This window comes from Tardiphaga sp. 866_E4_N1_4, assembly GCF_052076075.1.
Taxonomy (GTDB): Bacteria; Pseudomonadota; Alphaproteobacteria; order Rhizobiales; family Xanthobacteraceae; genus Tardiphaga; species Tardiphaga robiniae.
In genome coordinates this window covers 786,632-840,035 of the sequence record NZ_CP197242.1, presented here as the reverse complement: position 1 = coordinate 840,035, position 53,404 = coordinate 786,632, and the positions used below count along the sequence as shown (strand labels likewise).

The window sequence follows — 53,404 nt, the reverse complement described above, 5'->3', positions numbered from 1 at the left end:
CGCTGCCGCCGCAAAATTAAGGCGTATTGGGTTTATTGATGGTAGCACAGACGCTAGGTCATCATCGCTATCACATCATATATGGAGCATGTCGATGTGGATTCTGATGTACGTCTTTTCCTACTCAGTGAGCCCTGCGGTGACAAACGACAGATCGGAATGGAGACTTCTTCCAACTGTTGTGTTTCAGGAGTTCTCCAACGAGGAACGATGCAAGAAGGCCAAGCTGATGCTTGAAGGCAGCTTAAAGGAGGCGGGAGCCAAGTTGAAAAGTGGGCTTGAAGACCTTAAGAGTGTCGGTAAGGCCGACCCCGCGCAGATCATCATTGCATTTAATGTGGAATGCCTTCCGAAATAGATTGTGCCGCTGAGATATCGCTATTGTCTTACTCCACAGCCAGCACCGGCGACGAATAGATGACAGCTCCACGAAATCCCAACGTGCCTAAAGTGGTCACTCGATGCTGACTTCTTGTCCGTGCATAGCTGTTAGCAGCGATACTCTCTACCGCGGTCGTGGCATCTTGATGCCGAGCGCCCGTTCAATGCCGGACACCACCGTTGCGCGCGGGTTTGTCGAACAATAATCTTTCACCACCTTAGCGGCCTGCGCGAATTGATAGAGGTCGATAGTGGTATTTCGAACGCTCGCATTGTAGTAGCCACTCAGCCACATGGCGATGCCGGAGAAATCCTGGAAGCCGAGCTTGGTCAATTCACTGCAGCTCATCTTGCTCATGTCGACGACCATCTTGTCTTCTGCAGCGGCTGGCGCAGCCAATGATGATATGACCGTGGTCGCAACGAGTAATTTATGCATGCCACTCTCTGCGTTGTTTCATACGCAACCAAGCGGCTGCGCTATGCCTCGGCGGGCAGATTCCGCTGGTTGCGGCTACCCGGACTTGATCTGAATCAATGGGCGGTCTGGTCAGGAGTCCATTAGTGTCGGTCATTTCCTGGCAGCAGGCTGACACTCCTCTTTTTACGGTCACAGAGCCGCAGCGGAGGAGTTTTTGTGCGAGACACGCAGCATGGACGCGATCAAGCTACCCATCTGGCTGCGGATCACGTTGGTCGCAGGCGCCGTCGTTCTGATGACGAGCGCCGGGCTATTTGCCTGGCACTGGCATGCCCGGCCTACAACCCTCTCCATCGCGGCGGGGTCACTGGATGGCGAGGCGAGCAGGTTGGTCGCTGCATTGGCTAGCAGGCTGGCGCAGCAGAAGGCGCCGGTGCGGCTCAACATCGTTGAGGCAGCAGGCGCTGCCGAAGCGGCCGATGCATTTTCTTCCGGCACGGTGGATCTTGCCGTGGTCAGGGGTGACGTTGGCGACCTCTCGCAGGCGCAAGCGGTCGCCGTTGTGACGCATACGGTGGCTCTGCTGGTCGCTCCACCGGGCTCTCCTATTACTGATATTGCAAGCCTGAAGCGCGCCAACGTCGGCGTAGTCGGCGGCGATATCAATCAGCGGCTCGTAAAAGTCTTGATCGACGAGTATGACCTCACGCGATCTGGGGTCGTCTTCAAGAATATTGGGCTGGCTGACACGCGACGCATGATCGACTCCAAGGAAGTGCGCGCGATACTGATCGTGATGCCACTTGCGGAAAAGTATCTGTCGCTTCTGCGTAGTCTGTTCCCGCAGGCCGGGAAATCCGGCCCAACACTGATCCCGATCGAATCGGCTCCGGCTATTGCCCAGAAGGAGCGGGCGTATGAGTCCTTCGAAATTCCAAAAGGTACGTTGCGAGGCTCTCCGCCCAATCCGGCCGAGGACGTCACTACGCTGCGGACCTCATTCTATCTGGTTGCCCAAAAGACGTTGAGCAGCGATCTCGTGGCGGACCTCACGGAATCCGTGATGAAAGCGCGGCGCGACTTATTGGCCGAATTGCCGATCTTGGCTCAGGTCTCGGCGGCCGATACAGACGCGTCTGCCTATCTGCCGGCGCACCCGGGGGCGGCGGTATTCTACAACGGCACGCAGGTGAGTTTTCTGGACAAATGGGGCAACATAATCTTTTTGGTACCCATGATCGTGGGCGCGCTTGCGTCCGTGTTCGCTGCATCCTGGAAGTTCCTGTGGGCGAAGCCGCCGCTGACCCAAGAGGAGGCGCTGGATGTACTCTATGCACTCGGACGGCGTATCCGTGGCAGCAGCGATGAGGCTGAACTCGACGAAATCGAGCGCGAGATCGACGGAGTGCTTCAGACGCAACAATTAAAGCGCGCGTCGAGCGATGAGGAGGCCCGCGATGTTGTTGCGCTAAACGTGGCAGCCCATCGGCTGGAAAACCTGATCCATGATCGCAAGCTGTTGGTTGGGGCGCAGCGAACTGGCGCGTCTGGAGAACAGGCCTAATGCAATTCCTCGCGCGTTGCCCGAGCGCACGCCGCTCTCGAGGTTGCCTGCCGTGTGCGGCGTACCGCTCGTAGCTTCGGTCGACCGAACGCAATCGGGCAAAATTGCGAGTAGCGCGAAAGGTAGTCGACTTCCATCGTTTCAAGAACAGGACAATGCGGGGTGTTGCTGGCATCACCTCAGCCAGACCCCGTGGGATTTCGTGGCTCCGGTTTCAGAATTCGGGAACGTCTCGGGCAGCGCCGTAACTGCCCTCGGCCCGGTCGAGAATGATCCAGAACGAATGTCGCAACGTATTTGTAACTGCCGCTCTAGCTGGGGATTGCCTCCCATGCTTTGATGTTGGGGCAGGGATCATTCCAGGGCGGAGGCACTCTTGACTGGCAATGGCGTGGGGCGGCTAGGGGCAGTTGATCCGACCCGGCAATGGGTCACCGCGATTGGCGTGACCGTGGCGGTTGGCTTCGCGTTTTTTCTAGCGGCGCGGCTCGGTCTTACTCTGCTGACAAAGCCTGATGGCGTGGCCGTGTTCTGGCCGGCTTCCGGTGTTGCCACCGGAGCCCTGATAGCGCTTGGTCCCCGTGCCAAATTGCCAGTTGCTATCGGGACGGCCGCGGCAACGATTGCAGCCAATATGTCGGGAGACAGAACCTTGGCAGGCTCTGTCATCTTTGCTCTGTGCAATGCCGGTGAGGCATTGCTTGCCGCTGGCCTTATTGAGCACAGATTTGGTCCGGGTTTCGCTCTCGACCGGTTGCGACATGTCCTCGAATTGCTCGCGGCAGCGGTTTTCGCGAGCGCTATCTCGGGGATCGGCGGGATCTTGGGGTTCAAATTATTCCAGGGTTCGACAGCACCGATCTTGACCATTTGGGAGCACTGGTTCGCGTCAGCCGCGCTTGGCATCATAACCTTTGCGCCTTTGCTGATCGGAACTGGCGCGGCCGTGCGCAACCCGCCGTCGGCAAACGAGGCTGTGGAAGGATCATTACTGCTCTTGGCAATAACTGTGCTGGGCGCCCTTGTTGTCTTTCCGCCGCACGGATCATGGACGCATGTGGTTCCCATCGCGCTGCTGTTCCCGCTATTGCTGCTGCTGACGGCCCGTTGCCAACCGATGTTCGCCGCGGCAGCAGCATTCATCTTTGCGCTGACAATCGTGTGGACTATAGCCTTTGACATTGGGTATTTCGGCACCCCTTATCTGCCGATAGACGAACGCGTCGTGGGCGCGCAAGCCGCCATCCTGACAACGTCGCTCTGCGCGCTGGTTCTTGCCTCTCTGTTCGCAGAGCGGCGTGAGCACGAGGCTGCGGTTAGCGAGGTTGCGGCCCGGTTGGAAGAGGCGTTGGAGGCCGGTGCGGTAATGGCCTTCGAATGGGACGCTCGCACCGGCTTGTCGCGACATAGTGAAAATGCTTCGAACGTACTTGGCTGCGACACACTAGTTCCGTTAACAACAATTCGCTTTTTTGCGCTGGTTCACCCTGATGACCGCGCTAGCTTCAAGTCGCAGGTGAAAAATGTCCGGCCGGACAAACCTTCGTATGCAATCACCTTTCGAGTGATGCACCCCGACGGTCGGGAAATGTGGCTTGAAGAAACGGCAACGGCCGAGTTCGACCAAGCCGGGGAATGCATATGCATCAGGGGCCTGACCCGCGATATAACGGAACGCAAGCGAGCTGAGGAGCATCAACGGTTGCTGGTGGCAGAGCTTGATCACCGCGTCAAAAATGTGCTTGCGCGGGTCGGGGCGGTCGCCATGTGCACGAGACAGGGCAGCAGTACGATGGACGAATTTGTCCAATCCCTCGATCAGCGCATTCAAAGCATGGCAATTGCCCATGAGTTGTTAAGCCAGAATAAATGGGAGCGAGTTCGCGTCGCGGATATTGTCCGCCTCCAGTTGGCGCCCTATGCGACGAAAGCAAACACGACGACTTGCGGACCCGATATCGCGCTCAATGCCGTGGCAGTTGAGGCGCTGGGGATGGTGTTGCACGAGCTTGTGACGAATGCATCCAAATATGGCGCACTGTCGATCCCGGAAGGCAGGGTGTCCGTAAGCTGGGGCTCCCGCAGCAATGGAGGCGCCGCGAAAGTTTTGAACATCGTGTGGCGCGAGACAGGGGGTCCACCGGTAGAGGCTCCGCCTCAGGAAGGATACGGAACAAGCCTCATTTGCAGTCTCATCCCGCATGAGCTCGGTGGTACGGTCAACCTTGCATTTTCGTCTGAGGGTATATCCTGTACAATCGAGATACCACTCAAAACAGGCATAGCCGATGCCACGTGAAAGGACCTCTCATCGTTCCTTCTGTCTGTTAAGGATAGGGCGCAACATCGCGAGAAGTGTTTCCGCTCTTACGGGTTTCGTCAGAATGGCCTCGGCCTTGCCGGGAGGTAGAGAGACGGACGAGTAACCTGTGACGACGAGAACGGGAATACAACGTTCGTGCAGGCGATCAATCAAGTCGTTAGACCGCTCGCCGTCTCGGAGATTGATATCGATGATGCCTACATCGGGAGCATCTTCGGCAATCAGGCGCTCGGCGTCGGCTATGGTAGCAGCTGGACCGGATACATCCGCTCCCAATAAGCGAAGCAGTCGTTTCATAGCATTGCCGAGTTGCCAAGAGTCTTCAACCAATAGGATATGTGTGCCTTTCAGTTCCGACGGTCCGCTTGCAATGGGTTGGTGACCGATCAGCGCCATGTTGGATCCCTGCGCAATGGTATCTGTTGTGACCTGTCTTCATTGCCACGCCAGCGATTATCGGAACGCTAACGCTCAAATCCGTGCTTGTTCCGGAAGCGGGAAAGCCTATGCCGACGAATGCCCTTTCTGAGGCCCACAACCTTGTCGCTGCAATCGTAAAGTGGCAAATCCCCGCCAGTTTCAACTGTTCACCAGCAGATTTCCGAGTTCAGAGCCTCGTGGAAGGAACGCTATTCAGTGTCAAGTTCCTTACAATGTATAACGGTGTTCTGAAGGTCAATTGATAAGAAGGCTTCGGCACCCAGGAGACCAGTAACGAGGCGCCGAACAATTGGTTATCACTGTCATCTAACTGGTCTAGGTCTATACGAAGTAGTGGCTGAGTGAACGATGCAATTGGATTAAAATTGAGGAGCCGTGCGCCTCCGAAAGACTGAACCCCGACGCGACCGGTGAGCTTCCAATTGTTGTCCCACTGGTAGAAGCCGCCGACGTAGCCGATCAGATTTGCATTGACGGTGGCCAAGACAGCACCGGCTGCCACCTTTGTGTATTGAAGGGCGGCCAGCATTCCACACGATTCCACACGTCTCGTCATCGTTCAGAGCGTAATCCGCTTCGATGACGTTGTTGAAAGATGTCGTCGCCAGCGAAGCGTCGGGCACGGAGCGCGTTAAAGTCTCCTGTATCGTAATCGTCGGGATCAGGCCGCCGTTCTGGCGGTATATGTCAGCCTGGAGCCCGACGTTCCAGCTATTGTTCGTGAATGCGCTCCAGGCGTCAGCGCCTGCATGGGTGGCGGCCGCGCACCGCACCAGGCGCTTCCGAGTCACGTCACGGTCACGAACAAGAGAAGCGGGCGATCGGCCCGAGCCCGGATCACGGACCGGGGGCAGTTTATCAAGGGGCGCTGCATTTATCTGTCTCGAGCCGCCGCCAGCGCAAATCGGCTGACGGCATCGCCAAGGTGACCGTCCTGCGGGAGGTCACGGGGAGGCTCAGCCAGAGTCATACGTGGAAACACACGTGTGAATGCGTGCACGCGTGTACCGCTTGCGAGGTGATCTACTGACAAAATGCTAGGGGCTGCGACCCCGTGTAACACGAAAAACAGGGCATACGGTCCCTACGCCGGGGGGGGGCGCGTCTGGCAGTATACTGGCTGGTCCTGTCCCGTGGCGCGATGCGGCGTTCGACATCCGAAGGGCCGTCGAGCCGTATAATTCGCTGATGCGCTAGCGCTCATGTTCCGCCCAATTGCATACTTCGGCAGCGCACGTCGGTCACTGCGGATCAGGTGGGGCAGCACGAACCTTCACCCGCATGACGGTTGGCTTCTCTGCTTGCCACGCCTCAAGGAGCGTCAGACCGAACTGAGCATTGACGTAGTCAGCGACGAAGCTGGTCGGTGCAGCCAGCGTAACGACATCCGCCGTTTCGCCAACGAAGCTCAGCTTCGCGATCCAGGCGCCGCATTTGTCATCGCCAAGCCGCCTCCGTAGACGTCCCACAACGGCGGCCAGCAGCGGATCAGTGTCCCACCGCCCTAAAGGATCGGGGCGAGCAGCGGGCGCGGCGACGTCTGACTGCCCCGTCGTGGAAGACTGCACGGCATCGTCAATGACGTGCACAAATCCCTCGATCAACCTGGCCAACAGCCTCGCATCGGCATCATCGGTCTTGCGGAGCGTCTCTGCCAAGCGAGATAGGCGATCCATTGAAAGGCCACCTGTCACGCTGCCCTCCGGCTGATCAGCTCGAGTCGAACCTTTGCCAGGCTTTCTTCAGTCAGGGTGCCAGATCGCTGCTGGGCGGTGAGCTGGTCTAACCGGCCAGGAGCAAGTTCGCCGAGCAATTCCCAGCCAAGCGCCACGTCCCCGCGACCCAGCCGGCCAGCAATTTGGGATTGCAGCGCCTCGGATCGAACAGGTGGAGGGGTCGACGCGGGTCGCGCGCGCGCAGCAGTAGAACTCTCGGTATAAGAAAAAGGTTTAGTAAAGTCAGTATTTGGTTTCTTCATTTCTTTATATGCAGCCGCCCTAGCCGGCGCCGGGTCAGCCGGAGCCGGGTATTCAGGCTGCGGTAGAAATGCCACAGCATCTGCAACAACGCCCGCGACATCATCGACGTCCGCCACGGGAGCGGGCTCGTCACGGATCACATATTCGAGGGCGACGAACGCACCATTTTCATTGCGGATCGTTTCGCGCGTGACGTAACCGGCAGCAATCAGGGTGCGAAAGATGCGCTGCATGCGATCCTTGCCAACACCCATGACCCGCCCGACCTGCGACAGATGCACAGCCCAATTCGGGGGCCGTGACAGCAAGTATCCCAGAACGCCTTTTTCATCGACGCCGATCCGGCCGTCTTCCCAGATTGAGTTTGGAAACGATGCGTAGCGGGAGTTGTGTTTTCTTCTGATAATCGTCATCGACGCTCGTTCCGATTGAGCTTTTTTGGGGCGCTTGCGGCCGCGGTAAAGTCTTCAAACGGGATTTGTTAGATTCGTGTTATGCGGAGATTGACGAGGCGCCAAGGTCAATAATCGACGGCCTTTAGGTCCGCTCACCAATCGCTGACATTGTGCTTGGCAGTCGGCCGGTAGGCCCGCCACCGCCTCGCATCCAACGGCAGCCGCGATCGGCCCAGATAGCGGCGATCGGTGACGGCTTCGATCCTCCGCCCACTTTGCGGCGCGGGATTATTGGTCCGCCACGCTAATTTCAAGGATTTCACGCGCCATAGAGTGACGCCCAAGCTGGCGCGCCCGCTGGGAACATTCATCGAGGGTATGGAGCAACATCGCTGGAAAGTGTTCCGGCGAGGAACAGTTTATCTTCATGTGAAGCCGGACATCGCCCACATGCACTCGTTCCAACTTCGCAGCACAGCTTGTCAGCTTCCGGATCAGCGATTCGCCTTTTGGCCTGCAGATCGTCCGATTGGCGGGTAAGCATCAGCGTCACCCCCGCGCCTTTGTCAGCTCCTTATTGAGAGCCTTGCAATCGCCGCCGGGTAGTGGTGTGGGGTGATATTGCGGAGACATGAGTCACGATACGCCGTGAACAAGCCAAGAACGAACGTCTTTGCAAAACGTCCAACAAAACGTCCAACACGAATGCTGGCCTTTGCGAATGGCTTTGAATTTATTCAGGAATTTTTTGGGGAAAGCGGCTTTGGCGCTCCCTAGCGGAATCGAACCGCTCTCTCCACCGTGAAAGGGTGGCGTCCTAACCGATAGACGAAGGGAGCAAAAAACCCCGGCCGATCCAGCGGCCCGAAATCAGGCCAAGGATACCGCGGTTCTGCACGGCTATTTCTAAAATCGCCGCAACATCAAAGCTTTAGGGCTGATCTATCGCGGGCGGCACCGACCGAAAGCAAATCAGTTTGGTGCCAGCGGCCGAACGTATAGTGACGTTTGTTCGGGTCGGCAAGTGGGCGGTGAGGGATCAGGTGGATGATCCCCATGCGCGGCGCACGGACCTTGTGCACAGGACATTTCGAACTCTTCTGCACCTCTCAACGGTTCTTAAAGCATGCGGGCTTAAGGCTCTCTCCCGGGGGCGTGGAGTGATGCGATGGCAGTGACGAAAAAACGCGACACACGCCGGTCCGTACACCAGGCCGCATGGATCACGCTGGACGGTGGATTCGCGGCCCGGCAATGCAATGTGCTGGATCTCTCGGCCTCCGGCGCGAAAGTCGTCGTCGACGATCCCACGTCGGTCCCCAACAAGATGAAGCTGGCCTTCTCGCGCGACGCACGCACCGGGCGTATGTGTGAAGTGGTCTGGCGCCGCGGCAAGACGCTGGGCGTTCGCTTCATCGCGTAGGGCTCCACGATCGTGCGCCCCGATATCGTCATTCCCGTATTGATGGGCTGCGCGCTGCTGTGGTGGATCGGCCGTGGCATGAACTGGACCATGCGCCTGGTCGTGGCCGGGATCACGCTGGTGTTGATCATGGGCGTCCTGCTGCTCGAACGTTCGTTGAACTAACGTTCAAACGAACGCCTGCGTTCAGGAGAGCGGTGGCGCGACATAGGTCTGGAAGCCAGGCCGTGCCGAGATCACCTGATACCAGCGTTGCAGATGCGGAAGTGCAGGGCGGATGACGCCCTCGACGCCGAACCATCGCCGCGCATAGCAACCGATGGCGATATCGGCGAGACTGAAATCGTCGCCTTCCATCCAGGTCTGACGGGAAAGTTGCCGGTCGACCATCTCCCACAGCGCCGCATTGGCATCCGCGGCCTTCTGCAGCGCGGCCATGTCGCGGTCGGCGACGGGCGTCCGCACCAGTCCCCAAAACAACGGGCGCTCGGCCGGCTGCAATGTCGTCAGTGTCCAGTCGAGCCAGCGCTCCATCCCGGCGCGCACTTTTGGCGTGGATGGGTAGAGGGGCGATGTAGCGCCATAGGCCAGGGCGATATAGCGCATGATGGAATTGGATTCCCACAGCACGAAATCGCCTTGCATCAGGGTGGGCACGCGGCCGTTGGGATTCATCGCCAGATAGTCGGCCTCGCTGTTGCGGCCAAATTGCATGCCGGCATCGATGCGCTCATAGGCGACGTCGAGTTCATGGCAGCACCACAGAACCTTTTGCACATTGACCGAATTGGCGCGGCCCCAGATCTGCAGGGATGGAGTGGGAGTCTGTGGCACGATGAACCTCGCTGGCGAATAAGCGCCGCAGGTTTAGCCAGCAACGCGCCGCCATCGCAAGGCCGGTCTGGTGCTGACCTCTCACAAAGGAGCGAGCCCGCAAACAAAACAGGCCCCGCGTGAGCGAGGCCTGTTCATGGGTTCAGCTTGGGAGGCGTCAGCGACCGAAGAAGAGCCACAGCAGAATGATCACCGGAATCGGTACACCCAGCAGCCAGAGCAGAATTCCACGTCCCATTGTCTCAGCCTCCATGAAATCAGTATCGCGTCAACAACGCGGCACTGCTCATGGCGTTCCACCGCTGCACCTGCAGCGATGCGTTTTGTGAGTTACCAATGTCCGGTGTTGGGCATTGACGACCATGGCTCCTGCGGCGGCAGTGCGTCGCCTTTCTGCAGAAGCTCGATGGAGTGCAGATCGGGCGAGCGCACGAAGGCCATCTGGCCATCGCGCGGCGGACGATTGATGGTGATGCCGAGCTTCATCAACCGGTCGCAGGTCGCATAGATGTCGTCGACTTCGTAAGCGAGATGGCCGAAATAGCGATCCTCGCCGTATTTCTCTTCGTCCCAGTTGTAAGTGAGTTCGACCAGCGGCGCGCCTCGTCCCTTGGTCTTGGCAAGTAACGCCTCGTCTTCGGCGGCGCACAAGAACACCAGAGTGAATTTCGCCTTGTCGTTGTCGACCCGGCGGACTTCCTTGAGCCCGAGCGCATCGGCATAGAATTTCAGGGCCGCATCCAGATTGCGGACGCGCAGCATGGTGTGAAGGTAGCGCATTGGGATTGTCTCCATGGGATCGACACAAGCGTGCAACCACTAGGGCAGCGGCGCTTGCCATAGCAGCTAAACAAGACAAATGGCAGATGTCGTCTTGAGAAAGAGGGCGCACCATCTGAATTGTGAAGAGCGTTGCCCTCAGGCGCTGACATCCACGATGGCGGGCGTATCGATTTCCCGCTTGTGCCAGACGGTCAAATCCTTGCGTGGCTTCTCCCACGCATATTCGTCACCGCTTTTTTGCAAATGCTGAATGGCCGCCACATGGGCATCATCGGCGCTCTTGGCCTCCACGACTATCTCCACGGATTCCTCGACGGAGCGAACGACGACGACGCTAAAAAATTTCCTTGCCATGCGGGCATAACCGGCAGCGCAAGGCTACGTTCCCGGCGACGATGTATTAAGCCGTGACCGCAGCATTTTATCGGCAACGCTGTCGTAAAGGGCAATCTCGAATCGTACGGGACTAGGTCGGGACGATGCTGAAATGATGGTCATCGATCTTCTCCCGCGTAATGTCGACGATGGCGCCGGGAAACCGAACCGCCTTGCCCGACGAATCGAGCGTGCACTTGCCGCGCGCATAGACCCAATGCGTGTCGCCGTGAGAGACGACGCGATATTCACGGGAGAACACCTGACCGGTGGTCAGTGAGCGATTGATAGCGGCGGCGACATCATCGATGTCGTCCGGATGAATGGCATCCAGCCAGTCTTGTAACGGCGTGCCCCGCGAGGCCAAATCCGCATTGACGCCGAACAGACGGGCGAATTTGCTGTCTGCATAGACGCGGTCATTGGCGATGTCCCAGTCCCAGGTGCCGACCAATCGATCCTGGATACTGGAATCGCCTTCATGATGACGCACGCCGCTCTGGGCGGCTTCGAGCGAAGCCATCCGCAGGATCTGCGCGAGAACTGTCTGATGGCTCGCCTGCGCCGAGATGGCGAGCTCCCTGCAGATCTCCGAGATGGGCCGACCGACAATCATCACCGCTCCCGGAACTTATTGGCCAACTGATCGTAATATTGCGTATATTGATGGGCATTCAATTCAACGTACAGGGAAAAGGTTCCGAAACCTTTCTGTACAACTTGGGAGTGTTACTCGTGTGGCGGTTTGGAAGGGCTTCGGACGAGGAGGCCTTAAAAATGGTTGTGACTTACCTCACCATTAACGAGCCGGAGCGCCGTCGCGAAATATTCGAACTCGCTGAGAAGTATGCGAAGGAGACCTGCGCTCCCCCGATCTCGCAGGACAACGTCGATAAGAAGTAACAGGCCGAGGAAGTAACGAACCAGGTAGGATCGCTTCACGATGCGGTTCTGTAGTTTAGTTTGATCGCGGGAGCGCCGGAAATTAACAGTCCACAACGGCTTCGTTAAAATCCGATCGGCCAAGTAACCTTCATCGGTTAGGTTAAAACCAGAGTTTGATTGCGCGGAAATAAGAGTGAGCTATTCATTTCCCATCGAGGGAGTGACCATGTCCGCTTCGTTTCACAATGCCGACAAGCCGACGCATCGACGGGTGATGCTGGTGGGATTTCTGTTCTGCGCAGCCTTTGTCGCGGTGAGCTTCTTCGCCCGGCCGCAGCCGGCAACGGACCATGTCCTGCTGAAAGCCGACAAGCTCACTCGCACCGCCGGCCAGCCCGTGACTGCCAACTAACCAAGCAAAGCGTCAACGCTGGCTCGGCGTGGTGTTCGGGGTGAATGGCACGATCACGCGCACCGGCTCTTGCGACACAGGTCGTTCATAAGCGACATGCTGGGCGTTTTTGCTTGCAACAGCGGGTATCGGCTCGAGGAGCCACGGTACGAAGGCGATCATTCCGCAGACAAGCGCGACCGCGCTGAGCAGGAATACACTATTATCTTCTTCTCTCGGTCCCATGCCATGGAAACACCGCACTGCGGCGTTCGTTCCAATGAGCTATGCGACCGCATGCAAGCGGCGAGGGAAGACCATGAGAATTGTCGCTGTTGGACTGCTGATCGCTGTCATCCCGCTGCAGGCCTTCGCTGCGGCGTCGAAGAAGCCAGTGGCAACGAAGCAGAGCATGACGCCGGCACCACGAAAACCAGATCCGTGTAAGCAATACGGCGCCGGCTTCGTGCAGGTTGAGGGGACGTCGACCTGCATCAGGGTCGGCGGGAGCGTCGGCATTGGTGGGGGCGTTTCGCAATAGCGTGGATCGCCGCGGACTGGTGGCTACCTCAGACCTTCTTGTCGAGCTCGACCGGCGCCTCGGGCAGCTCGTGATGGTCGTCATAGGCTCGTTTCGCCTGCAACTGGTCCCAGGCCCCCGTACGCAATGACAGCCGACCGTAAGGCGGCGGATTCGGCCTCAGTTCGACGGTTTGAACGACAAGGGCTGTGGACATCATCTCCCATAATGCCGCGGGGGCGATCGGGTTCTCCGAGTTCTGGAAGTGCAGTTAAAGCCGGGTTGGCGGAATCTCCGGCATTTGAACGATTGCTTGTGGGGCAGGTGAGCGGCGCCCGGAACAAGTCACAGTCGTGCATGTTTTGCACTCACCAAACGGCATATGGGACACCTTGCGTGGACGAAGATTTCAATGACGCCGGCGAGCAGCTCGCCATTTATATCAACCAGTTAATTGAAGAGGCCGACGACGATGGACGACCGGAAGAACAAGGGTCAGCCGGATCGCAGCAAGATCAACATGCACGAGGCGCATGAGGTGAAATACTGGACCCATCAGCTCGGTGTGTCCCGCGAGAAGCTGCAGGCAACAGTAGAGAAAGTCGGCAATGCGGCTGCGGCAGTGCGCAAGGAACTGGCGCACTAGAGCCGATGCATCGGACTGGGTGAACAAACAAGAACGGCACCCGATCGGGTGCCGTTCTGCTGTATGGTATATCCCGGGCGTCAGATGGGAACGCCGTAGTAATCGTTCACCGCGCGGGCCCGCGATGTGTCAGCCCAATTCCAACTATTGTCGTTGCCGTATTTGGGAGCGTTCTCCAGCTGCTGCTGCGTTACGCCAGTGCGATAACCGCCCAGTGCGGTATCATATTTCAGCGACTGCCAGGGCAGGGGATAGTGATCGTCGCCGATGCCGAGAAAGCCGCCAAAGCTGAGCACAGCGTAGGACACCCGGCCACTCTTCTTGTCGATCATCACGCGCTCGATTGAACCGATCTTCTGGTCGTCAGCGCCGAACACTGCGGTGCCTTCGACCTTGTCGCTGCCAATCAGGTTACCTTGTTCACTTGCTTCGATGGGCATGTAGAGCCTCCCTTTTGGTTGTGTCTGGCCAACAGGTGAAAGGGAGAAACGTTCCTACGTCGTTGCCCTGCAAATGTTTTGGGACGCCCAGCGTCGTCAGCGACTGGCCACGAGATGCAGGCGCGGCTTCAGCGTATTTTGCAAGTCGTCAGCAAGCTTGAGGACCCGCGGATCGCTGGAGCGGGCTGCGCAGGTTGAGAACTGATTGACTGAGCGGACAAGAGCCTCGCGTTCCTCGCGTGTACGCGTGACGTGCGGACTCGACAGGCGCAGTACCATCTGGCCAAGACCGACGAGCAATTCATCGAGCGCCTTGTCGATCTTTGCGATCTGTTCAATCATCGCCATTACTCCACTGCTCGCACGCGTGTCCGTGCGACACCGCGTACATTCATGGAGAGGAAAGCGTCGGCTTTGCGAGCCGTTCCGATAACCGGCCCCTCATGGTGAATGAAACGTGAAGGCGGTATGGGGCGCGTTAAGGCTTCACCCCGAGCTAATCGGCGCCTTGTCGCGGGGGAGCGCAGCCAAGCGACGCGTATAGGGTGACGGTTTCATTTTGCGATGCGTCACGGGAATCATCTTGTCGCGTCCGTTGTGTTCATCGAAAGCGCGAAGCCGCTCTCGGATGAATTCGGGGTGCGCCGCGTGAAAGGCCTGAAGCTGGCGTGCGAGCTGCGCACGACGATAGCGAATGGGCATCATGACGCACCTCCGGTCCGGAACCCGAGCGGTGAAATCTTACAGGCCCTGAAACCAACAAAAAAGCTTGGCGTTATTTGGCCGGTGGTGAACAGAAAGGGTATCACATGAAAAAGGCAGTATTGATCCTGGCCACTGTCGCAGCGATCGGCACGACCGCCATGACGGCGTCTGCTGAAGCGCGCGGATGGGGTAGAGGTTGGGGACCGGGTCCCGCAATCGGCTTTGGTATTGCCGCAGGTGCGCTGGCCGCGGGGGCCTATGGTGCGTACGGACCGTACGGATACGGATATGGCCCACGCTATTATGGCTACGGTCCCGGCTACGGCTATTACCGACCGCGCTATTACCGTCCGGCTTACTATGGCGGTTACTATGGTCCCGGCCCCTATGCCTATGGCCCGCGTTACTATCGCAGCTATGGCTATTGGTAGGGCCGAACACGGCCCGGAGCATTGCTTCGGGCCTATTGCGCTGCACGCGCGTGACGCGCATTCAATAAAAAGCCCGCCAGAAATGGCGGGCTTTTTATTGGTCGCTGCTGCGAGCAGATCGTAGCTAGTGCCGTACACGGCGCTCCTGACGGGGTGTCACGAACTCGTTCCAGTCGGTTGCCCGTACCTTTTCGATCGTGGTCTCGTAATAGTCTTCACGTTCGCGCTGGAACTTCGCCTGTTTCTCGCGAAATTCTGCCACCCGGCGTTCCATGTCGGCGCGTGCCGCTGAAATTCTTTCTTCGTTCATTCTCTTCTCTTCGTTTCGCTCCCCAAGGAGAGCATCAATGCCGAATGCGGCATCAATCCGATCTTTGCAAGGCGACCGGTGGATAAGTTGCAGCGCGCGACGCTCACACAAGCTGAGATCTCCCACACCGAATCACCGGCAAAACAAAACCTCGCATCACCGCTGTGAAGCGAGGTTGGATATTCCAGCGCAAACGTAACGCCGCCGATGCCAAAGGGTTCCGTTATTCAGCACTCTCCAACGCCAGCGCCTGTTCGAAATCCCGCATCCGCGCGTTGACCCAGTCTTCGTCCTGACAACTCAACAGCAGCATTTCTCGTTCTGCCTTGCGGCAGAATTCCGGATCCGGATCGACGCTTTTCCAAAGGTCGATACGTGCCTGTAAATCCATGTCAGTCTCCCTGTTTTCCAGCCGCGTATGCCCCGCCAACCCGGCGATTCCTGTGACGTCCCGATAAAATATTGGCGAATGATGTTCTCCATTTGTTCTAGTTCAGGTCAGCCATTCTGTCCATCGGGATCTCGCTGCGGCAGATTGGAATGCACGGAAATTCTGCAGGGGAATGGTGCGATCCGGGGTCCCGATTTTGATCGCGATGGAGAGTGTCATCGTCATCGGCTATAAGGCCGCTCGCTCGGGGCCTTTTGCTTCGGCGTCTGTCAGGAGAGCTGCATGAGCAAGCAGGCAATGCGCGAAGAGGCCGAGCGTCTGATCCGCGAGACTATGGAGCGCAAGGCGCTGGTGGTGAAGCAGGGCGACACACGGATTATGACGACCTGCGGCAAGTGCGGCGCGGCGAACAAGGTCTCGGCGCCAAAGGGTGTCGCGCGGGTGTCTTTCACCTGCAAGGAGTGCGGTCACGAGCAGGTCACGCTCTGACCCTATGCTGAGACCGGAAATCGGCGCGAAAATTGCTTTGTGTTTCGCGGTGGTCCGGGGCAATAATTGCGGTAACGGCTCGGGGAGAGCTGACTGCAAAAATTGAAGGGCGTGAACGATTACCCTTGGACCGGTGCGTATTTGCTGTGTTGGGGACGACCATGCGTTTTTGGGTTTTGGGGACTTTCGGAATTTCTCTGGTGGCGTTGGCCACACCTTCCGCCGCTCAGTCCATTCGGACAGCTGAACCGCTCATCCTGGCGCCTTACGAGAGCGCGCTGGTCCAGGACGGTTCATGTGCCGCTGGCAAGATCTTGAAGGTGACCGGCGCCATTCGTGGCCTGCGCCGCAAGAAGCTGTGCATCCCGCTCAATGAGATCCAGGCCTCGCTGGGCTCGGTGGTTCAGTAGCCGCTCGCGGCAAGGCTTGCTTTGGCTGGACGACTTTCCGAGATTGCATCAATCGCCTGTTAACGTTGGAGCGAGCGCTCGCTTGGGCTGTGCGGGCGACGTGTTACCCTGCCGGCATGATCAGTCTCGTCCCAGTCGCCGCCGTCCTGGCGTCCGAACGCGGCGTCCGGCCGGCGCCGGTGATCGATTCCAGTGACGCTACCCAGCGCGACTACTGGGCCTATCGGCTGAGCGTCTCGCCGACCGAATTGAACGCCGCGATCGAAAAGGTCGGCTCTTCGGTTGCCGCCGTGCGGCGACACCTCGGCAAATAACCCGGACCGGCAGGTCGTCCCCCTCGAGTTGAAGCTCCAGCAAGTCGAAGCCCGCAAGGCGAAAGCCCCGCCGGGGGAGGACGGGGCTTTCTGAAAACAGAGCATCGGGGAAGCTGCTCCGGCTTTACAACCGGTCGCGCCCGGAATCGTTCCGCAGCGTTGTTCGGATACGCGTCTGCATGGCTTCGTAGTAGACGTCGCGCTCATGGATCATCTGGGCCTGGCGAGCCTTGAACGACGCAACGCGCTTGAGGATCTCGGCCCGCTCGGATGGGCCCGAATAAAGCGGATCTCTCCGGGCAGGAGATGGCACGTTGGTTGGAACTGCAACAGGAATGACCTGCGAACTACGCTCCGAGGTTTCAATTGCCGCGTTCGCCGCATGTACAATCAATGTAGGGGCCGTCAAGCGATCGGCGCCCGCGATGGCGGGCGAGGTGACGGTTTCCGTTGGATCGGATGCGTGCGACGGCGCGTGGCTCGGCGGTTGCCAGATGTTCAGTCGCTGGGCCGCGACCGGATGCGCGGCGGCGACCTCCTGTACGAATGCGAGCGTCTGCGCGACCAGCCGGTCACGCTCTTCTTTCCAGGATGCCATGACGCGTTTCCCCAATCCCGCATGCATTCTCTGCGAAGCGTGAGCTCGACGTCAATTGAATTGCATCCATCATGATGTCTTCGGTGGATGATCCCGCTGCCGCGCTTGCGGCGCATGGATGTTACCGCTAGTTCGGAACAAACGGAGATTTCCATGGCCAAGATCGATCTGGACTCACTGAGCATCGAGGAACTTGCGGCACTGCGCGATCATGCATCCGACAAGCTGGCGGAAAAAGTTGCTACGCGTCAGGCTGAGCTCGAAGCCGAGCTCGATAAGCTCGCGCAGTACGGCAAGTCCGTGAAGAAGTCTCAGGCAACGCCGGTGGCAAAGCCGAAGAAGGACGATCTGCCGAAGAGCGAGCTCTCCGCCGATGTCTCGCGGGCTGCATAAAGATTTCGCAAATCGGTATTTAATTACTTAAAGGCGGAGCTCATTTCAGCTTCGCCCCGATATTTGATTTTGATGTGGTGTTTTGACACCGCCCGCATTTCATTTAATTGACGCACGCTGGCGCGTATTTTGCGCGCCTTGGGAAGGAGTGCGGACGTATTTGATCGGAGCTTGTTTATGCCGACCCTTGATATCAAATCTCTTTCAGTTCCCGAACTCCTCGCATTGCGGGAGGATATCGACAAGCAACTGCAAGCCCACCGTGCCGAATTGCAGGCGCAACTCGCACAGATCAGAAGCGTCGATGGCAAAACCAGCCGCGTCAAAGGCATCAAGGTTCCGGCGAAGTATCGCCATCCCAAAACGGGAGACACCTGGACCGGGCGCGGCGGTGTTGAGGGCTGGCTCGCGAAGGAGATCGCCGCCGGTCGCAAGCGGGAAGACTTTTTGATCGACAAGCCCGCCAGGAATGGACGCGCCAAAGCGAAATAGATCCTGGAAACGTGGCGACGAAGCAAAACATGCGTTGATCCCGGCATGGCACCGGATCCCGGTCTGCGGCATTGTCGTTGGATCACTTCCTCTCGGACCTTCCAATGATTGCAACTGACCTTCGCACTGGCGTGGATCGTCTTGGCGAGATGATCGCCGAAGCCAGAACCATCGTGCCGTTCACCGGCGCGGGGATCTCGACCGAAACGGGCATTCCCGATTTCCGTTCGCCTGGTGGCTTGTGGACCCGTAACCGGCCAATTCCGTTCGACGAGTTCGTCGCCAGTCAGGATGCGCGCGATGAAGCCTGGCGCCGGCGCTTTGCGATGGAAGAGACATTCGCTGCGGCCAAGCCTGGTCGCGGGCATCGCGCGCTCGCCTCACTCTACAAGGCCGGCAAGATTCCCGCTGTGATCACCCAGAACATCGACAACCTGCATCAAGCGTCCGGCTTCAAGGCTGACGCTGTGATCGAGCTGCACGGCAATACGACCTATGCGCGCTGCATCGGTTGCGCGAGGCGCTATGAGCTCGATTGGGTGAAGAGCAGATTCGATTCCGAAAGACAGGCGCCAGACTGCACGGTATGCGGCGAGCCCGTGAAGGCTGCGACGATCTCATTCGGTCAGGCGATGCCTGAAGATGAGATGCGTCGCGCGGCTGAGCTATCGCAGCACTGCGATCTGTTCATTGCGATTGGATCGTCGCTCGTCGTGTGGCCCGCAGCGGGATTCCCGATGATGGCGAAACATGCCGGTGCACGTCTTGTCATCATCAACAATGAGGCGACCGAGCAGGACGATCACGCTGACCTTGTCATTCGCCATGATATCGGCGAAACGCTCGGACCATTCGTCGGAAATTGATGCGCATCTGATTCGTTTGAGCGCAAGCTGTTCATAGCTGTCACTGTGTTCGTTTTTTGTCTTTGCTGATCAGGCGACAGTGTTATCTTCGAATCGAAAGATTCGCACCGCGCCATCGTGAATTAGCTTCGATGGGGCATGTGAGATGGCGCTGACAGGGCTGACAGCGCAAATGATAGTGGGATCCGGGGCCATGGGGTCGGACGCATTTGAGTCCAAGCGGTTGGGGGGACTGATTCCCGGAGCGGGTGGTCCCCGACCAGGGAATGAGCTTTCAGGCAACGCAAGCCGCGACGCACTCGACCCCTTTGCGGGTGTCGGCGAAGGCAACGCCGTCGATCTCGTCGAGATCAGCGGTGTTATCAAGTGGTTCGATGCTTCCAAGGGTTATGGCTTCATCATTCCTGACAATGGCGCAGCCGACGTGCTCCTGCATGTGACCGTGCTTCGCCGCGACGGCTACCAGACGGCCTATGAAGGTGCCCGTGTGGTCGTTGAATGCACCCAGCGGTCCAAGGGCTATCAGGCTTTCCGCGTTGTCTCGATGGACGAGTCGACTGCCATTCATCCCGCGCAGATGTTGCCGCCGCGCACTCATGTCAGCGTGACGCCTACCAGTGGCCTCGAGCGGGCGCAGGTGAAGTGGTTCAACCGGCTGCGTGGCTTCGGCTTCCTCAGCTGCGGCGAAGGCACGCCGGATATCTTCGTCCACATGGAAACCCTGCGCCGCTTCGGCATGACCGAGCTGCGTCCCGGCCAGTATGTGCTGGTGCGCTTCGGGCCCGGCTCCAAGGGCATGATGGCTGCCGAGATCCAGCCCGAAGGCGGTACGCCGGGTCTTTCGTCGCACTAAGCCGTCCGCGGTTTTCCAAGTTTCTTGCGGGTTTCCTGCCAGCCTTGCCGTCGAGGCCATCACGCGGCTGTGCATCACGACCGTCTGGCGCTGGCACGCGTCGTCAGGCTAGGGTCGCGCCGCCCGGCGTCCTGACCGGGCTCTTTGCGTGGATTGCCCTTCATGAGTCTGTTTCGCTTCGCCGCCCGCTGCCGCCTCTCGATGCTGGTGGTGATCGCCGCTCTGGCCATTGTCTGCCCTCACAAGCCAGCCGCAGCCGCCGAATTCCAGCCGCTCGAAATCGTCACCAAGTCAGGTGTGCGGATGTTCTCCGTCGAAATCGCCAAGACCGACGAGGAGCGGGCGACCGGTCTGATGTATCGCAAGGAGCTCGCGGACGGCCGCGGCATGCTGTTCGACTTCACGCCGGAGCAGCAGGTCTCCATGTGGATGAAGAACACCTTCGTTTCGCTCGACATGGTCTTCATTACCGGCGACGGCCGGGTGCTCCGGATCGCGGAGAATACCGAGCCACAATCCCTCAAGATCATTTCATCGGGAGGCCTGGCACGGGCTGTTCTCGAAGTGGTCGCAGGCACCGCCAAAAAATACGGAATCGCGCCGGGAGACCAAGTGGTCCATCCGCTGTTCAAGAAGCGCTAAGTCATTGAATATTATGGGGGATGGTCGGGGCACTAGGATTCGAACCTAGGACCTGCGGTACCCAAAACCGCCGCGCTACCAGGCTGCGCTATACCCCGACGATGCGGTGTCGATACACGCTTAGGCCGGGGGCAGCAAGGCATCTGCCGGCGATTTCTCGCCTGTCCCGCACCATGTTCGACAACGGGTCTATTCTGCGGCTTTCGACGGCGATGCCTGCTGTTCTGACGCTGCGGGAGCAGCCGGCTTCGGCAACGGCTTGTCCTGCTTCTTCGACCACGAGATGTAATAGGCCACGCAGGTCATGATGCCGATGCCGGCGGCGCTGACGAATATTTGCGCGAGCAACGAGCCAGACGACATCATCAGCTGGAAGTGGCCGACGAAGGACAGGAACACGCCGACGCAGAATACGGCGAGCGACTGCTGGCCGCATTTGATGAGCGGCTGAAACACCGGCCACTCCAGGCCTTTCCATTCCTTCGGCACGAAGCGGGTGACGAAGAAGGCAATGATCACGAAATGCAGCACGCGATAGGGCGCAAGGTTGGTCTTGTCGTTTGGATTGAACGCGTCGAACAACCAGTCCGGCATGATCATGTGGCCAGTGTCCGGGAAGCGACCGGCCATGGTCATGACAAGCGAGAACAAGAGATAGGCGATGCCGAAATACAGCAGCACCTTGGAGCGGATCACCGAGCGTGACTCGAGCGCGCCGCCGAGCGCGAACCAGGCGCCGAACACAAACAGTAATTGCCAGGTGAACGGGTTGAAGTACCAGACGCCGTAGGGATAGGCGGGCAGATTCCAGCCGAACTGGCGTGCCGCGAAATACAGCGCCAGCGACGCCAGCATCGTCAGATCCGGCTTGCGCAGCATCATCCACAGCACCGGCGGGAACAGGCCCATCAGCACAATATAGAGTGGCAGCACGTCGAGATTGAGCGGCTTGAACTTGAGCAGCAGACCTTGCGTCAGCGTCTGGATCGGATTGTCGACCAGACCGGCAACGTTGAACTCGTTGATGATGTCGGGGTCGTTATAGCGCTGCGCCACATAGCCGATGGCGGCGATGTAGATCACGAACAGGATAACGTGGGCGACATAGAGCTGCCAGACCCGCTTGGTGAGGCGCGTAGCGCCGACGATGAAGCCCCGCTCCAGCATCATCTTGGCGTAGACGAAGGACGCCGTGTAGCCGGAGATGAAGACGAACAGATCGGCCGCATCGGAGAAGCCATAGTTCCGGGTGGTGACCCAGTTCACCACATTGTCGGGGATGTGATCGAGGTAGATCGCCCAGTTGGCGATACCGCGGAACAGGTCCAGCCGAAGGTCTCGGCCTTTGGGGGGAAGGATGGCGTGAATATCCATGGGTGCCGCTTCAGGAGCCCTTCGTGATGCCGAATTGCGAGATCAGATAGACCGCTTCGTGCCCCGATTGTCACGACGCCGTGGAACGAATATACACAATAACGAAGCCGCCAAACGACGGAATCACGGATCAAATTCGTGACAATTGGATATACCAGCCCCGCCGTTTTCACCAATTTGTCGCAGTGTCGCAGCTGACCAAGGCCGATCCCGAGACGCTAATCCCGAGACGAAGGCCCATCCTTAAAAGGCTATCGCATTCCATGACCGCACGTATCTTCAAAGCCCCCAAGAATGCCATGCAGGCAGGCCTCGCCAAGACCAAGGACTGGCAGCTCGATTATGAGCCGGAGCAGGCGCGGGTGATCGAGCCCCTGATGGGCTGGACGTCGTCCGGTGACATGAAGCAGCAGCTGTCCATCCACTTCGACAGCAAGGAAGAGGCGGTCGCCTACTGCGAACGCGAAGGCATTGCCTATCAGGTGATCGAGCCCAAGGTGCGTGCGCCCCGGACCATCGCCTATGCCGACAATTTTGCGTTCCGCCGCTCGGAGCCATGGTCGCACTGACGACCGGTTTGCGGGCAAATCAGCCCCCGTAACGTCCCAAATCTCACCCTGACCAGCACCGAAAGTTAGGGTTGCGTCCCGCTACGACGGGGTGACACCATCATGGCAGGCCCGTTGCCGGGCCGCCGTGCAAACAAGAAACAGACCCTGCAGGAAACGGAAGCCGATGTCGCTTCGCTCCACGATCGATCCCACCTCGGCCGAGTTCAAGCGCAATGTCGATGTGATGAAGGCGCAGGTCGCCGAACTCAAGGACAAGCTCGGTGCGGTCGCCGGCGGCGGCGGCAAAGCGTCCCGCGCCAAGCACACCGCGCGCGGCAAGATGCTGGCCCGCGAGCGCGTCGATCTACTGATCGATCCCGGCACAGCTTTCCTCGAACTCTCGCCGCTGGCCGCCAACGGCCTCTATGGCGGCGATGTCCATTCCGCCAGCGTCATCACTGGCGTTGGCCGCGTGTCGGGCAGGGAGTGCATGATCGTCGCCAATGATGCGACCATCAAGGGCGGCACTTACTATCCGATGACGGTGAAGAAGCATCTGCGCGCGCAGGACATCGCGCGGCAGAACAATCTGCCGTGTATCTATATGGTGGACTCCGGCGGTGCGTTCTTGCCGCAGCAGGACGACATCTTTCCGGATGAGCGCCATTTCGGCCGCATCTTCTACAATCAGGCGCAGATGTCGGCGCAGGGCATTTCGCAGATTGCTGTCGTGATGGGCTCGTGCACTGCCGGTGGCGCCTATATGCCGGCGATGTCCGACGAGAGCATCATCGTGCGCAATCAGGGCACGATCTTCCTCGGCGGTCCGCCGCTGGTGAGGGCCGCAACCGGCGAGGTTGTCACCGCCGAAGAACTTGGCGGCGCGGATGTGCATTCGCGGCAGTCTGGCGTCACCGATCACTACGCACAGAACGATGGTCACGCCATCGGCATCGCGCGAAAAATCGTCGCGACGCTGAAGCCACCACAGCGGGCCACACTGAACATGCAGGCGCCCCGCGATCCCGTATACGCGGCTGAAGAACTCTACGGTGTCATTCCTGCCGACGCGCGCAAGCCGTTCGACATGCACGACATCATCGCGCGCATTGTCGACGGCTCCGAATTCGACGAATTCAAGAAGCTCTACGGCACGACGCTAATCTGCGGCTTCGCGCATATCTGGGGCTTCCCGGTCGGCATCATCGCTAACAACGGCATCCTGTTCAGCGAGAGCTCGCTGAAGGGCGCGCATTTCATCGAGCTCTGCTGCCAGCGCAACATCCCGCTGGTGTTCCTGCAGAACATCACCGGCTTCATGGTCGGCAAGAAATACGAAGCCGGCGGCATTGCGCGCGATGGCGCCAAGCTGGTGACAGCTGTCGCCACGGCCAACGTCCCGAAATTCACTGTGGTGGTTGGCGGCTCCTACGGCGCCGGCAATTACGGCATGTGCGGCCGCGCCTACAGCCCGCGCTTTCTGTGGATGTGGCCCAATGCCCGTATCTCGGTGATGGGCGGCGAGCAGGCAGCGATGGTGCTGAGTCAGCTGCGCCGCGACAATATCGAAGCCAAGGGCGGCACCTGGTCGACCGAAGAGGAGGAAGCGTTTCGCAAGCCGACACGCGACCAGTTCGAGACCCAGGGCAGCCCGTATTACGCAACGGCGCGCCTCTGGGATGATGGCGTGATCGATCCCGCAGATACGCGCCTGGTGCTCGGACTTGGTTTGTCAGCGTCGGCCAATGCGCCGATCGAGCCGACGCGCTTCGGCCTGTTCAGGATGTGATGATGGCCAAAGCCGAAATCTCAAAAGCTTTATATCGCCGCTTTCGCACGCTCCTGATCGCCAATCGCGGCGAGATAGCCTGCCGCGTCATCCGTACCGCGCGGGCCATGGGCTTGCGCACCGTCGCGGTCTATTCCGAGGCAGATGCCAATGCGCTGCATGTCGCGGAAGCCGACGAGGCCGTGTTGATCGGCCCAGCGCGTGCGCGCGACAGCTATCTCAATATCGAGCGCATTCTCGAAGCTGCAAAGAAGACCGGCGCCGAGGCGATCCATCCCGGCTACGGCTTTCTCTCCGAGAGCGCCGAGTTCGCGCAGGCTTGTGCCGATGCCGGCCTGATCTTCGTTGGACCTACTGCGGAGATGATCACTGCGATGGGCTCGAAGTCGGGCTCCAAGGCGCTGATGGAGAAGGCTGGCGTGCCGCTGGTGCCGGGCTTCCATGGCGAAGCGCAGGACGACGCGACATTGGCCAAGGCAGCCGACAAGATCGGCTTCCCGGTTCTGGTGAAGGCCTCAGCGGGCGGCGGCGGGCGTGGCATGCGCGTGGTGCGCTCGGCTGTTGAACTGGCTCCGGCCATCGTCAGCGCCAAGCGCGAAGCCAAAGCAGCGTTCGGCGACGACCGCATGCTGATCGAGAAGTATGTCGACAATCCCCGCCACATCGAGGTGCAGATCGTCGGCGACAGCCACGGCAATCTGGTCTCGCTGTTCGAGCGCGAATGTACGTTGCAGCGACGGCATCAGAAGGTGATCGAAGAGGCGCCGTCGCCGACGTTGAACGGCGCGCAGCGTGAGGCGGTTTGCGCGGCTGCACGCAAGGCCGCAGGCGCGGTGAACTATGTCGGCGCCGGCACTATCGAATTCGTCTCTGACGGCAAGGACGTGTTCTTCATTGAGATGAACACGCGCCTGCAGGTCGAGCATCCCGTCACTGAACTGATCACCGGCGTTGATCTGGTCGAATGGCAGCTCCGCGTGGCGTTCGGCGAAAAGCTGCCGCTGTCGCAGGACCAGATCAAACTCAACGGCCACGCCATCGAGGCGCGGGTGTACGCCGAGAACCCGCACAAGAATTTCATGCCGTCGGTCGGCAGGATCCGCACCTGGCGCACGCCCGCTGAGACGAACGGCTTGCGCATCGATGCTGGCTATCGCGAGGGCGATGCGGTGTCGCCGAACTACGACGCCATGCTCGCCAAGGTGATCGCCTGGGCGCCGACGCGCGATGCGGCGATCAACCGGCTCAATCGTGGGCTGGAAGAAACCGATATTCGCGGCATCGTCACCAACACGCCGTTCCTGTCGGCGCTTGTGACGCATCCGGATGTGCGGGCCAACACCATCGACACCGGCTTTATCGAGCGTGAATTGAAAGTGTTGACGCCGGACTCGGCGGCGCCTGGCGATCTCGAACTATGCGCGGCCGTCGCCGCCATCGTCGCAAGCGAAGAGCAGGCAGCACGGGCTGCCGGTACCTCGCCCTGGCTGACGGCTGGCTGGATGCCGGTCGGGCGTCGCCAGCGGGTGTTCAAATTCAAGCATGGTTCGGACGAGCAGCGCGTGACGTTGAATTACGGCAGCGGTCCTGCAACGATTTCGATCGGCACTCGCGAGCTGGGGTTCGAGACGGCTGCGGCCGATGACGGGCATTTCGATCTGACACTGGACGGAGCACGCTCGCACATCGTTTCGGTGATCGAGGGCCACGAACTCTACCTGCGTACGCGTCACGGCCGTTTCGACATGCATTGGGTCGATCCGTTCGGCGGCGACGATGAAGAGCAAGTCGGCGAGGACAAGATCGTTGCGCCGTTGCCCGGCACCGTGGTGGCGCTGCTGGCGGAGGAGGGCGCGACCCTTGAGAAGGGCGCTGCTATCCTGACCTTGGAAGTCATGAAGATGGAGCAGACCCTGCGCGCGCCGTTCGCCGGCGTGCTCAAGCGCATCAAGTGCAAGGTTGGCGATATCGTTGGAGAAGGCGTCGAGCTTGCGGAAGTCGAGCCGAGCGCCTGATCCTCTGAAAGACGTGTGAGATTGAAACAAGCATGAGTGATCAGGTTCGTATCGTCGAGGTCGGCCCGCGCGACGGTTTGCAGAATGAAAAGATGCCGGTGTCGGTCGAAGACCGCATCGCCTTCGTGAAGGCGTTGGTCGGGGCTGGCCTGCATACGGTCGAGGTCGGCTCGTTCGTGTCGCCCAAGGCGATCCCCAAAATGATGGGTTCGGATCAGGTCTTTCTCGGCGTGCGCGATTTGCCCGGCGAATTCCATGTGCTGGTGCCGAACGAGAAGGGCTATGAGGGCGCGAAGGCGGTCGGCGCGAAAGTCATCGCGGTGTTCGCCTCGGCCTCGGAAGGCTTTTCGCGTGCCAACATCAATTGCTCGGTCGCCGAATCCATCGAGCGCTTCAAGCCGGTGATCGAGCGCGCCAAGGCCGACGGCATCCGCGTGCGGGGTTACGTGTCCTGCGTTCTCGGTTGTCCCTATGATGGCGACGTCGTGCCGCAGGCGGTCGTCGATGTCTCGAAGACGCTGTTTGATCTCGGCTGCTACGAAGTCTCACTCGGCGACACGATCGGTGTCGGGACGCCGTCGAAGGCGCGGCAGATGCTGCGCGCCGTTGCTGGCTCGGTTCCCATGCCGAAGCTCGCGATGCACTTCCACGACACTTATGGTCAGGCGCTGGCCAATCTCTATGCCGGGATGGAAGAAGGCTGTCGCGTTGTCGACAGCGCTGCCGGCGGTCTCGGCGGCTGTCCCTACGCGCCTGGTGCGACCGGCAATGTCGGCACCGAAGATGTGGTCTACATGCTGGAAGGCATGGGGATTGCCACAGGCGTCGATATGAACAAGCTGCTCGCTGCGACCAACACCATCAGCGCTCTGATCGGCCGCGCGCCTGTCAGCCGTGTCGCTTCGGCACTCAACGCGAAGACGCGCTGAGAGCCACCTGGCGGACGACAAGATACGTCAGGCCGGGACGTCCAGCGCGAGCTTGAGGAGGTTCGCGGTGAGCGGCGTCTTGGCGACATAGTCCTTCCATGCCGTATCGCGCGCGATATCGCGCCACTTGCCGACGGTCGCAGCGTCGAGCGCGCTGACCTTGGCGCCGGCCTTCTCATAGACCCTGGACACTTCGACATCGTCCTGCTGCGCGCCCGCCTTGCCGAAGGCTTCCATCTCGGCGCCGACCGAGACCAGAATATCCTGATGTGCTTTCGGCAACTTGTCGAACACAGTCTTGGACATCATCAGCGGCTCAAGCATGAACCAGTAGGACGCACCCGCGCCGGAGGTCAGATGCTTGGCGACTTCGCTCAGCTTGAATGAGATGAGGCTGGTCGATGACGTGATGCCGGCATCACAGGCGCCGCTCTTCATCGCTGCGTAAATTTCGTTGGACGGCATTGAGAGCACGCGCGCGCCGGCAGTCTGCAGCATCATGTTCATCTCGCGCGAACCGCCACGTACCGTGAGCCCCTTGGCGTCCTCAGGGACAACCAGCGGGCGCGAGCGGCTAGCCACGCCGCCGGCCTGCCAGACCCAGGTCAGCAGCATGATGCCCTTGTCGGCGAGAATGTCGCTCAATGCCTTGCCGATCGGCAGGTTCTTCCAGCGCAGGCCCTGATCGTAGGTCGAGACCAGACCGGGCATCAGGCCGATATTTGCCTCCGGCAATTCATTGCCGGCATAAGGCAAGGGATAAAGGCTGAGATCGAGAGTCCCTTTGCGCATGGCGGAAAATTGCGCATCCGCCTTGATCAGCGACGAATCCGGATAAACCTCGGCAACAAGGTCGCCGCCACTCTGCTTGGCAATGGCAGCTGCGAAAGTGCGGACCAGACGGTCGCGGAAGTCGCCGTTGTCGATGCTGCCGCCGGGAAACTGGTGCGAAATCTTCAGTGTAGTCGCTGCCTGCGCCGTACCGACACCGCAACGGAGGATCGCAGGCACGGCGAGGGCCGATCCAAGGATGTGGCGGCGAGTCAGCATGCGTAACTCCTGAAAGTGTTCGTCTGGTGCCGGGCGGGACAAAATGCGCCCGCGTCCTGTTGCTCCGTCACCGCGCGTCCCTTCGTTTATACAATCCGAACCGGCGGGCAAGTGATGTTGCGTCGCACGCAATGGCTATCGGATGCATCATCAAGACTTTTTTGATGCGACGTAACAAACCGCGACCTCCGTACGTCTGGTTCATAGCGACAGACGTCGCGCTTCAGAAATGGATCCGAGGAAAAACATCATGACCATCTCCACCAGGTTTGCGCTCGGCGTGTCCGCCGCGCTCGTCTCGCTCAGCCTCGCGCTGGCACCTGCCGCCTTCGCTCAAGACAAGATGAGCAAGGATGACGGCATGAAAAAGGACACCATGTCGAAGGGCGACGGTATGAAGAAGGATGCCATGTCTCACGACGGTATGAAGAAGGACGATGGCATGAAGAAAGACGGCATGATGAAGAAGGAAGACGGAATGATGAAGAAGTAACGTCTTCACACGCATCGCTGTGACGGGCCCGTCCGCGCGACGGGCTTGTCATGTTGCGCTGCTCGTTGCTGGACCTGAAAACTCGGCATAGCCTCCGCGCAGAAGAAAATGCCTGGGGAGGCCATGATGAAAAAAGAACGACGCGTCGTCGTTGCGGCGACTTGTCTGATCGCGGCAACGCTCTTTCCAAGCGTGACGACATGGAGCGCCACTGACGAGATGGGCTTTGTGCGCATCAATCAGGGCGAGGAAGTCTGGAAGAATCCGTTCGGTGTCGGCGTTGAAGTTGCGACACTTTACGGAGATCCCTCCAAGCAAGGCATCTATGTTCTGCGGATCAAGTGGCCGCCCGGCATCATGAGCAAGCCGCACAAGCATCCGGAAGATCGTCACGTCGTGGTGCTGTCGGGCACCTGGTACACCGGCACGGGCGAAGCCTTCGTGCCCGAGAAATCGATCCCGATGAAGACCGGCGGCTACATGGTGCATCCCGCCGGTGCGGTGCATTGGGACGGGACACGGGAAGAGGGGGCCGTGATTCAGATCACCGGCTACGGCCCGAGCGGCAACAATTTCGTCAAACCCGACGAGCCGCAATTCGGCAAAACGAACTGACCTCGGACAATCAATTCAGGCAGCGTGCCATCGGATGATGGCACGCTGATCTCGTGCTTATTTACGCTTCTTGCGGGCGGCGTAGCGGGCGTCGCGGGCGGCTTTCTGCTGGGCTTCCAGCGCGGCCTGGGCAAGCGCGGCTTCTTCCTTTTCGCGCGCAGCCTGGGCTACAGCGGCGGCGGCTTCTTCGGCTTCGCGAGCCTTCTGGACGGCCTTCTCAGCGTCGCGGATGGCCTTGGCTTCCGCGCGTGCGACGGCAGCGGCTTCGCGCTCGGCGGCGCGCGCCTTCACGGCAGGATCATCGGGCCCCGGTGCTGCCTTGAATTTGTTCAGAATGTTCTTCTTGGCTTCGATCGCAGCCTTCTGGCGATCCGCGAAGCTGGGTTCCTTAAATGACATGAACGAGGCCTTGTCGCTTTCTTCGGTTTGGGGTGGGTCATTGTCGGGTGCGGCAGCCGGGCAAACACCCAGGCAATGGCCGAAACTCCGCTGCGGTTTACAGCCGACAGCGCGGCAACGCATCAACTATCTGCGATTTACGGCAATCTTACGCATGATTTGCCGGCAAAGAGGCCTGCGCGAGGCTGGGGCGGAGCTTGCGCCGGGGTGATCCGCGTATATCCGCAAATCCCGGGAATCGGGCATGTTTTGGTCATCCGGCGATTTGGAGCGCGCGGAGCAGGCCGCCTGCGCGGCGCGAGGACTGACATGGATGCCCAGAAGACAGCCGTCGATGCCGTGGTCATTCTGACTGGCTGTGATCGCGACATGGTGACCCACTTCATTCGCAGCCTGTATCTGGCGGGCGTTCGCGACCCCAAGCGACTGACTTTCAAAGGGCTGCAATTCGCAGCAGAAGCAGGCGCTTAGCAACATTTGTAGCCAAAATGGCCATGTTGTGGCTTTGCAGTGGCCGTGCTGCTGCCTTGAACCTGCGGTGCCCTCGGGCTGACTGATCAGGAACTTTCCGCGAAACGCGGAGTTCCTGTCGCCATCGGGAGTTATCCATGCAAGCAGCCATCGATCGCGTCATCCGCTCGTTCAGCTTCAAACATCCGGCCTCGCTCGTAGAGCCGATGTCGGACAGTCGCTCGATCCAGGCAAGCGATGAGGCGACAGAGTTGGCGACCCGGTTGCTTGAAAATTACAAGGGTCAGCTGGCCCGACGCAGCTCGAAGCCTGACTGAGGGCCGATTCAAGCATCCTCATTGAGCGATTTCCATGAATCGCGGCTTCGGGATTCGGCATTGCCAGGACTTGCGTTGTGGTGCGATGAGGGGGCATGACTGCGCCGCTCGCAGACCCAACCATCCAGGAGACATGATGCGAAACTCCCAGCGTGCCGTTAGAGCTACGGCCGTCGCGCTCAGTGCGGCCATGATCGTGGCCGTGTCCGACGTCTCCCTTTCTTCCGCCATGGCGCAAGCGCCTCAAAAACAAGCGCCGCAGAAAATGGCGCCAGCCGCAGGAAAAACCATGACCACAGCTTCAGGCCTCAAGATCGAAGACACCACCGTTGGCACCGGCGCCACGCCGGCCAAGGGCCAGACCTGCGTGATGCATTACACCGGCTGGCTCTATGAGAACGGCGTCAAGGGCAAGAAATTCGACTCGTCGGTCGATCGCAACGAGCCGTTCGAGTTCCCGATTGGCATGTCCCGTGTCATCAAGGGCTGGGACGAAGGCGTCGCCACCATGAAGGTCGGCGGCAAGCGCACGCTGATCATTCCGCCAGATCTCGGCTATGGCGCGCCTGGTGCTGGCGGCGTGATCCCGCCAAATGCGACGTTGATCTTCGACGTCGAACTGCTCGGCGTCAAATAAGCCCGATCAAACGACCTATGCCTGCGCGATTCTGCGCAGCAACGTCCGTGAAGCTTCCTCGCCGGCATAGATGTCGGCGAGGGGCGCTGCCTTCGCGATGAAGGGGGCCTTGTCCGGCGTGACAAATGTCACGCCCATCGCTTCGACCTGCAGGCGCGTTTGCGCCTCGAATGCTGTCCACAGCTTGTTCATGTGATGATAGGACAGGGCGGCGGCTTCGCGGATGATCTCCCGCTGTTTCGCCGTCATGCTGTTGAGCCGGCCGGCGCCAACCAGCAGTACATCCGGGATCATGGTATGTTCGTCGAACGAGTAGTGCGTCGCGACTTCGGCATGTTTGCCGACGATCAGCGCCACGACGCTGTTCTCTGCACCATCGACCAATCCCGACTTCAGCGCGACATAGACATTGCTCCATGACAGCTCGATGCCTTCGGCACCGAACAGCTGCATCAGCTTGACCATCGTCTCAGACGGCTGGATGCGGATTTTCATGCCCTTGAGATCGTCGGGATGCAGAATCGGTTTTCGGCCATAGAAGCTGCGCGCGCCGGCATCGTAGAAGGTCAGGCCGGTGAGACCCGCCGATGTGGTTGAGGCCAGAACGTCGCTGCCGATCTCGTTGCTCGTTACTTTCAGCCAATGGGAGCGATCGCGGAACGTGAAAGGCAGGTTGAGAACCTTATAGACGGGATGGAAGCGCTCAAGCACGCTGGCGCTGACTTTCAGGAAATCCAGTTTGCCGGCCTGTACCTGCGACAGCAGGTCGACTTCCTGACCGAGCTGCCCGTCCGCAAACAGCGCGATGTCGAGTTCGCCCTGCGAACGCTCGCGCGCCAGATCGGCAAAGTGCTGCATGGCCGGGTGGACGGGATGGGTGGTCGGAAGGCTATGGGCGAGGCGCATCTTCAGCGGTTCGGCGCGCAGGACTGCAGGGCAGGCGATCGCCATTCCCGCAGTCAGCAAAAGTCGGCGCCGAGAAAGCATTGTCTGCCCCGTGTCCTGGCTGGAATCTGATGCAAGCGTCGGCGCGTCCCCTGCGCCGGACACCATGTTACGTCGGAACCGGAGAAGTTTAAAGTCTGCCGCCAGCTACTTTGGGGCGATTGGCCTGGAGCAGGGCGACATAGCGGTTCTTGGCATCGGGCGCGACGGCACCGCGGCTGGTGAGATGATGCACGCAATTCAGCGCCAGATCGAACGAGCCGTAGCAATGATGCGCGATCAGTGCGAGGTGCTTGAGCTGCTCGCTATCCATCGCCTCGGCCTGGATGAAATCCCGGACATAGACGACATCGGCCTCGACGAGTTGATTGATGGCAGCAGCAGGGTTGGGGCCCATCATCGGCGCGATCATCTTCTTGTTGATGGCCGCGAACATGTGCGGAATGAAGCCGAGGCTGCGCAGTTCGAGATCGATGTCCCCGAACACCGGCTGCTTCTCATAGAGCGGCACGAAGGAGACTTCGGTCTGAATGGCGACGGCCTTTGCCAGTTTGCTGCGACCGTTCCTGAACACCGACAGTTCGCCACCCTGAATGTCGATCTTCAAGAGATCGATGTGCTCGATTTCGGCGATATCGTCGAGCCGCTGTGTATCGAGCGGGAGCCTGTCGACGACACGTCCGAGTTCGGTAAAATTCGGAAAGTGCGTGAGTGTTTTCGGCTCAGGCTGCAGCAGGCTGGCAAAGCCGATGCCGCGGCAGATGTTCAGCGTATGGCTGCCGCCATCGCCGACGGCATAGGGCAGGTAGGTTTCCAGCGCGCTCTTGCGCTGCTGCAACTTCACTAGTGCCTGCGGATGCGGATCGAAGCCGGTAACGCGGCAAAGTCCGCTTTGCAGCATCGGCTTGTAGGGCGGATCGCCATCGATGGGATTGGCGCCGATGTCGACGACATCGGTCATCCGTGCTGGCTGGAGCAGCGCGGATAAACCATCATCGTTGCGTCGAATCGCGCCGTGCATGCGTACCTTTCCTGTGAATGGTGCGACAATGCGTGCTTCGGCGGGCGCGATCTGTGTGTCAGAACGTCGCGCGACAATTCGGACGGTCTGGGCGCTTGCGCCGAAAATGGGGGATGGAATGAAGCACAAACAGAGAGACGACGCCGCCCCATCCATCATTCGCCACTGTTCTGGATTGGCGTGCTTCTGTGCCTGGCAGCGATCGTCATCTATGTGATGTCCTACGACCTGTCATGGCCGGTCGCCAAATAACGACGCTCACGCTTTCTTTGGCTTCTTCTTTGTCGAGGTGTTCAGCGCCACCGCAGCGCGAATGAGCGCCTTCAGCGCCTTTTCGTCCAGCTTATCGCCTTCGTGAATATCGATGGCCCGCCGGGTGTTGCCGTCGAGGCTGGAGTTGAACAGGCCTGACGGGTCATCGAGCGATGCGCCCTTCGCGAAGGTCATCTTCACGACCGCCTTGTAGGTCTCGCCGGTGCAGATGATGCCCGCGTATTCCCAGACCGGAACGCCGCGCCACTTCCATTCCTCGACCACGTCCGGGACAGCCTGCCTGATGATCTTTCGGACGGAAGCGAGCATCTCGCCGCGCCAGTCACCCAGCTCCTTGATCTTCGTGTCGATCAGCGCGGAGGGAGAACCTGTCTCGTTGATCTCCGTCGATTCGCTGGGCGTCTTTTTTGCCATGCGCTCCCCCTCAGACGTCCGGCGCCATATAGCCGTGTTGGTGGTGCTTATCTACGTGTCGTGAAAATAACCCCGGCCTGTTTCCGGCGTCCAGCCTTCCACCACAGACGGACGAGAAATCGCTGCGTATTGCGTATTGCGTATTCCGGATCGCGAACCAATTCCGGTGTCACGAATTGCGTATAGCCTTGAGTCACCGGCGCTTTGCGTGATTCGTAGCGTTTTTCTTATCCAGTTCAGTCGCGTTCGAGAGCATTCCGCCCGTCACGGCGTGTTTGCTGTCGTCAACTGTGTCGCGACCATTTCTGCTGAATGGAAAGGCAGATTTTTAAGATGTGCTGCGTTAGTCGTGACAGTAGCAGTCGCCAAGATGACTCGGAGGAGTCCGGATATGACGTATCGCCACGCTGTCGCTCTCGCAGCTGTCCTGTTGGGGGGCGTCGGCGCCGCCCATACCCAGACCCTGCCATCCTACATGGCGCCGATTTCCGGGTTGACCGCGACAACGCCTGCCGAGACCGCCACCAAGGACATGCTCGCGCTCAACACCGGCATGTTCGAGCTCTACGGCGACGCAGCCAAAGTCTTCCGCACCAATATTCTTGCCAAGCATCCCGTGATCCTCGGCCTGTTCTCCGGCGCCGGCGGCAAATTCACGCTGTACCAGCCCGGCAAACCGCCGCTCGACGCGCCCTCGGTGCCGATGGTCTATCAGCTGCTCAAGTCGGTCGGGCACAGCACCATGGCGCTGGCCGAGGTGGTCGGCCCCTATGTGAACAATCCCGATAACAAATCCTGGCTCGGTTCGATGAAGGCCTATCGCAGCCGCATGCAGTCGGCGCTGGATGGCCTCGATCTCACGCCCATGCAGGCTGACTGGCGCGACAACAACCGTACCATCCTGCAGAATAACCTGACTTTCATGGACGAGTGCATCGCCAAGGGCGTCATCCCCTTCGATACGCTGGAGACATTTGGCAAGAAGCAGGCGCCGTTCCTTGCGAAGAACGTGACTTGGGCCGCGCAGACCCAGGTCAATCACTGGATGACCGTGCTGGGCGACTGGAAGAAGATGCTGGGTCCCGATTGGGACAAAGCCTATGCCGCGAGCAACACGATTTATGTGGCACGGCAGAACAACGTGCTGTTTAGCGTGCTGGCCCAGTTCTTCCCGCCGGAGGCCATCAACGATCGCCTGCTGCTGATCGAAACCGTGTCATTTACCACCACGCAGGCCGATATGCTGGAGTCGCTGACCCGCATTATCGCCGATCGCTCGGTGGGGTCGCTGTTCTTCGGCAACTATCACCTGATGGATTATGAATTGATGGGGGGCGACGCCCGCGCAGCCATCATCGCCGAGAGCGCCAAGCGCGGCATGACGCCGTTCCTGCCGCCCGTGGTGCCGTTCGGCTCGAACCAGTGGCCGACGCTGATCACGACCGGGCCGGGGCCGGCCACCATCGCCGATCTCAAGTAATCGGCGCAGCGGCGGACGGCTGTCGATCAGGGGTGGAAGCATGCGGACTTCGCGTCGCGAGTTTATGAAATGGGTATCGGCGGGCGGTATTTCGCTCAGCCTGTCACATCTAGCTGCGGCGGAGCCGGTGGCGTTCCCGGCACGCGAGACACTGCCGGGGCGGGGCAAGCTCAATCCCGCTATCGGCGGTGCCGGTCGTGTCGATGGCGTTGCCAAGGTCACGGGCTCGAAACTCTATGCGTCGGATTTCCGGGCGAATGACCTGCCGGGCTGGCCGGAAAGGACTTCGCACGCGATTTTGGTGCGCGCGCCTGATGCCACTCATGTCTATCTTGGCATGGACCTCGCGCGGCTGAGCGGGGCGCTGAAGCCTACGGTGATCGTCACCGCGGCGGATCTCGCCAGGATCAACACCCGCGTTCCCGCCTATTATGAAGGCGATCTGTTCTGTCCCGTCGGCAAGACGCCGCTCTATATGGGCCAGCCCGTTGCGCTGCTGATCTTTGAGCAGTTCGACACCTATGACCGCGCGCGGATCGCCTTGCGCGACGGCACCTTCGTGCAGTTTGGCGAGGAGACCGGCCCGATCGTAATGCCGAATTATGCGGCGTATCGTTTCACCCGCGTTGCCGGCGCCACGCCCGATGCGCCAGATGTCTACTCGCCGGTCCTTGCCGGCTGGGTCACGCCCGGCCGTACCCAGGCGTCCGCGCTGCCGGTATGGTCCTCGACCGCGCACAAGAACGAGGCCGGTTACGAGAAGGCCGCGGTCTATGGCGACCAGATCCGTGCCGAGATCGCCGCCAGCGAGTCTTCGGCTCTGGTACTGGACCGCACCTTCGATACGCAGTCTGTCGATCCGATGTTTATGGAGCCGGAATGCGGGCTGGGCTGGTACAGCGCAAAAGACAAGGCGCTCGAACTGGTGCTGGGCGTGCAGTCGCCCTATGAAGCGGCGGAATCAATCGCGTTTCTGCTTGGCGAAACCAAGGCGCCGTTCAAGCCGAGTGCGATCAACGCGCAATTCGCCTATGTCGGGGGCGGTTTCGGCGGCCGCGACCATACGCCATTCATTTTCTATGTGACGCTGGCGGCGATATTTTTCCCGGACCGTCCGGTGCGGCTGGCACACGATCGGTATCAGCAATTTCAGGCTGGCATCAAACGCCATGCCATCAAGATGCGCTCGCGCATGTCTGTCGATCGCGCCTCCGGCAAGATCACGGCGTTCGCCGCCGATCACGTGCTCGATGGCGGTGGTCTCGCCAATTTCTCGGCCAATGTCGCCACCTGCGCCGCAACGGCCGCGATTGGTATCTATGACGTGCCGAAGGTCGATGTGACGACTGTGGCAGAGCATACCCGCGGCGTGACCGCGGGCTCGATGCGCGGCTACGGTTCGCTGCAGACCATGACCGCGCTGGAAGTTCTGATCGACGAGGCGGCGCTTGCGCTGAAGCTCGATCCCATCGACTTCCGGCGACGCAATGCCCTGAAGCAGGATGGCCGCACCATGACCGGCAATCCCTATATCGTCTCGGTGCGGAGCTTAGAGGTTCTCGACAAGCTCGAGCAGCACGCGATCTGGAAGCAACGAGCTGCAGAGAAGGCGCGCGCGACCAGTGGCATACTGGTCGGCACCGGCGTCGCCTGCGTGACCAAGGACTACGGCACCGGCGGCGATAGTTCTAACGGTCGCGTTGAACTCAGCCCCGACGGCAGGATCGCGATTTTCTGCGACCATGTCGAGATGGGTAACGGCATCGGCACGGCGCTGGCCAATCGCGTGGCATTGCATCTCGGCAGCATCGCTGACGAGGTGGCGGTGTCGCAGGTCGGCGTGTTCGATGCGCTGGAGCTGGTGACCTCCGGCGATTGCTACACCATGGACCAGAAGACCCAGGACAAGGCCGAGAAGGATCCGCGCTGGGTGCCGTCGATCAGTTCGGCCACGTCAGCCTCCATCGGCGCCCATGTCGGTACCCATGCCGCGGCGGAAGCTGCGCGGGTGATCTTCCGCTTCGGTCTGTGGCCGGCGGCGCTGGCGCTATGGAATATCGGCCCGCGCGATCCACGCGCCAAGGATTTCACCAAGGCGCAGTGGAAGGACGGGCAGCTCACAATGGTGGGCTTGCCGTCGCTGCCCCTAGCGAAACTCGCCGCGACCGCCCATGCGCGCAATCTGGTCACCGGCGCCGTGGCGCACGGGTTCTCGCGCTGGTCGTGGGCACGCGCACGTTTCCCCATTAACGGCGAGCAGTATCGCGCCGAGATCGACGGGCTCGCGCTGCGTCGTGGCGCCGGCAAATTCACGCGCATCAACCGTGCCAGCGTGTTGTTCCCGCCAACCGATAACAACCGGATGGGCACGGCCTATACAGCGGCATGCGGTGCAACAGTCCGGGTCGAGATCGAGAAAGCGACCGGCGTGCTGCGCATCGCCAAAGCCTATACCGCATTCGAATGCGGGCAGGCGCTGGTGCCGGAGGTCGTGATTGGCCAGGCACAAGGCGGCTTCGCCATGGGCGTCGGTTACGCACTTTTGGAAACGCTGCCGCCGTTTGAGGGCGGACCCGGCAACGGGCAATGGAATCTCGGTCAATATCTGGTGGCCAGGGGATCAGACCTGTCGCTGCGCGACGTCGAGATTGAGCTGATGCCGCCGCTGACACCGGACGAATTGCCGAAGGGCATGGCCGAGGTGGTGATGATCCCCATCGTGCCGGCATTGCTCAACGCCATCCATGACGCCATCGGTCACCGCTTCGCGGCGCTGCCGGTGACACAGGCCATGCTCAAGGGAGCGCTCGCGTGACGACACTGGGCATCACCATCAACGGACAGGTCCATGCGCCCACGGAGGTCCGCGACGATCTCTCCATGAACGACTTCCTGCGCGAATATCTGGGCATGACCGGCACCAAATTCGGCTGCGGCGCCGCGCAGTGCCTGAGCTGTGTCGTGATCGTCGACGAGCCCGACGGCACCTGCCACACCAATCCGACCTGCGTGACCTCGGCGGCGAGCTTCCACGGCAAGACCATCCGCACGGTCGAGGGCCACGCCAAGAACGGCGAGCTGTCGCCGTTGCAGAAAGCCTTCATCAGGCATTTCGCGTTCCAGTGCGGTTACTGCACCGCCGGCTTCCTCAATGAGGGGCAGGTGCTGCTCGAGCAGATGGCCAAGACGCCTGTGCCGCGCGCGGGCCTTGAAGAGCGGATCGCCGAAGCGCTCGACGGGCACCTGTGTCGTTGCACCGGCTACTTCAAGTATCATGAGGCCGTGCTCGATGTGATCCTCAGCGACGCGAAGCGCTATCTCATTCAGGAGTCGCGCGGATGAGAGCCGAGACACGCGTCAAGACTCTGGTTGTCGTCGCGACGCTCGGGATGAGCATGCTCACGGCCTATGCGGCCGGGCAGGGCGCATCGAAAGGGCTGGCTAGCCCGGAGAGTTTCAATGGCATCGCCGATATCAATGCACGCTCGGCGGCGATCTTCACCGAACTCGGCAAGGTCCTGACGCATCCGCGCTGCGTGAACTGCCATCCCGCCGGCGACATGCCGCGTCAGGGCGATGCGCGCCGTCTGCATCAGCCGCCGGTGACGCGTGGCCCGGACGGTCATGGCACCGCGGCGATGCGCTGCAACTCCTGTCACAAGGATGCCAATTTCGAACCCGGCCGTATCCCCGGTCATCACGAATGGCACCTCGCGCCGCGCGAGATGGCGTGGGAAGGCAAGACCGTCGCCGAGATCTGCGCGCAGATCAAAGACCCCGCGCGCAATGGCGGCCGCAAGGTCGAGGATCTCATCGACCACATTGGCAAGGATACGCTGGTCGGCTGGGCCTGGGCGCCTGGTTACGGACGTGCACCTGCGCCGGGCACACAGGCTGAGGCGGGCGCTCTCGTGGAAGCATGGGCGAAGACCGGCGCGGCCTGTCCAGGCTGATGCCACGACGCCATGTCTGACCCAGTCCCGTTTGTCTCTGTAGACGGGCCCGGCGCCAACAGATTGTATGTTCGTTACGCGGGAACTCTCTGAATAGAAATCCATTATCCGGTCTGAAAAACCGGAGGTGTGTCATGAAGCAAGTGCCCGACGCTGAAGAAAACCGCCGGCTGGGGAAAATCCAGTCTGACAAGGCTGGCAAGCTCCCCGAGGGCGATGCCAAGCAGGCTCACTTGAAGAAAGCTCGAGACTACGAAGCGGATGCTCGTTCGAGGGCTTGGCGGGACTCCAATCTCAAGTCTCCGAAGTAATGATCGGGAACGATTGTACGCTAACTAACTTAGGAGGAGTGCCATGTTGGCTCTCGAGGTTTCGGAATGCCGACAGTGCTGGTTGTTGAGGATGAAGCCCTCATTCGGGATTTGATCAGCGAAGAATTGGTCGAATCAGGCTTCGATGTTTTGCAGGTCGGCGACGCCAATCAGGCAATTGCCGTCCTAGAGGCCCGCCAGGATATCCACCTCGTATTCACGGATATCGATATGCCCGGCTCCATGGATGGCCTCAAGCTAGCTGCTGCTGTTCGTGACAGGTGGCCACCGATCCACATTATTATCACAACTGGGAAGGCGAGGCCCATGACGATTCCGGCCAACGCGCTTTTCATTCCGAAGCCCTACCTGACCACGGCGGTGATATCTGCGATGCGGACGTTCGAGAACATGCGTTAGGTGGCTGGCGTCGGCAATTCGATTCCGGTACCGCGCATCTGCTGCGCTGGTGGAAGCCTCTGCCTAAATCATACGGATAACCTTCTCGGCATCCGTATAAGCCTCTTCTTCTGATGGGAAATCCTCAGACGTGACAACGCTTTTCAATGCAACGCCATTCATGGTCAGGACGGCTCCATCTTTGCGGGAAATAGCTGCACGCCAGAATCCTGGCCGTCGCTGGTAAGCGAGAATGGAGAACTGAGCTTTATTTGCCATTGTAATGTTCGGCGCCTCAAAGGCGGCCGTGTCAAGGCCGGCAAATTTGGCGAAGTCGCGCGCGCCGCAGCTGGGCTTGATGTGAGCTAAGTGAACTCTCCTAAGCATCCGGCGTTAATGGATGTTGGGAGCAAGTTTCTCGCTCGTTATCAAGAAGGTATCCGCGGCCTCAGTTTCCGAGCGAGTTCGGAACTTGGCGTCATCGGGCCGGTTAAGGCAATGGCCGGCATCCTCGCGAGGGCGTGGCTATGCCGGCCTCACCCAAGGGAGAGGCAGATGAAAGTAACACGCCAAGTTGTACTAGTTTGTGCAGCCACGCTGGGTCTCGGTAGCGCGTCGGTCCAAGCGGGTCCATGCAACACCAGCAAAACGACTGAAATGCGCGACGCTGGTTCGGGCCCGACTCCAGGCAACACCGGCTCGACTGTCGGTGCAAATTCCAAAACTGATCAGCACCCGCCGACGAGCGCCATGAACCAACAGTCCGGGAATATTCCTGCTTCGTCTGAGGATGCCCAGAAGCAAATGCAAGGGAAGCCAACTGCGGCGCAGCAGGCCGACGGGGCGAAGGCTCAAGGCAGCGACTGCTGATGTTCATGACGAACCGGCCTTCAGCACGCGGGGCATTCATCGCTTAGGCTGTCGAGCACGTTCTACTCTTGCCTAAGAACGTGCAGTGTTCCGCGAGCGACAGAGCGTAATCTACTTGGTGCTGTGTCGCGGCCGCGTGTAACCGGCTCGTCGCATGACGCGATCGCTTGGGCTTCCATCAGTAAATCGGCCGCCGGCATTCCAGGCCATGGTCAGACCTTCTCGCCTGAAATCTATCCGCTCGAGGGCTCGTCGGGATCCCCTCCGTTCAAGTGCAGTCCAGCGCGTTCCTCAACCTGCCAAGCTTCTTCCTGGTATTTCGCCGCCAAAACATTCAGCCGATCTGATACTGACCGAAATCCGACGAATTTGGCGAACTCTTTGCACCTTCGAGACATGGCCCTCAATTGAACTGCTGTTGCGATCGCTTTTCGTTGGAGCTTTGTGGGAGCCATCGACGTCCTAGGTTTCACCGCGCGACAAACACTCCACCATTTCGCAAAACAGCGGGCGCGTTGAACCAACGACAAGAAGATGAGTGTAGTTCCATGAGACAAAGTATCGCAAGGCCCGCGAAGAGCGGGCCTATCGATATCGGGCCATCAGCTTTCGCGTGCTAGTTCGAAAGATGCGGCGCAGCTCGCATTGAAAAAGTTCCAGCGTTGCCGAAATGAAAGACCTAGCGTGACGCGTGAATGTGAGAAGGTTCAGCAGCATCTGGCAGAGTTGGCTGGTTACAGTCAACGTGATGGTCGCTGATCAAATCAAGCGCCCGATGCTTCCACCTTTCGGCTTCGGCTAGAAATTTCCAACTTTCCTCGGGAAAAAACGAGGCGCGCTGTCGACACATGCTCTCCATTGCTCGTGCATGTAGAAGCTCTTTCATCGCTTCCTCCCCACTTCAGAACAGACCTCATTCTGCGCTCCACAAATCAGACGTAAAGAGCCTCGGAGAAATAAATCGCCCGAAATACCGTAGAGATCTGCATCAGGAGCGCTGCTTCCGTGCGGATCAATCTCAGTAATCGAATATCGTTCCGAGCCGATTCCGGCGCCATAGGTTGCTCTGCGGCGCAACAAATTCGCGGTTGTGAAGGAGGTCACCTCCGAAACCGGTTTGGCACAGAAAGCGGTGCCAGAGCCGGTCCGACCGGCGCGCTTCAAGATGGATGGTCAGAGGATGCTGTCAAGCGACACTGCTGCGAGCGGTCTCTAATGCATTGCTGAGCTCGTGAAGCTCATAGGGTTTCCGCAATAGCAGAAACTCTGAACCTGATTTCCGGGAGGCGTCACTATAGCCCGTCGCAAGCACCACGGGCATGTGCGGGTGACTCCGTCTGAGATTGCGAGCGAGGCCGAGACCATCCAACTTTCCGGGCATCACAATATCACTAAATACAATGTCGATGCCGTCGCGTTCAATCTCGCGCATTGCGGATTCTGCGTCCGTTACCCATTTCACGCGATATCCCAGCTCTTCCAAAAGAACGGTGCTGGAGGTTGCGACATCTGGATTGTCTTCAACGAGAAGAACGGTGCCGGCACCTTCGGCCAGAACCTCTGCTTCATGCACGCCAGCATGGCCCTCTCCGCGCGGGAGCCGAATGACGATTTCCGTGCCTGCGCCGAGCTTGCTTTTGATTTCTACACTGCCGCCAGCCTGATTGACAAAGCCATGGACTTGCGAGAGCCCCAATCCCGTTCCCTTGCCGACAGGCTTGGTCGTGAAAAAGGGATCGAACACCTTCGCAATGACATCCTCAGGAATACCAGCGCCGGTATCGATCACTTTGATATTCACATGCTCGCCTATATCTTCTCCGTCCGCGACACGATGATTTTCTGCTGTGATCGTCAACGTGCCCCCGTCGGGCATGGCATCACGAGAGTTGATGCCGAGATTGATGATTGCGGTCTCGAGCTCGGTTGGATCCGCGAAGACCGGCCAGACTCCGGCGGGTACGGAGATTTCGAGCTTTATCGCGCTGCCTAGGACTGTGGCCAAGACTTCGCGTACAGCTTGCACAGTCTCTCCAACGTCAAGCAGCACCGGGTCGACTTGTTGGCGCCGCGCAAAAGTCAGCAGTTGGCGCGTCAGTGCTGCCCCGCGGCGAACGCTTGCCTCAATCGCTTCTGCTGCCTTGACCACGCGAGGGTCGATGGCGTGGCGCTTGATAAGCCGAGCGTTACCGGTAACCGCCATAAGCAGGTTATTAAAGTCATGTGCCACTCCACCGGTCAGCTGACCGAGCGCATCCATCTTCTGTGATTCAGCCAGCTGCCTTTGCATATTTTCAAGTTGCTGCACCGCCAGGCGTCGTTCTGTGATGTCGCGCGTAATCTTGGCAAAGCCGATCAACTCGCCTGCATCATTGCGGACGGGATCGATGACCACACTCGCCCAGAAAAACGTGCCGTCTTTGCGAACGCGTAAGCCTTCCTCCTCGTAACGGCCGTTTTTACGGGCAGTTTCTAGTGCACGCGCCGGCTTTCCCGCTTCGCGATCACCAGGGGTGTAAAATCGCGAGAAGTGCTGTCCGATAATTTCTTCGGGAAGATAGCCCTTGATTCGCTGGCCGCCCAAGTTCCAGCTGGTGATCCGACCTTCCGGATCAAGCATATACAAAGCGTAGTCGGTGACATTTCCCACCAGCAGGCGAAAATGGTTCTCGCTCTCGTTTAATGCGAAGCGCGCCTGCATCCGCTCGGTGATGTCCCGCGTGATTTTCGCGAAACCGACAAGCACACCATCTTCATAAATGGCATCAATGACGACGGAAGCGAAAAATCGCGAACCGTCCTTACGCATCCGCCAGCCTTCCGCTTCGAAGCGCTTGTCCCGCCGCGCGGCCTCTAGCGCAGCAGCGGGAAGTCCGGCTTCGCGATCCTCCGGGGGGTAGAAAACCGAAAAATGCTGACCCACGATTTCATCTGCGGAATATCCTTTGATCTTCTCGGCGCCTGTATTCCAATTTGATACAATGCCGTTCAAGTCCAGCAGATAGATCGCATAATCTGTGACGCCTTGAACGAGGAGCCGAAAGGCGCGCTCGCTTTCGAAAAGACCGCGTCCAGCGTTATTTGTCTCTGCCATCGTTCACTTCCCGCGAAACTACTAACGCGTGTCCAGTTTGGCGGTGCCCACAAGGCTGCACCGCTGTCGGCACGGCGACGGAGAGATCCGCAAGGTCTTCAGCGTAAGCCGTCATGCGCGGGACACAAGAAGACAGTTTTTGGCGGAGGCGGAACTAACGAAGTGCCAAGGAGTTAAACGTTGTTTCGGCGAAGTCGACGCGGCGCCGAAGAAGGCCGCCGCAGCTTTGAAAAATTCGTCGCGATCTGTCCAATCCACGATCCGTATATGATCAGTGCGATCACAACCGCCAATCCTGCAAAGACCCACGACTGCGTCTCTGATTGAGGCACGTTGACCGTGAAAAAAGTTACCGCGTTATAATGTACGGCAAGTCATTGAAAGTATTGAAACGGAAAATGACGTGGCGATCCCAGCAGGATTCGAACCTGCAACCCACGGAGTAGAAATCCGTTACTCTATCCAGTTGAGCTATGGGACCGGCGCGTCGTCATATCATCGTCGGTATGGCTTGGACAGACCGGGTAAATTGGCCGGATTCGGACACGGTTTTCAAGCGTTTGGGCGGTTGGTGAGCTGGCCTTTCTCTTGCTGATTGAGCGGTGAACCCGCGATTTCAGCCAGAAAGTGTGCCGACTTGATCCGCTTTTCGTCCCAAAACCGAACGTCCGTCTGTGCCTTTGACGTCGCTTCGATTCCTGTCCCGTTCGGGGATCGTCTCGCAGAGTCGGCGTCGGCAGACTGGCGGGCCCTAAGGCTCCGACGGCGGGGGCCGCGATGGTGGCTTGCCGTCCTTGCCATTGTCACTGGAGATGCCGCGCTGGCCGGTCTCGCCTGGCTCGCCGTCGATGTGGTCCTCAAATAGCTGTTCCGGGAAGCCGTATTGCCTGGTCACGAAACGGCCGGCCATATAGGAGAGCTGGCACGCGATCAGACATCCCGTCGTGACCGCGACGCCTCCCAGTGCCGAAAATCCCTGCCCCCATGTCACGACGACGGACAGGACCGCGACCAGCACGGTCGTCACGATAATGACCCATACGGGGCCGACAAGTCCGACGGCGAGGCCCGCCAGTGAACTTGTCGCCAAAAGAAGTTCGATCATGATGCGATGCGCCCAGAACGACCGAGCGGGCGGGCGATCGCCGTGATCATCCGGTGCCGCAAGGCACACCCATCTGACCGCAGCTGGAAGACTTGGGTACCCGAGATCTCCGGTCGTCCCCAACAGGCTGCTTTTAGTCTTAACGTGTCGCGTTTGATTAAAACGCGTAGGGGGCGATCGCGGGCCGGGCCGTCCGTCCGTGCGCGTATGACCCGTTGTAAAACTGTCACCAAAATCGTCGGCGCGTGCTCGAACCGTTTCCTACACAGGCGCGACCAATCGGCGGTGACGTGGCTTTGCTTTCGGCAGGGCCCGCCGCCATGATGCCCGCGGCTTGCGCGTGGGGCTGCGATTTGAGTTATCCGGGTTCGTCACATGATGTTGCCAGCAATCGTCGTGTCTCGCGTTGCGCCGGTCGAGAGACTCGCGAACAAGCTGGCCGTGAGTCCGTCACCGTTTTTACGCACATTTGAATCCAGGCGGCATTCGTCCGTGCAGGGGAGTTGTCCATGATTGGTCTGGTTCGCGCCGTCACTGTCTGCGCCACGCTGGCGTTCGGCCTCGTCTCGGCTCACGCGGCCGACAAAGCTTTCCGACGAGATGAGCTGGCGGATTCCGCGATCAAGCTCGAGGCGCAGATCAAGAGCGAGGCGGGGCCTGTCGCCAAGACCGCGGCAACTTTGCGCACCGACGCGGACGCGGCCTTCAAACGCTCCGATTTCCGCGCGGGTTTGCAGACGCTGGGTCAGATCGTGGCGATTGCGCCCGATGACAGCGCCAACTGGCTGCGGCTCGCCAAGACGATCTTCCAGATCCGCCCGGCAACCTCGTCCGAAACCACCTTCCTGCGCGAGCGCGCTGCGACAGCGGCCTATATCGCCTATCAGCGCGCCGGCAATGCCGGCGAGGAGGCCGAGGCGCTGGCCGTGCTCGGCCGGGCCATGGAAGAACGCAAGCTGTGGCGCCCGGCGCTGGACGCGCTGCGCCTGTCGCTCGAGATGCGCGAGGTCGCCGACGTCCGCGGCCAGTATGAAAAACTACGCGACGATCACGGCTTCCGGTTGCTCGATTACACCGTGGACTCGGATTCCGCTTCGCCGCGCGCCTGTTTCCAGTTCTCGGAAGAACTCGCCAAGCGGGTCGATTTCGCGCCGTTCCTGGCGCTCGCCGGCAGTGACAAGCCGGCACTGACCTCCGAGGAGAAGCAGCTCTGCGTCGAAGGCCTCAAGCATGGCGAGCGCTACAACATCAACCTGCGCGCCGGTCTGCCGTCGACGGTGAAGGAGAGCCTGCCGAAATCGGCCGAGTTCAACATCTATGTGCGCGACCGTAAGCCGTTCGTGCGTTTCACCGGCCGCGCCTATGTGCTGCCGCGCACCGGCCAGCAGGGCATCCCCGTGGTCTCGGTCAATACCCAGTCGGTCACCGTCAATGTGTTCCGGATCGGCGACCGCAATCTGATCAACACCGTCATCGGCAGCGACTTCCAGACGGCACTGAGCAAGTACCAGCTCGAGAGCCTCGGCGACGAGCGCGGGATGAAGGTCTGGACCGGCGAGCTGGCCACGGCGTCGACGCTCAATGCCGACGTCACCACGGCATTCCCCGTCGATCAGGCCATCGGCGAGCTGCAGCCAGGCGTCTATGTGATGACCGCGGCGGCCAAGGGGCCGGGCTCGGGCGGTGGCGATGACGACGGCTCGCTGGCGACCCAGTGGTTCATCGTGTCGGATCTTGGTCTCACGGCTTTCTCGGGCAATGACGGCATCCACGTGTTCGTCAATTCGCTCGCTTCGACCGATCCGATGGCCAAGGCCGACGTCCGGTTGGTCGCGCGCAACAACGAGATTCTTGCGACCAGGAAGACCGACGACTCCGGCCATGTGCTGTTCGAGGCGGGGCTCGCCAAGGGCGAGGGCGGTCTGTCGCCGGCACTACTGACGGTGACATCAGACAAGAACGACTATGCGTTCCTGAGTCTCAAATCGAACGCCTTCGATCTCAGTGATCGTGGCGTCTCCGGCCGCGCGGTTCCTGCCGGTGCCGATGCCTTCGTCTATGCCGAGCGCGGCGTTTATCGCTCCGGCGAGACGGTCTATCTCACCGCGCTGTTGCGCGACGGGCAGGGCAATGCCGTGACCTCGGGCCCAATGACTCTCGTGGTCGAGCGCCCCGATGGCGTCGAGTTCCGCCGCACCGTCCTGCCTGATCAGGGCGCAGGCGGTCGCAGCCTGACGCTGCCACTGAATTCGGCGGTTCCAACGGGCACCTGGCGCGTTCGTGCCTTCACCGATCCGAAGGCGCCGTCGGTCGGCGAAACCACTTTCATGGTCGAGGATTACGTCCCGGATCGGATTGAATTCGATATATCTTCCAAGGACAAGCTAATCAAAGCTGATGCTCCTGTAGAACTTAAAGTCGATGGTCGTTTCCTCTATGGCGCGCCCGCGTCGGGCCTGCAGCTAGAAGGCGATCTGCTTGTCAGCCCTGCCGCGAACCGCCCAGGATTCGCTGGCTACCAGTTCGGCGTTACCGACGAGGAAAGCGCCAACAATGAGCGGACGCCGATCGAAGGCCTGCCGGAGGCCGATGCCAATGGTGTCGCGACGTTCCCGGTCAGCCTCGCCAAGCCGCCGTCCTCGACGCGGCCGCAGGAGGCGCAGATCTTCATCCGCATGACCGAAGCCGGCGGCCGTGCCGTCGAGCGCAAGTTCGTACTGCCGGTTGCGCCCAGCGCGCCGATGATCGGCGTGAAGCCGCTGTTCAAGGACAAGAACGTGGCCGAGGGGGACAGCGCCGCTTTCGACGTCGTGGTCGTGTCGCCGGAGGGAACCTCGCTGGCGCGCAGCGGCCTGCGTTATGAATTGCTCAAGATGGAATCCCGCTACCAGTGGTATCGGCAGAATTCGTCCTGGGACTATGAACCGGTCAAATCGACCAAGCGCGTTGCCGATGGCGATCTCACCGTTGCCGCCAATGCTCCGGCCCGTATCTCGCTGCAGCCGCAGCCCGGCCGCTATCGGCTCGACGTGAAATCGAACGAAGCCGACGGTCCGATCACCTCGGTGCAGTTCGATGTCGGCTGGTATTCCGACGGCAGCGCCGATACGCCGGACCTGCTGGAGACCTCCATCGACAAGCCGGAATATCTGTCGGGCGACACCATGATCGTTTCGGTCAATGCCCGCACCGCCGGCCTGCTGACCATCAATGTGCTGGGCGACCGCCTGCTGACCACCCAGAGCATCGCCGTCAAGGAAGGCCAGTCGCAGATCAAGATCCCGGTCGGCAAGGACTGGGGCACAGGCGCCTATGTGGTGGCCACGCTGCGCCGACCTCTCGATGCCGCCGCCAAGCGGATGCCCGGCCGTGCCATCGGGTTGAAGTGGTTCGGTATCGACAAAAAAGCACGCACGCTCGACGTCGCACTGTCGCCGCCGGCGCTGATCCGGCCTAGCACGACGCTGAAGCTGCCGGTGAAACTCGGCGGGCTCAATCCCGGTGAGGACGCCAAGATCGTCGTTGCCGCGGTCGATGTCGGTATTCTCAACCTGACCAATTACAAGCCGCCTGCGCCGGACGATTACTATCTCGGCCAGCGCCGCATGACGTCGGAAATTCGCGACATCTATGGGCAGCTGATCGACGGGATGCAGGGCACACGCGGCCAGTTGCGCACTGGTGGCGATAGTGCCGGGGCGCAGATCGAGGGTTCGCCGCCCACGCAGAAACCGATGGCGCTGTATTCCGGCATCGTCACCGTGGCCGCCGACGGCACTGCGCAGATCGAGTTCGAGATTCCGGAGTTCGCCGGCACCGCGCGCGTGATGGCCGTGGCCTGGACCGCGACCAAACTCGGCCGCGCCACCGTGGACGTCACGGTGCGCGATCCCGTAGTCCTGACGGCGACGCTGCCGCGGTTCCTGCTGTCCGGTGACAAGGGCACCATGAGCTTCGATCTCGACAATGTCGAAGGCGCACCGGGCGATTACACCATTGCCGTGAAGACCTCCGGCCCCGTCAAGTTGACCGGTAATCCGGCCACGACGATCAAGCTCGCCGCCAAACAGCGGACCTCGATGGCACTGGCCATCGATGCATCCGGTGCCGGCACGGCCCAGCTCGATGTCGATATCAAGGGACCGAACGGGCTGACACTGGCACGGCACTATGTGCTGGACGTTAAGGCGGCGACGCAAGTCTTGGCGCGGCGCTCGATCCGCACGCTCGCCAAGGGCGAGAGCCTGACGCTGACATCGGACATGTTCTCCGATCTCGTATCGGGCACCGGCGGCGTCTCGCTGTCGGTCAGCCTGTCCACAGCGCTCGATGCAGCGACCATCCTGAAGGCGCTGGATCGCTATCCCTACGGCTGCTCCGAGCAGATCACCAGCCGCGCAATGCCGCTGCTCTATGTGAACGATCTCGCGGCCGGCGCGCATCTGGCGATGGATACCGGTGTCGATCAGCGCATCAAGGACTCGATCGACAGACTGCTGGCGCGTCAGGGCTCGAACGGCTCGTTCGGCCTGTGGTCGGCGGGCGGTGACGATGCCTGGCTCGATGCTTATGTCACGGACTTCCTGACCCGCGCTCGCGAGAAGGGGTTTGTGGTGCCGGACGTGCTGTTCCGTGCCGCGCTGGACCGCGTGCGCAATTCGGTCGTCAATGCTGACGAACCGGAGAAGGACGGCGGTCGCGATCTCGCTTACGGCCTCTATGTGCTGGCCAAGAACGGCACTGCGCCGATCGGCGATCTGCGCTATCTCGCCGACACCAAACTGAAGAACCTGGCGACGCCCATCGCCAAGTCGCAGCTGGCGGCGGCACTGGCGCTGGTCGGTGACCGTGCCCGTGCAGAACGCGTCTACGCGGCAGCGGTTGAGAGCCTCGCGCCGAAGCCGATCATCGAGTTCGGCCGCGTCGATTATGGCTCGGCGCTCCGCGACGCGGCGGCGCTGGTATCGCTGGCCAGCGAAGGCAATGCTCCGCGGGCAACGCTGACGCAGGCCGTCCAGCGTGTTGAAGCCGCGCGCGGCCTGACGCCGTTCACCTCCACGCAGGAGAATGCGTGGCTGGTGCTGGCGTCGCGTGCGCTGGCCAAGGAAGCCAACACGCTGGCGCTCGACGTCAACGGCTCGGCTGTGAAGACCGCTCTCTATCGCAGCTACAAGGCGGCGGAGATGTCCGGGCAACCGATCAAGATCACCAACACTGGCGATACGCCAGTGCAGGCGGTCGTCTCGGTGTCCGGTTCGCCGATCACGCCAGAGCCGGCGGCATCCAACGGCTTCAAGATCGAGCGCAATTACTTCACGCTCGACGGCAAGCCTGCCGACGTCACCAAGGCCAAGCAGAACGATCGCTTTGCCGTGGTGCTGAAGATCACCGAGGCCAAGCCGGAATACGGGCACATCATGGTGGCCGACTATCTGCCGGCTGGTTTCGAGATCGACAATCCGCATCTGGTGTCGTCGGGCGACAGCGGCACGCTGGATTGGATCGAGGATGGCGAAGAACCTGAGAACACCGAATTCCGCGATGACCGCTTCACAGCGGCGATCGACCGGAAGAGCGACGACAAGGCGGTGTTCACCGTCGCTTACATCGTTCGCGCAGTGTCGCCCGGAAAGTACGTGCTGCCGCAGGCCTATGTGGAGGACATGTATAACCCGTCGCGCTACGGGCGGACGGGGACGGGCAGTGTCGAGGTCGCGAAGGCGAAATGAACGAAGTGACGTCCACACCACACACTCCGTCATCCCCGGGCTTGTCCCGGGGATTCATGTATTCTTGTGTGGATCGTGGGCAAGACGTGGATGGCCGGGACAAGCCCGGCCACGACGTGAGGAGAGGCTGGTGGCTTATCCGAAAGGCTGTCGCCGCTGCCACCGTAGTTGCGGTCCTGACTGGTGCAGCGACCGCCGCGTGGGTGGCCTCCCTCGGCCCTTTGCCGCTCGACCAGGCCCGCAAAATCTCCACCACCGTTATCGATCGCAACGTCAAGCTCCTGCGCGCCTATGCCATGACCGACGGACGCTGGCGGCTTCCGGTCGACGCGAGGACGTCCGTCGATCCCGGTTATCTCAACATACTGCTCGGCTATGAGGACAAGCGCTTCTACAGCCATCATGGCGTCGATCCGCTGGCGCTCGGCCGCGCCGCGCTGCAGCTCGTCACCCGCGGCGAGATCGTGTCGGGCGGTTCGACCATCACGATGCAACTTGCGCGGCTGATCGAACCACGGCAGCAACGCTCGATATCGGCGAAGATCAGACAAGCCGTCCGTGCGCTGCAGATCGAGCGGCAGATGAGCAAGGATCAGATCCTCGATCTCTATCTGGCGCTGGCGCCGTTCGGCGGCAATCTCGAAGGTCTTCGCGCCGCGTCGATCGCCTATTTCGGCAAGGAGCCCAAACGGCTGTCGCTGGCGGAATCTGCATTGCTCGTAGCGCTGCCGCAATCGCCGGAACACCGCCGGCTTGATCGCCATCCCGGCAATGCCCGCGTGGCGCGCGACCGCGTGCTCGAACGTATGGTCGGCGAGGGCAGGGTGTCGGCTGCCGATGCCATGCAGGCAAAATCCGTCAGCGTGCCGAAGCTGCGCAAGCCGATGCCGATCCTGGCGCCGCATTCCGCGGATCAGGCGATGTCGCTGCACAGGGATCGCCCCATCATCAAGCTGGCGCTCGATGCCGGGATCCAGCGTGCGCTTGAAGGCCTCGCGCATGACCGCGCGGCGGCACTGGGCAACAATATCTCCATCGGTCTGATCGCAGTCGACAACGAGAGTGGCGACGTGCTCGCCCATGTCGGCTCGCCCGATTATTTCGACGATCGCCGCGCCGGGCAGGTCGATATGACCCGCGCGGTGCGCTCCCCCGGCTCAACGTTGAAGCCGTTCATCTACGGCCTCGCTTTCGAAGACGGCTTCGTGCATCCGGAAAGCCTGATCGAGGATCGGCCCGTCCGCTTCGGCAGTTACGCGCCGGAGAATTTCGACATGAGCTTTCAGGGCACCGTGCCGGTGCGCAAGGCGCTGCAGCTCTCGCTGAACGTCCCGGCTATCGCACTGCTCGATCGTGTCGGCGCATCGCGGCTGTCGTCACGGCTCAAGCAGGCGGGTGGCAATCTGGTGCTGCCGCCCGGCGAGGCTCCCGGTCTGGCCATGGGCCTCGGCGGCGTCGGTATTACGCTGCAAGACCTCGTCCAGCTCTATACGGGCGTGGCGCGGCTCGGCAGTTCGAAGCCGCTCCGGGAGATCATGCAGGCCAATGGCGGCGACGATCGCGAGCCCTTGCGGCTGATGGATCCGGTCGCAGCCTGGCAGGTCGGCAATGTCCTGATCGGCACGCCGCCGCCGGAGAATGCCGCGCATAACCGGATCGCCTTCAAGACCGGCACCAGCTACGGCTATCGCGACGCTTGGTCGGTCGGTTTCGACGGACGCATGACCATCGGCGTCTGGGTCGGCCGGCCCGATGGCGCGCCGGTGCCCGGCCTGGTCGGTCGTACGGCGGCAGCTCCGATCCTGTTCGATGCCTTTGCCCGGACCGGCAAGCTGCCGGCTTCGTTGCCGAAGGCGCCCAAGGGCGTGCTGATGGCCAGTAATGCAAAATTGCCGCTGCCGCTGCGCCGGTTCCGCCCGGTCGGCGAGTTGATCCGTACCGGCAGCGATCAGGCCCTGCACATCCAGTTCCCGCTGAACGGTTCCCGGATCGATGCCAGTGGCGGCGAGGGGCAGCTTTCGGCCGTACCGGTCAAGGTGGCCGGCGGGGTGCTGCCCATGACCGTTCTGGTCAACGGCATGGCCGCCGGGGAACTCGACAGCCGGCGCCAGCGGCTGGTCGATCCGCCTGGTCCGGGTTTCGTCCGGCTGACGGTCATGGACGCCATGGGCACAGCAGACACAGTTGTGGTCAGAATTCAATAAGCACGGGCTAACTGGTTGTCCGGTCGGCGGTTTCAGCGTATGCGACAGGCATGGCCGAGACCTATCCAAGACCCCGATTTGGCGCCCCGCGCGAGCCGAAAACCCGTGTCGATCCGGGCAGCAGACTGGTGCGCGTGCTTGATTTCGTCAGCTCCGGCCATGCCCGCGCGGTCGCGTTCCTGACCATTTGCGGGTTCCTGTTCTTCCTGCCGGGCTTCTTCACCATCCCGCCGATTGACCGCGACGAAGCGCGTTTTGCGCAGGCGACCAA

General features: G+C 60.4%; 62 protein-coding genes and 3 tRNA genes (2 of these 65 cut by a window edge). 37 read left to right on the top strand and 28 right to left on the bottom strand.

The genetic code is table 11. The features are described 5' to 3' along the window. On the top strand, positions 1 to 20 hold the end of the coding sequence (locus tag AB8B20_RS04300) for a hypothetical protein (protein WP_120289560.1). 664 nt of this gene lie to the left of the window's left edge; only the last 20 of its 684 coding nucleotides appear in the window; its start codon lies beyond the left edge, outside the window; its stop codon occupies positions 18 to 20. Between the two features lie 74 nt (positions 21 to 94). Beyond that, a complete protein-coding gene (locus AB8B20_RS04295) occupies positions 95 to 358 on the top strand; it encodes a hypothetical protein (RefSeq protein WP_120290313.1) in 264 nt (87 codons plus the stop codon). A 147-nt stretch (positions 359 to 505) separates the two neighbouring features. On the opposite strand, the gene AB8B20_RS04290 is transcribed toward AB8B20_RS04295, so the two are convergent. Continuing rightward, a complete protein-coding gene (locus AB8B20_RS04290) occupies positions 506 to 820 on the bottom strand; it encodes an HdeA/HdeB family chaperone (protein WP_120289562.1) in 315 nt (104 codons plus the stop codon). A 214-nt stretch (positions 821 to 1,034) separates the two neighbouring features. Here AB8B20_RS04290 and AB8B20_RS04285 point away from each other — a divergent pair, with 214 nt between their 5' ends. Further along, a complete protein-coding gene (locus AB8B20_RS04285) occupies positions 1,035 to 2,366 on the top strand; it encodes a TAXI family TRAP transporter solute-binding subunit (RefSeq protein ID WP_120289564.1) in 1,332 nt (443 codons plus the stop codon). A gap of 376 nt (positions 2,367 to 2,742) precedes the next feature. Continuing rightward, positions 2,743 to 4,665, top strand: coding sequence for an HWE histidine kinase domain-containing protein (locus tag AB8B20_RS04280; protein ID WP_120289566.1), 1,923 nt, complete (start codon positions 2,743 to 2,745; stop codon positions 4,663 to 4,665). Between the two features lie 9 nt (positions 4,666 to 4,674). Here AB8B20_RS04280 and AB8B20_RS04275 read toward each other — a convergent pair whose 3' ends face one another. The 5 genes from AB8B20_RS04275 to AB8B20_RS04255 all read right to left on the bottom strand — a co-directional run bounded on the left by AB8B20_RS04275 (position 4,675) and on the right by AB8B20_RS04255 (position 8,343). Next, positions 4,675 to 5,085, bottom strand: a complete 411-nt coding sequence (locus tag AB8B20_RS04275) for a response regulator (RefSeq protein WP_120289568.1) — start codon at positions 5,083 to 5,085, stop codon at positions 4,675 to 4,677. Between the two features lie 211 nt (positions 5,086 to 5,296). After that, positions 5,297 to 5,659: a hypothetical protein gene (locus AB8B20_RS04270; protein WP_120289571.1), complete on the bottom strand. Its 363-nt coding sequence runs from the start codon at positions 5,657 to 5,659 to the stop codon at positions 5,297 to 5,299. 712 nt (positions 5,660 to 6,371) lie between these two features. Continuing rightward, positions 6,372 to 6,788, bottom strand: coding sequence for a DnaA N-terminal domain-containing protein (locus AB8B20_RS04265; protein ID WP_158596793.1), 417 nt, complete (start codon positions 6,786 to 6,788; stop codon positions 6,372 to 6,374). A gap of 32 nt (positions 6,789 to 6,820) precedes the next feature. Next, entirely contained in the window at positions 6,821 to 7,522 is a 702-nt protein-coding gene (locus tag AB8B20_RS04260) for a hypothetical protein (protein ID WP_439071781.1), read from the bottom strand. A gap of 746 nt (positions 7,523 to 8,268) precedes the next feature. Continuing rightward, a tRNA-Glu gene (locus AB8B20_RS04255) sits at positions 8,269 to 8,343 on the bottom strand. A gap of 329 nt (positions 8,344 to 8,672) precedes the next feature. On the opposite strand from AB8B20_RS04255, the gene AB8B20_RS04250 reads away from it, so the two are divergent. Together AB8B20_RS04250 and AB8B20_RS04245 are read left to right on the top strand one after the other, a co-directional pair. Continuing rightward, complete coding sequence (locus AB8B20_RS04250; protein WP_439071780.1) at positions 8,673 to 8,927, top strand: PilZ domain-containing protein; 255 nt, start codon at positions 8,673 to 8,675, stop codon at positions 8,925 to 8,927. Positions 8,928 to 8,939: 12 nt separating this feature from the next. Further along, a complete protein-coding gene (locus AB8B20_RS04245) occupies positions 8,940 to 9,092 on the top strand; it encodes a hypothetical protein (RefSeq protein ID WP_439073084.1) in 153 nt (50 codons plus the stop codon). 21 nt (positions 9,093 to 9,113) lie between these two features. On the opposite strand, the gene AB8B20_RS04240 is transcribed toward AB8B20_RS04245, so the two are convergent. The 4 genes from AB8B20_RS04240 to AB8B20_RS04225 form a co-directional block, all read right to left on the bottom strand. Continuing rightward, positions 9,114 to 9,761: a glutathione S-transferase family protein gene (locus tag AB8B20_RS04240; protein ID WP_439071779.1), complete on the bottom strand. Its 648-nt coding sequence runs from the start codon at positions 9,759 to 9,761 to the stop codon at positions 9,114 to 9,116. Between the two features lie 330 nt (positions 9,762 to 10,091). Continuing rightward, positions 10,092 to 10,541, bottom strand: coding sequence for a VOC family protein (locus AB8B20_RS04235; protein WP_089264233.1), 450 nt, complete (start codon positions 10,539 to 10,541; stop codon positions 10,092 to 10,094). Between the two features lie 138 nt (positions 10,542 to 10,679). Then, entirely contained in the window at positions 10,680 to 10,898 is a 219-nt protein-coding gene (locus AB8B20_RS04230; protein ID WP_175368959.1) for a hypothetical protein, read from the bottom strand. A 112-nt stretch (positions 10,899 to 11,010) separates the two neighbouring features. Beyond that, a complete protein-coding gene (locus tag AB8B20_RS04225; protein WP_439071778.1) occupies positions 11,011 to 11,535 on the bottom strand; it encodes a PAS domain-containing protein in 525 nt (174 codons plus the stop codon). Positions 11,536 to 11,696: 161 nt separating this feature from the next. On the opposite strand from AB8B20_RS04225, the gene AB8B20_RS04220 reads away from it, so the two are divergent. From AB8B20_RS04220 to AB8B20_RS04210, 3 genes are all read left to right on the top strand, one after another. Continuing rightward, entirely contained in the window at positions 11,697 to 11,822 is a 126-nt protein-coding gene (locus AB8B20_RS04220) for a hypothetical protein (RefSeq protein ID WP_283805494.1), read from the top strand. A gap of 208 nt (positions 11,823 to 12,030) precedes the next feature. Next, positions 12,031 to 12,216 (top strand): hypothetical protein, encoded by a 186-nt coding sequence (locus tag AB8B20_RS04215; protein WP_231080628.1) that lies wholly within the window; start codon positions 12,031 to 12,033, stop codon positions 12,214 to 12,216. A gap of 298 nt (positions 12,217 to 12,514) precedes the next feature. Beyond that, entirely contained in the window at positions 12,515 to 12,736 is a 222-nt protein-coding gene (locus AB8B20_RS04210) for a hypothetical protein (RefSeq protein WP_184516811.1), read from the top strand. Positions 12,737 to 12,764: 28 nt separating this feature from the next. Here AB8B20_RS04210 and AB8B20_RS04205 read toward each other — a convergent pair whose 3' ends face one another. After that, entirely contained in the window at positions 12,765 to 12,932 is a 168-nt protein-coding gene (locus AB8B20_RS04205; protein ID WP_184516808.1) for a hypothetical protein, read from the bottom strand. 255 nt (positions 12,933 to 13,187) lie between these two features. Between AB8B20_RS04205 and AB8B20_RS04200 the strand changes: the two genes are divergently transcribed. Further along, positions 13,188 to 13,361, top strand: coding sequence for a DUF3606 domain-containing protein (locus AB8B20_RS04200; RefSeq protein ID WP_089264239.1), 174 nt, complete (start codon positions 13,188 to 13,190; stop codon positions 13,359 to 13,361). Positions 13,362 to 13,441: 80 nt separating this feature from the next. Here AB8B20_RS04200 and AB8B20_RS04195 read toward each other — a convergent pair whose 3' ends face one another. The 3 genes from AB8B20_RS04195 to AB8B20_RS04185 form a co-directional block, all read right to left on the bottom strand. Further along, on the bottom strand, positions 13,442 to 13,801 hold the full coding sequence (locus AB8B20_RS04195) for a PRC-barrel domain-containing protein (protein ID WP_439071777.1): 360 nt from the start codon (positions 13,799 to 13,801) through the stop codon (positions 13,442 to 13,444). Positions 13,802 to 13,897: 96 nt separating this feature from the next. Further along, positions 13,898 to 14,143 (bottom strand): hypothetical protein, encoded by a 246-nt coding sequence (locus AB8B20_RS04190; protein WP_439071776.1) that lies wholly within the window; start codon positions 14,141 to 14,143, stop codon positions 13,898 to 13,900. 144 nt (positions 14,144 to 14,287) lie between these two features. After that, on the bottom strand, positions 14,288 to 14,506 hold the full coding sequence (locus tag AB8B20_RS04185; RefSeq protein WP_115028836.1) for a hypothetical protein: 219 nt from the start codon (positions 14,504 to 14,506) through the stop codon (positions 14,288 to 14,290). A 104-nt stretch (positions 14,507 to 14,610) separates the two neighbouring features. Between AB8B20_RS04185 and AB8B20_RS04180 the strand changes: the two genes are divergently transcribed. Beyond that, positions 14,611 to 14,937, top strand: coding sequence for a hypothetical protein (locus tag AB8B20_RS04180; RefSeq protein WP_439071775.1), 327 nt, complete (start codon positions 14,611 to 14,613; stop codon positions 14,935 to 14,937). A gap of 124 nt (positions 14,938 to 15,061) precedes the next feature. Here the strand turns inward: AB8B20_RS04180 and AB8B20_RS04175 are convergent, their stop codons facing one another. Beyond that, positions 15,062 to 15,247, bottom strand: coding sequence for a hypothetical protein (locus AB8B20_RS04175; RefSeq protein WP_139069921.1), 186 nt, complete (start codon positions 15,245 to 15,247; stop codon positions 15,062 to 15,064). Positions 15,248 to 15,470: 223 nt separating this feature from the next. Beyond that, positions 15,471 to 15,638 (bottom strand): hypothetical protein, encoded by a 168-nt coding sequence (locus AB8B20_RS04170; protein WP_439071774.1) that lies wholly within the window; start codon positions 15,636 to 15,638, stop codon positions 15,471 to 15,473. Positions 15,639 to 15,920: 282 nt separating this feature from the next. Between AB8B20_RS04170 and AB8B20_RS04165 the strand changes: the two genes are divergently transcribed. The 3 genes from AB8B20_RS04165 (at position 15,921) to AB8B20_RS04155 (ending at position 16,851) form a co-directional block, all read left to right on the top strand. Continuing rightward, entirely contained in the window at positions 15,921 to 16,127 is a 207-nt protein-coding gene (locus AB8B20_RS04165) for a hypothetical protein (RefSeq protein WP_089264246.1), read from the top strand. A gap of 161 nt (positions 16,128 to 16,288) precedes the next feature. Continuing rightward, on the top strand, positions 16,289 to 16,537 hold the full coding sequence (locus AB8B20_RS04160) for a DUF6719 family protein (RefSeq protein WP_139212548.1): 249 nt from the start codon (positions 16,289 to 16,291) through the stop codon (positions 16,535 to 16,537). A 116-nt stretch (positions 16,538 to 16,653) separates the two neighbouring features. Continuing rightward, on the top strand, positions 16,654 to 16,851 hold the full coding sequence (locus tag AB8B20_RS04155; protein ID WP_439058427.1) for a DUF3606 domain-containing protein: 198 nt from the start codon (positions 16,654 to 16,656) through the stop codon (positions 16,849 to 16,851). Positions 16,852 to 16,975: 124 nt separating this feature from the next. On the opposite strand, the gene AB8B20_RS04150 is transcribed toward AB8B20_RS04155, so the two are convergent. Further along, entirely contained in the window at positions 16,976 to 17,449 is a 474-nt protein-coding gene (locus AB8B20_RS04150) for a hypothetical protein (RefSeq protein ID WP_441253319.1), read from the bottom strand. 153 nt (positions 17,450 to 17,602) lie between these two features. On the opposite strand from AB8B20_RS04150, the gene AB8B20_RS04145 reads away from it, so the two are divergent. The 5 genes from AB8B20_RS04145 to AB8B20_RS04125 all read left to right on the top strand — a co-directional run bounded on the left by AB8B20_RS04145 (position 17,603) and on the right by AB8B20_RS04125 (position 20,695). Continuing rightward, a complete protein-coding gene (locus AB8B20_RS04145; protein WP_439071772.1) occupies positions 17,603 to 17,842 on the top strand; it encodes a hypothetical protein in 240 nt (79 codons plus the stop codon). A gap of 177 nt (positions 17,843 to 18,019) precedes the next feature. After that, positions 18,020 to 18,334, top strand: coding sequence for an H-NS histone family protein (locus AB8B20_RS04140; protein WP_439071771.1), 315 nt, complete (start codon positions 18,020 to 18,022; stop codon positions 18,332 to 18,334). Between the two features lie 104 nt (positions 18,335 to 18,438). Continuing rightward, complete coding sequence (locus AB8B20_RS04135) at positions 18,439 to 19,200, top strand: SIR2 family NAD-dependent protein deacylase (protein WP_089264251.1); 762 nt, start codon at positions 18,439 to 18,441, stop codon at positions 19,198 to 19,200. Between the two features lie 193 nt (positions 19,201 to 19,393). Then, positions 19,394 to 20,053 carry a cold-shock protein gene (locus AB8B20_RS04130; protein ID WP_170849667.1) on the top strand — a complete coding sequence of 220 codons (660 nt, stop codon included), beginning with the start codon at positions 19,394 to 19,396 and terminating at the stop codon, positions 20,051 to 20,053. 201 nt (positions 20,054 to 20,254) lie between these two features. After that, positions 20,255 to 20,695, top strand: coding sequence for a DUF192 domain-containing protein (locus tag AB8B20_RS04125; protein WP_439073020.1), 441 nt, complete (start codon positions 20,255 to 20,257; stop codon positions 20,693 to 20,695). A gap of 21 nt (positions 20,696 to 20,716) precedes the next feature. Here the strand turns inward: AB8B20_RS04125 and AB8B20_RS04120 are convergent. Both AB8B20_RS04120 and opgC read right to left on the bottom strand, forming a co-directional pair. Further along, positions 20,717 to 20,793 (bottom strand) — tRNA-Pro (locus tag AB8B20_RS04120). A gap of 91 nt (positions 20,794 to 20,884) precedes the next feature. Further along, positions 20,885 to 22,069: an OpgC domain-containing protein gene (opgC, locus tag AB8B20_RS04115; RefSeq protein ID WP_439071770.1), complete on the bottom strand. Its 1,185-nt coding sequence runs from the start codon at positions 22,067 to 22,069 to the stop codon at positions 20,885 to 20,887. 263 nt (positions 22,070 to 22,332) lie between these two features. Here opgC and AB8B20_RS04110 point away from each other — a divergent pair, with 263 nt between their 5' ends. The 4 genes from AB8B20_RS04110 (at position 22,333) to AB8B20_RS04095 (ending at position 27,353) form a co-directional block, all read left to right on the top strand. Then, positions 22,333 to 22,638, top strand: a complete 306-nt coding sequence (locus AB8B20_RS04110) for an ETC complex I subunit (RefSeq protein WP_089264254.1) — start codon at positions 22,333 to 22,335, stop codon at positions 22,636 to 22,638. Positions 22,639 to 22,804: 166 nt separating this feature from the next. Further along, positions 22,805 to 24,409, top strand: coding sequence for a carboxyl transferase domain-containing protein (locus tag AB8B20_RS04105; protein WP_439071769.1), 1,605 nt, complete (start codon positions 22,805 to 22,807; stop codon positions 24,407 to 24,409). Between the two features lie 2 nt (positions 24,410 to 24,411). Further along, positions 24,412 to 26,424: an acetyl/propionyl/methylcrotonyl-CoA carboxylase subunit alpha gene (locus AB8B20_RS04100; RefSeq protein ID WP_439071768.1), complete on the top strand. Its 2,013-nt coding sequence runs from the start codon at positions 24,412 to 24,414 to the stop codon at positions 26,422 to 26,424. Positions 26,425 to 26,456: 32 nt separating this feature from the next. Next, positions 26,457 to 27,353, top strand: a complete 897-nt coding sequence (locus tag AB8B20_RS04095; RefSeq protein WP_439071767.1) for a hydroxymethylglutaryl-CoA lyase — start codon at positions 26,457 to 26,459, stop codon at positions 27,351 to 27,353. A 27-nt stretch (positions 27,354 to 27,380) separates the two neighbouring features. Here AB8B20_RS04095 and dctP read toward each other — a convergent pair whose 3' ends face one another. Next, a complete protein-coding gene (gene dctP / locus AB8B20_RS04090) occupies positions 27,381 to 28,403 on the bottom strand; it encodes a TRAP transporter substrate-binding protein DctP (protein ID WP_439071766.1) in 1,023 nt (340 codons plus the stop codon). 250 nt (positions 28,404 to 28,653) lie between these two features. Here dctP and AB8B20_RS04085 point away from each other — a divergent pair, with 250 nt between their 5' ends. Together AB8B20_RS04085 and AB8B20_RS04080 are read left to right on the top strand one after the other, a co-directional pair. Beyond that, positions 28,654 to 28,896, top strand: a complete 243-nt coding sequence (locus tag AB8B20_RS04085) for a pentapeptide MXKDX repeat protein (protein WP_309946173.1) — start codon at positions 28,654 to 28,656, stop codon at positions 28,894 to 28,896. Positions 28,897 to 29,022: 126 nt separating this feature from the next. After that, the gene (locus AB8B20_RS04080; protein ID WP_175368972.1) at positions 29,023 to 29,511 is read left to right on the top strand and encodes a cupin domain-containing protein; all 489 of its coding nucleotides are present in this window, start codon (positions 29,023 to 29,025) and stop codon (positions 29,509 to 29,511) included. Between the two features lie 57 nt (positions 29,512 to 29,568). Here the strand turns inward: AB8B20_RS04080 and AB8B20_RS04075 are convergent, their stop codons facing one another. Next, on the bottom strand, positions 29,569 to 29,910 hold the full coding sequence (locus AB8B20_RS04075; protein ID WP_089264260.1) for a DUF6481 family protein: 342 nt from the start codon (positions 29,908 to 29,910) through the stop codon (positions 29,569 to 29,571). Positions 29,911 to 30,219: 309 nt separating this feature from the next. Between AB8B20_RS04075 and AB8B20_RS04070 the strand changes: the two genes are divergently transcribed. From AB8B20_RS04070 to AB8B20_RS04060, 3 genes are all read left to right on the top strand, one after another. Beyond that, the gene (locus AB8B20_RS04070) at positions 30,220 to 30,381 is read left to right on the top strand and encodes a hypothetical protein (protein ID WP_199712063.1); all 162 of its coding nucleotides are present in this window, start codon (positions 30,220 to 30,222) and stop codon (positions 30,379 to 30,381) included. A 137-nt stretch (positions 30,382 to 30,518) separates the two neighbouring features. Further along, positions 30,519 to 30,698: a hypothetical protein gene (locus tag AB8B20_RS04065; protein WP_184516771.1), complete on the top strand. Its 180-nt coding sequence runs from the start codon at positions 30,519 to 30,521 to the stop codon at positions 30,696 to 30,698. A 136-nt stretch (positions 30,699 to 30,834) separates the two neighbouring features. Then, a complete protein-coding gene (locus tag AB8B20_RS04060; RefSeq protein WP_439071765.1) occupies positions 30,835 to 31,335 on the top strand; it encodes an FKBP-type peptidyl-prolyl cis-trans isomerase in 501 nt (166 codons plus the stop codon). A gap of 15 nt (positions 31,336 to 31,350) precedes the next feature. Here AB8B20_RS04060 and AB8B20_RS04055 read toward each other — a convergent pair whose 3' ends face one another. The 3 genes from AB8B20_RS04055 to AB8B20_RS04045 form a co-directional block, all read right to left on the bottom strand. Further along, entirely contained in the window at positions 31,351 to 32,286 is a 936-nt protein-coding gene (locus tag AB8B20_RS04055; RefSeq protein ID WP_439071764.1) for a TRAP transporter substrate-binding protein, read from the bottom strand. Positions 32,287 to 32,410: 124 nt separating this feature from the next. Next, complete coding sequence (locus AB8B20_RS04050; protein ID WP_439071763.1) at positions 32,411 to 33,301, bottom strand: FkbM family methyltransferase; 891 nt, start codon at positions 33,299 to 33,301, stop codon at positions 32,411 to 32,413. 258 nt (positions 33,302 to 33,559) lie between these two features. Next, positions 33,560 to 33,988, bottom strand: a complete 429-nt coding sequence (locus AB8B20_RS04045; RefSeq protein WP_439071762.1) for a DUF1801 domain-containing protein — start codon at positions 33,986 to 33,988, stop codon at positions 33,560 to 33,562. Positions 33,989 to 34,379: 391 nt separating this feature from the next. Here AB8B20_RS04045 and AB8B20_RS04040 point away from each other — a divergent pair, with 391 nt between their 5' ends. The 6 genes from AB8B20_RS04040 to AB8B20_RS04015 all read left to right on the top strand — a co-directional run bounded on the left by AB8B20_RS04040 (position 34,380) and on the right by AB8B20_RS04015 (position 40,152). Beyond that, a complete protein-coding gene (locus AB8B20_RS04040; RefSeq protein WP_439071761.1) occupies positions 34,380 to 35,468 on the top strand; it encodes a hypothetical protein in 1,089 nt (362 codons plus the stop codon). 40 nt (positions 35,469 to 35,508) lie between these two features. Then, a complete protein-coding gene (locus AB8B20_RS04035) occupies positions 35,509 to 38,283 on the top strand; it encodes a xanthine dehydrogenase family protein molybdopterin-binding subunit (protein ID WP_439071760.1) in 2,775 nt (924 codons plus the stop codon). Continuing rightward, positions 38,280 to 38,810 carry a (2Fe-2S)-binding protein gene (locus tag AB8B20_RS04030; protein WP_439071759.1) on the top strand — a complete coding sequence of 177 codons (531 nt, stop codon included), beginning with the start codon at positions 38,280 to 38,282 and terminating at the stop codon, positions 38,808 to 38,810. The genes AB8B20_RS04035 and AB8B20_RS04030 overlap by 4 nt, the downstream gene beginning before the upstream one ends. Further along, positions 38,807 to 39,421: an Isoquinoline 1-oxidoreductase subunit gene (locus AB8B20_RS04025; protein WP_089264270.1), complete on the top strand. Its 615-nt coding sequence runs from the start codon at positions 38,807 to 38,809 to the stop codon at positions 39,419 to 39,421. Before AB8B20_RS04030 ends, AB8B20_RS04025 begins: the two co-directional genes overlap by 4 nt. Positions 39,422 to 39,555: 134 nt before the next feature. After that, positions 39,556 to 39,732, top strand: a complete 177-nt coding sequence (locus tag AB8B20_RS04020; RefSeq protein WP_170849671.1) for a hypothetical protein — start codon at positions 39,556 to 39,558, stop codon at positions 39,730 to 39,732. Between the two features lie 66 nt (positions 39,733 to 39,798). After that, the gene (locus AB8B20_RS04015; RefSeq protein WP_089264271.1) at positions 39,799 to 40,152 is read left to right on the top strand and encodes a response regulator; all 354 of its coding nucleotides are present in this window, start codon (positions 39,799 to 39,801) and stop codon (positions 40,150 to 40,152) included. Positions 40,153 to 40,215: 63 nt separating this feature from the next. On the opposite strand, the gene AB8B20_RS04010 is transcribed toward AB8B20_RS04015, so the two are convergent. From AB8B20_RS04010 to AB8B20_RS03995, 4 genes are all read right to left on the bottom strand, one after another. Continuing rightward, the gene (locus tag AB8B20_RS04010) at positions 40,216 to 40,410 is read right to left on the bottom strand and encodes a hypothetical protein (protein WP_089264272.1); all 195 of its coding nucleotides are present in this window, start codon (positions 40,408 to 40,410) and stop codon (positions 40,216 to 40,218) included. A gap of 1,777 nt (positions 40,411 to 42,187) precedes the next feature. Next, the gene (locus AB8B20_RS04005; RefSeq protein WP_175368983.1) at positions 42,188 to 44,095 is read right to left on the bottom strand and encodes a hybrid sensor histidine kinase/response regulator; all 1,908 of its coding nucleotides are present in this window, start codon (positions 44,093 to 44,095) and stop codon (positions 42,188 to 42,190) included. A 404-nt stretch (positions 44,096 to 44,499) separates the two neighbouring features. Then, positions 44,500 to 44,576, bottom strand: a tRNA-Arg gene (locus tag AB8B20_RS04000). Between the two features lie 270 nt (positions 44,577 to 44,846). Next, positions 44,847 to 45,200, bottom strand: coding sequence for a hypothetical protein (locus tag AB8B20_RS03995; protein WP_439071758.1), 354 nt, complete (start codon positions 45,198 to 45,200; stop codon positions 44,847 to 44,849). Between the two features lie 509 nt (positions 45,201 to 45,709). Here AB8B20_RS03995 and AB8B20_RS03990 point away from each other — a divergent pair. The 3 genes in view from AB8B20_RS03990 to AB8B20_RS03980 are tightly spaced (at most 50 nt apart) and all read left to right on the top strand, a layout consistent with a single transcriptional unit that may run on beyond the window. Then, a complete protein-coding gene (locus AB8B20_RS03990; RefSeq protein WP_439071757.1) occupies positions 45,710 to 50,929 on the top strand; it encodes an alpha-2-macroglobulin family protein in 5,220 nt (1,739 codons plus the stop codon). After that, a complete protein-coding gene (pbpC, locus tag AB8B20_RS03985) occupies positions 50,926 to 53,133 on the top strand; it encodes a penicillin-binding protein 1C (RefSeq protein WP_439071756.1) in 2,208 nt (735 codons plus the stop codon). The genes AB8B20_RS03990 and pbpC overlap by 4 nt, the downstream gene beginning before the upstream one ends. A gap of 50 nt (positions 53,134 to 53,183) precedes the next feature. Next, a protein-coding gene (locus AB8B20_RS03980; RefSeq protein WP_439071755.1) for an ArnT family glycosyltransferase crosses the window boundary here: on the top strand, positions 53,184 to 53,404 show its 5' portion. Its footprint extends 1,522 nt past the window's final position; the window shows 221 of its 1,743 coding nt (coding positions 1-221); it begins with the start codon at positions 53,184 to 53,186; its stop codon lies off the right edge, out of view.

Coding starts and splice junctions, on each gene's coding strand:
- AB8B20_RS04295 (WP_120290313.1), top strand. CDS start 95: ATGTGGATTCTGATGTACGTCTTTTCCTACTCAGTGAGCCCTGCGGTG.
- AB8B20_RS04290 (WP_120289562.1), bottom strand. CDS start 820: ATGCATAAATTACTCGTTGCGACCACGGTCATATCATCATTGGCTGCG.
- AB8B20_RS04285 (WP_120289564.1), top strand. CDS start 1,035: ATGGACGCGATCAAGCTACCCATCTGGCTGCGGATCACGTTGGTCGCA.
- AB8B20_RS04275 (WP_120289568.1), bottom strand. CDS start 5,085: ATGGCGCTGATCGGTCACCAACCCATTGCAAGCGGACCGTCGGAACTG.
- AB8B20_RS04270 (WP_120289571.1), bottom strand. CDS start 5,659: ATGCTGGCCGCCCTTCAATACACAAAGGTGGCAGCCGGTGCTGTCTTG.
- AB8B20_RS04260 (WP_439071781.1), bottom strand. CDS start 7,522: ATGACGATTATCAGAAGAAAACACAACTCCCGCTACGCATCGTTTCCA.
- AB8B20_RS04250 (WP_439071780.1), top strand. CDS start 8,673: ATGGCAGTGACGAAAAAACGCGACACACGCCGGTCCGTACACCAGGCC.
- AB8B20_RS04235 (WP_089264233.1), bottom strand. CDS start 10,541: ATGCGCTACCTTCACACCATGCTGCGCGTCCGCAATCTGGATGCGGCC.
- AB8B20_RS04230 (WP_175368959.1), bottom strand. CDS start 10,898: ATGGCAAGGAAATTTTTTAGCGTCGTCGTCGTTCGCTCCGTCGAGGAA.
- AB8B20_RS04225 (WP_439071778.1), bottom strand. CDS start 11,535: ATGATTGTCGGTCGGCCCATCTCGGAGATCTGCAGGGAGCTCGCCATC.
- AB8B20_RS04220 (WP_283805494.1), top strand. CDS start 11,697: ATGGTTGTGACTTACCTCACCATTAACGAGCCGGAGCGCCGTCGCGAA.
- AB8B20_RS04215 (WP_231080628.1), top strand. CDS start 12,031: ATGTCCGCTTCGTTTCACAATGCCGACAAGCCGACGCATCGACGGGTG.
- AB8B20_RS04210 (WP_184516811.1), top strand. CDS start 12,515: ATGAGAATTGTCGCTGTTGGACTGCTGATCGCTGTCATCCCGCTGCAG.
- AB8B20_RS04205 (WP_184516808.1), bottom strand. CDS start 12,932: ATGTCCACAGCCCTTGTCGTTCAAACCGTCGAACTGAGGCCGAATCCG.
- AB8B20_RS04200 (WP_089264239.1), top strand. CDS start 13,188: ATGGACGACCGGAAGAACAAGGGTCAGCCGGATCGCAGCAAGATCAAC.
- AB8B20_RS04195 (WP_439071777.1), bottom strand. CDS start 13,801: ATGCCCATCGAAGCAAGTGAACAAGGTAACCTGATTGGCAGCGACAAG.
- AB8B20_RS04190 (WP_439071776.1), bottom strand. CDS start 14,143: ATGATTGAACAGATCGCAAAGATCGACAAGGCGCTCGATGAATTGCTC.
- AB8B20_RS04185 (WP_115028836.1), bottom strand. CDS start 14,506: ATGATGCCCATTCGCTATCGTCGTGCGCAGCTCGCACGCCAGCTTCAG.
- AB8B20_RS04180 (WP_439071775.1), top strand. CDS start 14,611: ATGAAAAAGGCAGTATTGATCCTGGCCACTGTCGCAGCGATCGGCACG.
- AB8B20_RS04175 (WP_139069921.1), bottom strand. CDS start 15,247: ATGAACGAAGAAAGAATTTCAGCGGCACGCGCCGACATGGAACGCCGG.
- AB8B20_RS04170 (WP_439071774.1), bottom strand. CDS start 15,638: ATGGATTTACAGGCACGTATCGACCTTTGGAAAAGCGTCGATCCGGAT.
- AB8B20_RS04165 (WP_089264246.1), top strand. CDS start 15,921: ATGAGCAAGCAGGCAATGCGCGAAGAGGCCGAGCGTCTGATCCGCGAG.
- AB8B20_RS04160 (WP_139212548.1), top strand. CDS start 16,289: ATGCGTTTTTGGGTTTTGGGGACTTTCGGAATTTCTCTGGTGGCGTTG.
- AB8B20_RS04155 (WP_439058427.1), top strand. CDS start 16,654: ATGATCAGTCTCGTCCCAGTCGCCGCCGTCCTGGCGTCCGAACGCGGC.
- AB8B20_RS04150 (WP_441253319.1), bottom strand. CDS start 17,449: ATGGCATCCTGGAAAGAAGAGCGTGACCGGCTGGTCGCGCAGACGCTC.
- AB8B20_RS04145 (WP_439071772.1), top strand. CDS start 17,603: ATGGCCAAGATCGATCTGGACTCACTGAGCATCGAGGAACTTGCGGCA.
- AB8B20_RS04140 (WP_439071771.1), top strand. CDS start 18,020: ATGCCGACCCTTGATATCAAATCTCTTTCAGTTCCCGAACTCCTCGCA.
- AB8B20_RS04135 (WP_089264251.1), top strand. CDS start 18,439: ATGATTGCAACTGACCTTCGCACTGGCGTGGATCGTCTTGGCGAGATG.
- AB8B20_RS04130 (WP_170849667.1), top strand. CDS start 19,394: ATGGGGTCGGACGCATTTGAGTCCAAGCGGTTGGGGGGACTGATTCCC.
- AB8B20_RS04125 (WP_439073020.1), top strand. CDS start 20,255: ATGCTGGTGGTGATCGCCGCTCTGGCCATTGTCTGCCCTCACAAGCCA.
- opgC (WP_439071770.1), bottom strand. CDS start 22,069: ATGGATATTCACGCCATCCTTCCCCCCAAAGGCCGAGACCTTCGGCTG.
- AB8B20_RS04110 (WP_089264254.1), top strand. CDS start 22,333: ATGACCGCACGTATCTTCAAAGCCCCCAAGAATGCCATGCAGGCAGGC.
- AB8B20_RS04105 (WP_439071769.1), top strand. CDS start 22,805: ATGTCGCTTCGCTCCACGATCGATCCCACCTCGGCCGAGTTCAAGCGC.
- AB8B20_RS04100 (WP_439071768.1), top strand. CDS start 24,412: ATGGCCAAAGCCGAAATCTCAAAAGCTTTATATCGCCGCTTTCGCACG.
- AB8B20_RS04095 (WP_439071767.1), top strand. CDS start 26,457: ATGAGTGATCAGGTTCGTATCGTCGAGGTCGGCCCGCGCGACGGTTTG.
- dctP (WP_439071766.1), bottom strand. CDS start 28,403: ATGCTGACTCGCCGCCACATCCTTGGATCGGCCCTCGCCGTGCCTGCG.
- AB8B20_RS04085 (WP_309946173.1), top strand. CDS start 28,654: ATGACCATCTCCACCAGGTTTGCGCTCGGCGTGTCCGCCGCGCTCGTC.
- AB8B20_RS04080 (WP_175368972.1), top strand. CDS start 29,023: ATGAAAAAAGAACGACGCGTCGTCGTTGCGGCGACTTGTCTGATCGCG.
- AB8B20_RS04075 (WP_089264260.1), bottom strand. CDS start 29,910: ATGTCATTTAAGGAACCCAGCTTCGCGGATCGCCAGAAGGCTGCGATC.
- AB8B20_RS04070 (WP_199712063.1), top strand. CDS start 30,220: ATGGATGCCCAGAAGACAGCCGTCGATGCCGTGGTCATTCTGACTGGC.
- AB8B20_RS04065 (WP_184516771.1), top strand. CDS start 30,519: ATGCAAGCAGCCATCGATCGCGTCATCCGCTCGTTCAGCTTCAAACAT.
- AB8B20_RS04060 (WP_439071765.1), top strand. CDS start 30,835: ATGCGAAACTCCCAGCGTGCCGTTAGAGCTACGGCCGTCGCGCTCAGT.
- AB8B20_RS04055 (WP_439071764.1), bottom strand. CDS start 32,286: ATGGCGATCGCCTGCCCTGCAGTCCTGCGCGCCGAACCGCTGAAGATG.
- AB8B20_RS04050 (WP_439071763.1), bottom strand. CDS start 33,301: ATGCACGGCGCGATTCGACGCAACGATGATGGTTTATCCGCGCTGCTC.
- AB8B20_RS04045 (WP_439071762.1), bottom strand. CDS start 33,988: ATGGCAAAAAAGACGCCCAGCGAATCGACGGAGATCAACGAGACAGGT.
- AB8B20_RS04040 (WP_439071761.1), top strand. CDS start 34,380: ATGACGTATCGCCACGCTGTCGCTCTCGCAGCTGTCCTGTTGGGGGGC.
- AB8B20_RS04035 (WP_439071760.1), top strand. CDS start 35,509: ATGCGGACTTCGCGTCGCGAGTTTATGAAATGGGTATCGGCGGGCGGT.
- AB8B20_RS04025 (WP_089264270.1), top strand. CDS start 38,807: ATGAGAGCCGAGACACGCGTCAAGACTCTGGTTGTCGTCGCGACGCTC.
- AB8B20_RS04020 (WP_170849671.1), top strand. CDS start 39,556: ATGAAGCAAGTGCCCGACGCTGAAGAAAACCGCCGGCTGGGGAAAATC.
- AB8B20_RS04015 (WP_089264271.1), top strand. CDS start 39,799: ATGCCGACAGTGCTGGTTGTTGAGGATGAAGCCCTCATTCGGGATTTG.
- AB8B20_RS04010 (WP_089264272.1), bottom strand. CDS start 40,410: ATGGCAAATAAAGCTCAGTTCTCCATTCTCGCTTACCAGCGACGGCCA.
- AB8B20_RS04005 (WP_175368983.1), bottom strand. CDS start 44,095: ATGGCAGAGACAAATAACGCTGGACGCGGTCTTTTCGAAAGCGAGCGC.
- AB8B20_RS03995 (WP_439071758.1), bottom strand. CDS start 45,200: ATGATCGAACTTCTTTTGGCGACAAGTTCACTGGCGGGCCTCGCCGTC.
- AB8B20_RS03990 (WP_439071757.1), top strand. CDS start 45,710: ATGATTGGTCTGGTTCGCGCCGTCACTGTCTGCGCCACGCTGGCGTTC.
- pbpC (WP_439071756.1), top strand. CDS start 50,926: ATGAACGAAGTGACGTCCACACCACACACTCCGTCATCCCCGGGCTTG.